The following is a 57,671-nucleotide window of genomic DNA, read 5'->3' as shown; positions in this document are numbered from 1 at the left end:
GATATCATTGGCTCAGATTATTCGCTATTTTATACGGTCGATGAACTTAAAAAGCTTAATAATTGGTCAATTAAAAGTAGGTTCATGCTAGCTGAATAGTTTATTCATAAGAAAAAATTAAAAACTATTCGCAGAAAATAATTATTTTTTAGTGCATTTCCTAAGGTGATGAAATAAAGTTTTTTTATTCAAAATAGCTATAAATAAGCAAATCCAGAAAATTTTTTATATTTATTCAAGGAAGAATGATGATCAAAAAAGCACGAAGAAAAATTCGTACACCAAGATCCGCCAAGAAAAAAGAAAAGCGGGTTGAAACTCACCAACAGGCGAATCACACTATTCCTATTTTAACTACGGCTCAAGGCACTGCAGTTTCTGATGATCAAAACTCTTTACGCATAGGCGAAAAAGGCCCTACCTTACTGGAGGACTTTCATTTTCGTGAAAAAATTTTTCATTTTGACCATGAAAGAATTCCTGAGCGTGTTGTCCATGCCAGAGGTTATGGTGCGCATGGATATTTTGAAAATTATCGATCTCTAGCGGAATATACTTGTGCAGATTTATTTCAGCGAGAAAAAGAAAGAACGCCCGCTTTTGTGCGCTTTTCTACGGTCGTGGGAAATAAAGGATCCGCCGATCTCGCGCGCGATGTTCGAGGTTTTGCCGTTAAATTATATACTAAAGCAGGAAACTGGGACATTGTCGGTAATAATATCCCCGTTTTTTTTATTCAAGATGCGATAAAATTCCCCGATTTAATTCATGCGGCAAAAGACGAGCCGGATAGTGGTTTTCCGCAAGCCCAAACGGCGCATGATAATTTTTGGGATTTTATATCACTGAATCCTGAGAGCATGCATATGGTAATGTGGGTGATGTCAGACCGAGCTATCCCACGTTCCTTCCGTTTCATGCAAGGTTTTGGAGTACACACTTTCCGACTGGTTAACGCTAAACAAAAATCGACCTTTGTTAAATTTCATTGGCGACCCAAACTAGGTTTGCAATCACTCACCTGGGCTGAAGCGGTAAAACTCAATGGAGCTGACCCAGATTTTCATCGCCGTGATCTATGGGATGCGATTCAATCGGGCCAATATCCGGAATGGGAGTTAGGAATACAACTTTTTGATGAAAAAACTGCTAAAAAATTTGATTTTGATATCTTAGATGCCACTAAATTAATCCCAGAAGAATTAATTCCGATTAAAAAAGTGGGCCGCCTCGTCTTAAATCGTTGCGTGGATAATTTTTTTGCCGAAACAGAGCAAGTGGCTTTTTGCACACAAAATATTGTCCCTGGAATAGACTTCAGCAATGATCCATTACTTCAAGGTCGTAATTTTTCTTATTTAGATACGCAAGTAAAACGTTTAGGAAGTCCTAACTTTGCTCAACTTCCTATCAATGCGCCGAAGTGCCCGTTTCATAACTTTCAACAAGATGGACATATGGCATTTCGTAATCTATCTGGAAGAGCCAATTATGAACCTAATTCGTGGGGGAAAACAGGAGGGCCACGTGAATTGTTAAAAAAAGGGTTTAAATCCTTTCCGGCCATGGAATCGGGCGAGAAAGTGCGATTGCGTGCGGAAAGTTTTTCAGATTATTATAATCAAGCTAACCTATTTTATATTAGCCAAACTCCCGTTGAGCAACAACACATTCAATCAGCCTTAGCATTCGAACTGAGTAAAGTCAATACCCATACTATTCAAGCCCGTGTTATTTCGCATTTACTCAATATTGATATAGCACTCGCTAAAAATGTGGCTAATCTCTTGGGCTTATCTCCTATACCAAAACCTGCTCCGGTATTTGGCATTAAGAAAAAAAAGCAATCGCGCGCACCTTCATTAAGTATCGTATTAAACCCTCCCAATACTTTTAAGGGAAGAAAATTAGCGGTAATACTCACTGAAAAGAGTAACCTTTCCTTAGCCGCTAATCTAGAAAAATTTATTAAAAAAGAAGGCGGTTTTTTAGAAATAATTGCACCTAAAATTTTAGATTTTAAAAATAAGAAGAAATTTAAACCACAACAAAGCTTCGAAACAGCTGTTTCTGCTTGTTATGATGCCATTGCAATTATTGCTAAACCTAAAGATTTGCTTAAATGTGACAAACTAAAACTATTTACTTTTCTGCAAGAGAGCTTTCATCAATGTAAACTAATCGCCTATACACCCGAATTAACTGCTCTTCTATTTAAAGAATTGAAATTTAAACCGGATCAAGGCACTGTGGCCTTAAAAAATGCAAATTCTTGCCAAGCATTCATAAAACTTTGCAGAAAACTGCGTTATTGGGAACGTAATAAAGCGTAATTTTTTATTCAGCTTTAATTAACACAACAGATTTCCGTATCATTGATTATTTTTATGTGTAAAATAGTTTTTATAATGTGCCGTCTATTTATTTACTTGCTAGTTTTTATTGTTATGGATGTTTTTGCAGAAGAAAAACCTGATAATTTTGTTTATGTCACTGAGATTATTCCTAACATTAAGCAAGATATCCGTTATTTCGGCAATAATAATTTTGTGGGTCGTCCAATTAGCGGCTATAAAAAGCCTGTCTGCATTTTAACAAGTGCCGCTACGTATGCCTTATTGAAGGTACAAACCGCACTGAATAAACAGAATTTAGGCCTACTCGTCTATGATGGCTATCGCCCGCAAATGGCAGTTAATGATTTTATACAATGGAGTCAAAATACTGGAGATCAAAAGATGAAAAATGTCTTTTATCCGCATATTGATAAAAGCTACCTTTTTAAATTCAATTACATTGCACGACGCTCAGGCCATACGCGCGGCAGCACAGTCGATCTAACAATAATTAATCTTGAAAACAACCAAGTACTCGATATGGGCACGCCTTTTGATTACCTCGATCCATTATCCCACCCTGATAATCGTGACATTACGGAAGAACAATTTCAAAACCGGATGCTACTACGCTCATTAATGATAAAATCTGGTTTTAGACCAATAAAAACCGAATGGTGGCATTTTACGCTGCAAAATGAACCTTATAAAAATACGTATTTTAATTTTTTAGTTGAATAAGATAATGAGTCAATTATTTTAGTTTTCATTTTTAAATGGCAAAAGATATTCAGGTTTTTTATTCCAAAACTTCATTTGCCATTTATGCTCATAAGTGAATAAACAAATATTACCGGTGGCTACTTTAAATGCTTTATTCTGCACCTGCTGTTCAAATAAACCAGGAATAAGTTTTAAAAAATAACGTAGCCGACCATTACTGGTAATCACTAAAATAGTATCTGTCGGATCATATTGAGTCACTAAATCATTGCTAAACTCTTTAACTTCTTTGGCCATATGGGCTGGGGATCCTGACCAACCCGCAATTTTTGGCCAAACACTTAAATTTTCCCAAGCAGACAATTCTTGACCCTCACCTATTTCCTGAATTTGGGTATTACTCAGACCCGCCCAATTACCATAATCAATCTCGTTTAAACGAGTATCTATGGTGGGCTTCAACGTAGAATGTAATTCTTCTAACACAATCACTGCATAATCCTGTGTTCTTTTTAAAGGTCCGCAATACACGGCTTTAGGGTGTATATCAATTTTTTGTAATGCTTGTGCCAAACATTTAGCTTGTAAGCGACCTGAATCCACTAAAGGTAAATCTTGTGTTGCACCGACCCATACCACCGCATCGTTTGCAGAAAAAGTATTACCGTGACGAGAAAAAATAACGTTCATATTGGCCTATCTTTCATTGACTTTAAAACGACTAACTCTCCTTCTGCTTCTATCAAACGCTCAACCCGAATAACGTCTTCGGGACTATCAATCGAAGCATGCGTATGCCCTTTATAATCTACTAACACCACTCGAATCGATTGACCATTTTCCAATACGCGTAATTGTTCGAGTCCTTCTAATTTTTCTAATGGGGTGGGTGGTAAAGCGATATATTTTTCTAATGCCGAATAACGATAGGCATACAGGCCGATATGTCGATAAAGTGGAGGGGAACCCATCTGTGTATCTCTTAAATAAGGAATCATGCTCTTAGAAAAATACAAAGCGTTTAAATCTTTATCAAAAACAACCATCGTACCTCCCACTTCACCGTTTAATTTGGCCTTTTGCATAACAGCGTATTGATCTGCATTAATTAGTGTTGCCGGCGTTGTTATTTCGAGCTTAACGTTAGCGATCATGGCATCGATTAGTGCTTGTAGAACCCAGGGCGGCGTTAACACTGCATCTCCCTGCAAATTTAAAATAATATTCGGTTTATTTTCTAACAAAGAAAGTGCAAAAAAACTACGTTCCGTGCCATTATTCTGTTCGGCCGTCATCAATACTTTAGCGCCAAAATTGATAGCGTGTCTTTGGATATCCGCATGATCGGTTGCAATATAGACTTCATCAACACTCTTAATAGTTTTAGCAATAGACCAAACTCGATAAATTAAACTATGGCCCTTAATCAACGTTAATGGCTTTCCTGGGAATCGGCTGGAAGCATAACGTGCGGGAATAATGATAACATTTTTATTCTGCATAGTGATTATTCGACTCTCCGTTTTGTTGTTCTTGCATTTGTTGTTCTTGAATCTGTTTAAGTACTGAAAAATCTTCTAATGTCGATGTGTCTTGCTCAATTTCACGGTTCACCGCAATGTCCTGTAATAAGCGGCGCATAATTTTCCCCGAACGGGTTTTTGGTAATGCCACAGTAAAAATTAAACGCTTAGGTAACGCAATAGCACCTAAAGTCACTCTAACTTGGTTAATAATATCGGCCTTTAATGTAGCTGTTGGCTTTTTTACATCATTATTTAGCACAACAAAAGCCACTATCGATTGACCGGTGATTTTATCTGGAATAGGCACCACGGCAGATTCTGCAACTGCAGGATAGCTATCTAAAGCCGCTTCTATTTCTGCAGTTCCTAAACGATGTCCAGAAACTTTGATCACATCATCCGTACGTCCTATAATCCAAATATAATTTTCTGTGTCAAAACGTGCCCCATCACCTGAGAAATAAGCATGGGGAACTTTACCCCAATATTGTGCTTCATATCTTTTGGGATCATTCCAAATACCGCGCAGCATACTTGGCCAAGGACGGCGAATAATCAAAGCCCCCCCTTTTCCCTGCTCAACGCTGAGTCCCGTCGCCGTGTCCACAATATCAACTTCTACGCCAGGTAAAGGTTTAGCCACTGAACCGGGTTTAGTCGGTATCGCTCCAGGAATGGATGCGATCATAATGGCACCTGTTTCTGTTTGCCACCATGTATCAACAATAGGACATTGCTTATTACCAATTTTTTCAAAATACCATAGCCACGCCTCTGGATTTAAAGGCTCGCCCACACTGCCTAGCAGTCTTAAACTCGATAAATCTTTTTTATCAACCCATTCATTACCCCATTTCATAAAAGAACGAATGGCCGTGGGTGCAGTATAAAAGATATTGACTTTGTATTCTTCAATGAGTTGCCAAAAACGATCGGGTTTAGGCCAATCAGGAGCTCCTTCATAGATAAATACGGTTGCTGCATTTAACAAAGGACCATAAACAACATAAGTATGACCTGTGATCCAACCCACATCGGCAGTACACCAGTAAACATCTTCTGGTTTTAAATCGAAGACTATTTTGGAAGTATAATAAGCCCCTACCATATACCCGCCAGTGGAATGAAAAATCCCCTTCGGTTCTCCGGTAGAACCGGATGTATAAAGAATAAAAAGTGTATCCTCACTATCCATAGGCTCAGCAGGACAAAAATCGCTAACCTCTGCTATCACATCATGCCACCCAATATCGCGATGAGCTTTTAACGGAATTTCAGTCTGAGTTCTTTGATAAACAATAACTTTTTCTACTAACGGGCAACTTAATAACGCTTCATCCATCACTTGTTTAATTGGGATAATCTTACCGCGTCGGTAAGCAGCATCCGCAGTAATAACCAATTTAGAGTTTGAATCTTGAATGCGGCTTTCTAGCGCTTGTACCGAATAACCGCCAAATACAACATTATGAATGCTTCCTAAACGCGCACAAGCTAAGACCGCAATAATAAGCTCCGGGATTAAAGGCATATACAGTGTAATGCAATCACCTTTTTTTATACCTAATTTTTTTAATCCATTAGAAAATTGGCAAACCGCCTCAAGTAATTCCCTATAGCTCAATTGACGTTTCTCATCTGGCTCTCCCTGCCAAATCAATGCGGTTTTTTCTGCATAATGCGGCAGATGGCGATCGAGACAATTATATGACACGTTGGTTTTACCTTCTAAAAACCATTTTGCATATGGTTCCTTCCAAGTTAATACACTTTTCCAAGTCTGCATCCAGTGTAATTCACCCGCAATATGTGCCCAAAATTGGTCAGGCTGTTCCATAGAGTGGCGATAAATCTCTTCATATTGGTCCATAGAGTTAATCCGCGCATGATCGGAAAAGTTTTTCGATGGGGGATAAATTTTGATTTCATTTAAGAGAGTATCGCGTGTTTGCGATTCATTTATAGACATATTTTATACTCCTGTTGTCAAAACGACCAAAATATGACGACACTTTTCTAAGAATACCTATCGTCACTTGCGACTACTGGATTCATCAACTAACCTTAAGGCTTAAACCAATTTAAGTAGAGGAGAAGTATTATGTTAGCGTGGGCATTTATCTTTCTAGCTATTGCTATCATTGCTGCCATTATTGGATTTACTGGTGTTTTTGCCGTAGCGGCTGGCGTTGCAAAAATTATCTTTTTTATATTCATCATATTAGCGATCATTGCATTTGTAACGATGTTATTTCGCCGACAACAATAAAAAATTATCGCTGGCATTCCATTAAAATAAAACGATACTCTGCACAATTGAATTTTTGTCTGTATTGCCGATCAGCTTGCAATTCCCTTCGCGGCACTTGTCAAAATCCAATTGCTGTGAGTCTATTGTCACTTATTCATCAAAGATTAAGCGTCGAATTTGTTCGCAAACATGGTGCATGATGTATAGGTTATGTATGCATGCCAGCTGGTTATAAAGAGACGATCCTTGTTTAAATAAAAAATGTAAATAGGCACGAGTAAAATGTCGACAAGTATAGCATAAGCACCCTGCTAAAATAGGGTTTTCATCTTTTGCGTAAATAGATTTTTTAATCAATATTCTGGATTGGTTTTCTTCACTGACAAATTCTAAGCCGTTATCTTTTTTGATAACATTCCCGTGATAAAGTGCGCCATGTCGTGCATTGCGTGTTGGTGCAACACAGTCGAATAAATCAATTCCTTTGGTGGCTACATCAATCAAATCTTGTGGATTAAGCCCTACTCCCATCGTATAACGAACCTTATTATCGGGTAATAAAGGCCGAATCCAATCGATCACTTCAACCGTTTTTTGCATATCAAAACCAATGACTTCTCCACCGATTGCAATACCATCCAGTTCTGCTGCTAAAATAAATTGTGTGCTTAATTCACGAAGATCCCTAAAACTACCCCCTTGAATAATTCCAAATATAGCTTGTTGATGACCATAAACTGAATCTGAAGCCAAGTAAGTTTCTTTTGAAGTTAATAACCAACGATGTGTACGATCCATCGCTGCTAACGCGGCGTCTCTACCGCCGTTTTCAGGAGTGCATTCATCAAAAGCCATGATGATATCCGCACCAATAATTCTTTGTGCCTCAATAGAGCTTTTGGGTGTCAAATGAATCACTTTTCCTGTATTGGGATGTTTAAAATGTGCTCCATTCGCATCAATATGACAAATTTTAGATTTTTTCGACAAGCTAAATACTTGAAAACCCCCACTATCCGTTAACATAGGCTTATCCCAAGCCATTAAACGATGCATTCCTCCGCTCGCTAAGATAACTTCCATACCAGGATTAAGTAACATATGATAGGTATTGCCACCTAAGATAATTTGCGAGCCCGCATCTCTCAGATCCTGGGGCATCATATGGTTAACAACCGCGCGTGTTCCCACTGGCATAAAAGCAGGTGTTAGCAGACTGCCATGCGCTGTCGTTATTTTAGTGACTCTAGCCTGTGAGTTTTTGCTGGATTTGAGCAGTTCGCAATTAAATTGATTATTCATAAATAGACGCATCTTATGGCTGAGAAGCTAATTTTTTTTCAATAGTGCTCAGTATTCCTCGTAAAATTTTCACTTCATTGACATCTAATTCAGCTCGGCTAAATAAGCGGCGTAATCTATCCATAATTTGTTGGCTACGCATCGGTTTTAAAAATCCAATTTTATTGAGTAGATCATGTAAATGTTGGTAAAAATATTCTTGCTGTTTGACATCTGCCAGAGGAATAGCTTTTTCCTCAAACTTAATTTCATGTAAAAAAGCCATGCGTAACTCATAACAGACAATTTGAACTGCGGCCGCTAAGTTTAAGGAGCTATAATTTGGGTTTGCAGGAATATTAATTTGAAAATGACATAATTGTAATTCTTTGTTAGTAAGACCACATCGTTCTTGCCCAAATACTAGCGCTACTTTTTGCTTCGGTTTAATCACTATTTTTTCAGCGGCAGCTCGGGCTGTTAAAGAAACCCAATTGAGTTCGCGGATACGCGTACTGGTCCCAAAGACTAAATGGCAATCCTGAATGGCTTTCCCTAAATGATCGACAACTGTCGCTTCCCCCAACACGTCAATCGCATGACTCGCACGCACTGATGCACTCACATGTGGAAAAGACTTTGGTCCAACCAGATAAAGCTGTTTTAAGCCCATGGTTTTCATCGCACGGGCTGTCGCTCCAATATTGCCGGGATCGGTTGTATTGACGAGTACGATCCGAATCTGTGAAAGAGACATGAGTTTTTACCTATAAACCTTTCGACTAACCCCTTACCTATTCGGCCGAAAAGTTTAAAATTATTTATTATTTAACAATCTAGCTTCACACAAAGGGTTGGTGGCGTCAAATCAGGCCCCAATTACTTTCAGGAGAATTTGTAGTCAAAGCATGAAGTGAGCTTCTAAAGATATTTTAGAGGCATAAGCTATGGTATCATTCTGGAACTTTTAAAAATATAATATTAGTTTTCACTTTATCGTCAATATCCATGCACCCTTTCTTAAATATCGCTGATCGCGCAGCTCGTCTGGCAGGTAAAACTATTTTAGACGGTTTACACCGTTTAGACAGACTTCGTATGCAACAAAAACAAGACAACCGCGGTGTTGTCACTGAGATCGATTTAAAAGCGGAAAAAATTATTATCTCGACTATCCAAGAAGCCTATCCAAATCATGGGATATTTGCTGAAGAAAGCGAGCCAATTAACGGTGATAAATACACTTGGATTATTGATCCGCTCGACGGAACCTGTAACTATGTCCATGATTTTCCACATTTTGCGATCTCAATTGCTATTAAAAACAACGAAAAAGACCGCATTGAACATGCCCTTATCTATGACCCCTTACGTCAAGAAACCTTTATTGCCACACGAGGGGAAGGTGCTTATTTAGATAATACACAACGCTTTACGCGTCGTTTACGTGTTAGCACACGTTCAAGTATTCCAGAATCCTTAATAGGAATTTCAATTCCTAGCCGCGGTTTCAACACACTGACTGCTTCTATTAATAAAGAAGCTTTGCGCGCCATGATGTCACAAGCGAGTGGCATACGTAGAACGGGATCGGCTGCACTGGACTTAGCCTATGTTGCTGCAGGACGCTTAGATGCTGCTTTGGAACTTGAACTCGCTCCGTGGGATATGGCAGCAGGTATTTTACTGGTTCAAGAAGCTGGTGGAATAGCGTGTGATATAAAAGGAGGTGAAAATTATTTCACCACGGGTCATATTATGGTAGCCAATCCTAAACTCTGTCCTTTATTACTACAAGCCATTAGCCGAAAACTTTAATCCTACTCATTGAACTGAACTTATGGTGTTAAGGTCTCTCATCGACACTTTTTACTGGAGGTAAAAAATTCCGTCGATCGAGACCTAATGCAACCGCGATAGTTCCTGCCACATAAATTGATGAATAAGTTCCTACCACAATTCCTATTACCAGCGCTAATGCAAAACTATGAATCATTGTTCCGCCAAAAACACAGAGCGAAAGTACCACGAGCAATGTCGTCGCGGATGTCATGATAGTACGCGACAAAGTTTGATTAATGGAGAGATTGACCACTTCGACTGCCGACCCTTTGCGTAGCTTACGAAAGTTTTCACGAATTCGATCAAAGATAACGATCGTATCATTAAGTGAGTAACCAATAACCGCTAAAATAGCGGCTAAAGCCGTTAAATTGAATTCAATACCAAATAAAGAAAAGATACCTAAAATAACGATAGGATCATGAATCAAAGCAATCGCTGCTCCTACTGCAAAACGATATTCAAAACGTAGCGCGATATAAATCATGATTCCTAATAGTGCAATAAAAACAGCCAGTGCGCCTTGAGTTGCTAACTCTCGCCCTACTTGAGGACCGATATATTCAATTTGTTTTAATTGTGCACCTGGTAACGCTTTTAAAATTTGCGCACTTAAATCATGTTGCGTAGTGTGTTGATGGGGGGCCAAGCTTATCAGTACATCACGTGAAGTTCCGTAGCTTTGCACTAAGATATCTTTAAATCCAGCGCCTACTAATTGTTTCCTTAATAAAGGGATATCTGCAGTGTGATTAAAAGAAACTTGTAATTGACTACCACCAGTAAAATCTAATCCCCAACGTAACCCTTTAGTGATTAAGGATCCCGCAGAAATAACAATTAATAGTAAAGACAAAGCCACCGCCCAGCGACGCAAGCCTAAAAAATTTATATGGGTTTGTTTTTTAAAAAATTCCACAGTTTTTACTCTTTAAAACTAAATACCAATTGGCAAACGTTTTAGAGGACGTCCCCCATAACAGACATTGATCAAGGCTCTTGTTATCATGATCCCGGTTAACATTGAGGTGAGTAACCCTAGGGTTAAAGTTACCGCAAATCCTTTGATAGAACCTGTACCTACGCCAAATAATATTAATGCGACAATTAAGGTGGTCACGTTGGCATCAATAATAGTAATTAATGCCCGATCATAACCCGCATGAATACTCGATTGAGGTGACACGCCATTGCGTAATTCTTCACGAATACGCTCAAATATTAAGACATTAGCGTCAACCGCCATCCCAACGGTTAGAACGATCCCTGCCATACCTGGTAGGGTTAACGTCATACCCAATAAAGATAATAAGGCAACCAATAATACTAAATTAAGTGCTAAGGCTATATCCGCAATGACACCAAACACTCCATAATAAACAGCCATAAACACAACAGCCAAAATAAAGCCTACCACAATAGAAATAATCCCTTTATGGATGTTTTCTGCGCCTAATTGTGGACCTATCGTACGTTGTTCAACCACATAAATGGGTGCTGGCAAAGCACCTGCACGTAATAATAAGGATAAGTTTAAGGCTTCTTGTGGATTGGTTAAACCGGTTACTTGAAAATTAGGTGGGAGTGCGGTCTGAATTCTAGCGATACTGATAATTCGTTCCACTTTACGCGGAATATGAGTAATTTTTCCCTTCACGACTTTTACACTGCTTTTAGTTTCTACATACACAATAGCCAGCGGCTTACCCACATTTTCACCCGTCACTTGATGAAAATAGCTTTCTCCTCCTCCTCCCAAACTAATACTTACCGCGGATCGTCCCGACTCATCAAAGCTCGTTGAAGCATCAGTAATCGAATTACCTGTCAAAATAACCTGTTTACTCAACAATACCGGCTGGCTTTCATATTGATAAAGTTGTGAGCCTGCAGGTATTGTATTATTGATTTCAGCAAGATGTGGATTATGAACGGTATCCACTAAACGAAACTCAATTGTCGCTGTCCCACCTAAAATTTGCTGTGCTCGCGCAATATCCTGAACACCAGGTAAATCAACTAAAATTCGATTATTCCCTTGTTGTTGAACAATCGGCTCAGCAACTCCCAACTCATTAATTCGATTTCGTAGCGTATTAATGGTTTGGTCTATAGCCAGCTGCCGTAAATTATTGAGTTCTTGATTCGACCAAACAATCCTAAGTTGTTTAGGATTATCCGTTGCTCGAGTAAATTCAAATGCTGGAAACTGTTGTTCCAATAAATTTTTTGCTTGTAATAAATTGCCTTTATTTCTGAACAAAATAGATAATTGTTTTTCTTTCGGTGTTAATTCCTTATAGCGAATACGCGCTTGTTGAAGGTTTTCGTTAATATTTTTTGCTAATCCTTGCATGCGTTGCGCAATAAGATTATTAATATCAACTTCTAAAGCAAAATGTACCCCTCCGCGTAGATCAAGTCCCAGCTTCATTGGGGATGCCCCAATAGCCTGCATCCATCGCGGTGTCGATGACAACAAATTAACCGCGACGGTATAATCATCACCCAATGCAGTGGATAAAATATCTTTGGCTTTAAGCTGGGTATCGGTGTTATTAAATCGCAATAAAAGCGTTTGCTGATTAAGCGCTTCACTAACAGGGGCAATCTGCGCTGTTTTTATCAATGCATTGACTTTAGCTTGTAAAGCTTTCAGATTTACATGCATGATCGCTGTAGAAGGAGAAATTTGTACAGCGGGCTGCTCTGGAAAAAGATTAGGTGCTGCATAAATAAAACCCAATATCAACAACACCAGTAATAAACTATTTTTCCAGAGAGGATATTTATTGAGCATAAGTGGTTTAAAACTTTATAGTCCCTTTAGGTAATACGCTAGAAACAGCTGCTTTTTGTAAATTAATTTCAACATTTTCTGCGATTTTTAAACTAATTAAATCATTATTGAGGCGGGTAATCTTACCGACTATTCCACCGGTAGTCGTCACTTCATCGCCTATCGCTAAGTTAGCCATTAATTGGCGATGTTCTTTCGCGCGTTTCGCTTGTGGCCGCCATAATAACAAGTAAAAGATGACGACAAAACCTAATAAAATTAAAATTTGAGAATATCCACTCGATGAAGGGGTGACAGAAGTTGCGGCTGATTGAGCCAACACATTAGTGATTAAAAAACTCATACTTTTCTCCTGAGGATATCAATGATATTAAGCCAAGCAATTTACCTGGTTCGTTGTCCATTCGCAAATTTTGTATGTTAAACCCATTTAAGAAAACTAAAAACTAAGTAATCCACATGGCGTCGCCATAGCTAAAAAATCGATAATTCTGTTTAATCGCCTCTTGGTAGGCCGGCATAACAGATTCATAACCTGCAAAAGCACACACTAACATCAATAAAGTCGATTGCGGTAAATGAAAATTAGTGATTAAGGCATCAATACAACGAAATTCAAAGCCTGGATAAATAAAAAGACGTGTATCTCCGAGAAATGATTTTATTTGACCATTTAAAGCCGCAGTTTCTATACTCCTCACTACCGTTGTTCCCACCGCTATAACGCGCTTATTATTTTGCTTAGTAAGAGTTATTTTTTCACACACTGCTTCTGACACTGTCACAGGCTCATTATGCATCTGATGGTCTTCAAAGCGAATACTGCGAATAGGCTGAAAAGTTCCTGAACCGACATGTAACGTAATATAAACAATGTTAACTCCCTTAGCATTTAGTTGTGCTAACAAGTCTTCGTCAAAATGTAGACCTGCTGTCGGTGCGGCAATTGCACCCGGTGCGGATGCAAATACAGTTTGATAGCGCTCCCAATCAAATAATTCATCCGGTCTTTGCATATAAGGAGGTAATGGAATATGGCCTATTTTATTTAATAGCTCTAAAATAGAAGGCACTTCTACTAAAAAAATTAATTCAAATATATTTTCCGCCCTAGCGGATATTTCTAGGCTCACACCATTTTCTAATATTAGTTTTGTCCCTAACTTCAATGGCTTACTGGATTTTAATTGCGCTAGAAATCGTCTTTTATCTAAAATACGTTCAATCAATATTTCTACCTTGCCACCTGTCGTTTTGTTGGCAAATAAGCGGGCGGGAATAACTTGCGTATTATTTAAAATTAACAAATCACCTGAATTTATAAGCTTTAAACTATCTTTGAATTTTTTATGTTGAATGGCACCTGTTTTTTTATTTAAACAAAGTAAACGACTATCGGTACGCTGTGTTGATGGATACCGCGCTATAAGTTTTTCAGGAAGTTCATAAAAGAAGTCTTCCAGTTTATATTGAGTTTTCAACATAAAGCACAATAAAAAGAAAAAAAATAAAAAGCCGCGGCTTATAAAGAAAAAACCCGCAGTTAGCGGGTTTTTAGTCGTACAGTAGCCTGGCGATGCCCTACTTTCCCATGGGGGAACCCCAAAGTATCATTGGCGCAGAGTAGTTTCACGTCTGAGTTCGGAATGGGATCAGGTGGGACCTACTCGCTAAGGTCGCCAGGCATTCATTTTGCGCCAAGTCGCTTGTCTTTTATCCGATCTCTTCGTTGGATTAACTTTTCCGTTGCTCATGTACTCGCATGTACACTCCGCTACTCAAAGTTAACCCGCCTTGATGTCAAATAAAATTCACCGCTCCTTTATCAACGGCGCCAATTCATTACTTTTAATTCGCTAAATTAATGCTTAGCGAAAATCTTTATCAAAACTAAAAAATCTGTAAAAAGTATGTGTGGATATGCTTTATTCAGCTCCAAAATGGATTCCTAAGAATAACCAGTTGGATTCTCAAATCAAGCCACACGGTCAATTAGTATGGGTTAGCTCAATACATTGCTGCACTTACACACCCCACCTATCTACGTCGTCGTCTTCAACGGACCTTTAGGAGGAATAAATCCTCGGGAGATCTTATCTTGAGGGAGGCTTCCCGCTTAGATGCTTTCAGCGGTTATCCTGTCGGTACGTAGCTACCCGGCTATGCTTCTGGCGAAACAACCGGACCACCAGCGGTACCTCCACGCCGGTCCTCTCGTACTAGGCGTAGCTCCTCTCAAATCTCCAGCGCCCACGGCAGATAGGGACCGAACTGTCTCACGACGTTCTGAACCCAGCTCGCGTACCACTTTAAATGGCGAACAGCCATACCCTTGGGACCTGCTTCAGCCCCAGGATGTGATGAGCCGACATCGAGGTGCCAAACACCGCCGTCGATATGAACTCTTGGGCGGTATCAGCCTGTTATCCCCGGCGTACCTTTTATTCGTTAAGCGATGGCCCTTCCATTCGGAACCACCGGATCACTATGACCTGCTTTCGCACCTGCTCGACGTGTTTGTCTCGCAGTCAAGCACCCTTGTGCCATTACACGCAATGCGCGATGTCCGACCGCGCTGAGGGTACCTTCGTGCTCCTCCGTTACTCTTTAGGAGGAGACCGCCCCAGTCAAACTACCCACCATACACTGTCCCCAAACCCGTTCAGGGTCCTAGGTTAGAACTTCAACTTTAACAGGGTGGTATTTCACCGGTCGGCTCCACGAATTCTAACGAACTCGCTTCAACGCCTCCCACCTATTCTACACAGTTAAATTCAAAGTCCAGTGTAAAGCTGTAGTAAAGGTGCACGGGGTCTTTCCGTCTTGCCGCGGGTACGCTGCATCTTCACAGCGATTTCAATTTCACTGAGCCTTGGGTGGAGACAGTGTGGCTGTCGTTACGCCATTCGTGCAGGTCGGAACTTACCCGACAAGGAATTTCGCTACCTTAGGACCGTTATAGTTACGGCCGCCGTTTACCGGGGCTTCGATCCGCAGCTTCACCTGCGCTGACATGACTTTTGACTTTTCTCTTCGAATTATTCTTCTCTCTAATTCATTGTCAAAAGCCATCTCAGCGCAAGTTAACCACTTCAATTAACCTTCCGGCACCGGGCAGGCGTCACACCCTATACTTCCTCTTTCGAGTTCGCAGAGTGCTGTGTTTTTGGTAAACAGTCGCAACCACCTGATTATTTCAACCTCCCTCAGCTTTTGGGGTAAACCCAATCACCAAAAAAGGTGCACCTTCTCCCGAAGTTACGGTGCCAATTTGCCTAGTTCCTTCACCCAAGTTATCTCATCGCCTTAGTATTCTCTACCTGTCCACCTGTGTCGGTTTGCGGTACGGTTCCTATAGACCTGAAGTTTAGAGAGTTTTCCTGGAAGCAGGGCATCAATTACTTCGTCATTAACCGAGGTTAACAACTCGTCATCACGTCTCGAGATTAACAAAACTCCGGATTTTCCTAGAGCTTCTCTCTACTCGCTTAAACCGGAACTACCAGTCTCCGGCTAACCTAGCCTTCTTCGTCCTCCCATCACAGTCTATAAAAGTACAGGAATTTTAACCTGTTTCCCATCGACTACGCGTTTCCGCCTTGCCTTAGGGGCCGACTCACCCTGCGTCGATTACCGTTGCGCAGGAATCCTGGGACTTTCGGCGTGCGGGGTTTTCACCCGCATTATCGTTACTCATGTCAGCATTCGCACTTCGGATACCTCCAGCAACCCTTACAGGTCACCTTCAACGGCTTACCGAACGCTCCTCTACCACATCATCGGTCAAAAACCAATGACATTCACTGCTTCAGTATTAGGTTTGAGCCCCGTTCATTCTTCCGCGCAGACCGATTCGACCAGTGAGCTATTACGCTTTCTTTAAAGGATGGCTGCTTCTAAGCCAACCTCCTGGCTGTTTAAACCTTTCCACTACGTTTCACACTTAACCTAACTTTTGGGACTTTAGCAGGTGATCTGGGTTGTTTCCCTTTTCACGACGGACGTTAGCACCCGCCGTGTGTCTCCCGTGCATCACGAACTAGGTATTCGAAGTTTGCATCGGCTCAGTAAGTCGGGATGACCCCCTTACCGAAACAGTGCTCTACCCCCTAGTCGTTAACACGAGGCGCTACCTCAATAGCTTTCGAGGAGAACCAGCTATCTCCGAGCTTGTTTAGCCTTTCACTCCTAGCCACACCTCATCCCCATCTTTTGCAACAGATGTGGGTTCGGGCCTCCACTTAGTGTTACCCAAGCTTCACCCTGGACATGGCTAGCTCGCTCGGTTTCGGGTCGACTCCTAGCGACTCAACGCCCTATTCAGACTCGGTTTCCCTTCGCCTACCCTATTCGGTTAAGCTTGCCACTAAAAGTCACTCGCTGACCCATTATACAAAAGGTACGCAGTCACTCCGCACTTTAATTACTCTGTGTACTATCTAAAATATACTTTTCGCACTTGAATTTTTTTCTGCGTTACCGCTCAATTCGCAATCTTAATGTATGGTTAATACACTCCGGTTACTCATTTTCACGGCGCCTTGTCAAAAATCCCATTGCTGCGAGTACTACTTCTAATAGTCTTCTTTATTTTTCAGTTTCATATTTCTATTCACTGGTCTACAAAGTAATTTAAGTGCGGAGCTCCTACTGCTTGTACGCAGACGGTTTCAGGTTCTATTTCACTCCCCTCACCGGGGTTCTTTTCGCCTTTCCCTCACGGTACTGGTTCACTATCGGTCAGTCGAGAGTATTTAGCCTTGGAGGATGGTCCCCCCATCTTCAAACAGGATTTCTCGTGTCCCGCCCTACTTGGTTTCACGCTTAGTCTCATTAACAGATTTTCGCCGACGGGGCTTTCACCCTCTATGGCAGGCCTTTCCAGACCTTTTGGCTAACCTATTAACTAGCTCGTGAAGGCTCTTCCACGTTCGCTCGCCGCTACTTGCAGAATCTCATTTGATTTCTTTTCCTCGAGGTACTTAGATGTTTCAGTTCCCTCGGTTCGCTTTGTCAACCTATGAATTCAGTTAACAATGACCTATCTAAAATAGATCGGGTTTCCCCATTCAGATATCTCCGGATCAAAGCTTGTTTGCCAGCTCCCCGAAGCTTTTCGCAGGCTTCCACGTCTTTCTTCGCCTTCGACTGCCAAGGCATCCACCTTCTGCGCTTATTTACTTGATTTGAGAACCCAACTCGTTACTCTTATCGGTGAACAATCTTCGTCTTTTAATTTATTTCTTCGTTGGACTTACTTTTCGAATGATCATGTACCTTACAGTACACTCCCTTCTCTAAGCACGCCCGCCTCGAACTAAATTAAAATACTTGATTTTCTAGATCAGCTTTTATTTCACTTTTTTAAGAGCAACATAAAAGCTTCTCGCCAACTTAAGTGTAAAGCTTGCAAGCTTTGACTCGTTGGATTCCTCTCTTTCTGGTTCTTTCGCTGAATGCAACATACCCTGAAATTGTTTTACAACAATTTCATTATTTCATTCTTGGAAGATCATAAAAAAATTTTACTTCTTTTATATCTTCGCGCCTTCTTACAGATTTCTGTTTTGTTAATGAACTTCTCTATAGCCGCCAAAGACGACTATGATCTCCTTTTACCTTCCTGGCTTCTTATTTTTTTCCTTCTCTTCCTTATATTCTTTCAATTCTTTTCGGGCCTGTATTGGTGGAGCCAGTCGGGATCGAACCGACGACCCTCGGCTTGCAAAGCCGATGCTCTCCCAGCTGAGCTATGGCCCCTTAATACGTAGGACCTTCGTCTTTTGTTTAATTTCTTCGTTGCGCTTGCTTATCGAATGCTCATGTACTTTCCAGTACACTCCGCTTCTCAAAGCTCGCCCGCCTTGAACTCAAACAAAATACTCGGCCTTTTAGTTCTGTACCCAAGACTACCTTTGCCCTTTTTTAATTTAGTCTTAAGCTGGTGGGTCTGGGTGGACTTGAACCACCGACCCCACGCTTATCAAGCGTGTGCTCTAACCAACTGAGCTACAGACCCTCAATCTTTTTAAGGCCTTCGTCTTTTGTTTTATTTCTTCGTTGGACTTGCTTTTCGAATGCTCATGTACTTTCCAGTACACTCTGCTTCTCAAAGCACGTCCGCCTTGAACCAAATCAAAATACTCGGCCCACTAATTCGGTTTTATGTCTATTCTGTTTATTTGAGAATCCGAAGATTCATCTAGTAAGAGTAAGCAATGTGTGTGGGCGCTTAGGCGTTTAGGGTTTATTATCTTATTTTCATAAGGAGGTGATCCAGCCGCAGGTTCCCCTACGGCTACCTTGTTACGACTTCACCCCAGTCATGAATCTTACCGTGGTCGGCGATCCCCTCTTGCGAGGTTAATCTACCGCCTTCTGGTAGAACCCACTCCCATGGTGTGACGGGCGGTGTGTACAAGGCCCGAGAACGTATTCACCGCGACTTGCTGATTCGCGATTACTAGCGATTCCAACTTCATGGAGTCGAGTTGCAGACTCCAATCCGGACTACGAGACGTTTTAAAGGATTGGCTCCCCCTCGCGGGTTGGCTTCCCTCTGTACGACCCATTGTAGCACGTGTGTAGCCCTACCCATAAAGGCCATGATGACTTGACGTCGTCCCCACCTTCCTCCGGTTTATCACCGGCAGTCTCCCTTAAGTTCCCAGCATAACCTGTTGGCAATAAAGGATAAGGGTTGCGCTCGTTACGGGACTTAACCCAACATCTCACGACACGAGCTGACGACAGCCATGCAGCACCTGTCTCTTGGTTCCTTTCGGCACAAAGGCATCTCTGCCTTCTCCCAAGGATGTCAAGGGTAGGTAAGGTTCTTCGGGTTGCATCGAATTAAACCACATGCTCCACCGCTTGTGCGGGCCCCCGTCAATTCCTTTGAGTTTTAACCTTGCGGCCGTACTCCCCAGGCGGAGAACTTAACGCGTTAGCTTCGCTACGTCATGCAGAGATTGCTCCCTACACATCACAGCCAGTTCTCATCGTTTACTGCGTGGACTACCAGGGTATCTAATCCTGTTTGCTCCCCACGCCTTCGCGCCTCAGTGTCAGTTAAGATCCAGGTTGTCGCCTTCGCCACTGATGTTCTTTCCGATATCTACGCATTTCACCGCTACACCGGAAATTCCACAACCCTCTATCTCACTCGAGTTAATCCGTTTTCGACGCAATTCCCAGGTTAAGCCCGGGGATTTCACATCAAACCTAATTAACCACCTACACGCCCTTTACGCCCAGTCATTCTGATTAACGCTTGCACCCTCTGTATTACCGCGGCTGCTGGCACAGAGTTAGCCGGTGCTTATTCTGCGGGTACCGTCATAACAGTTGCGTATTCAACAACTGCCTTTCTTCCCCACCTAAAGTGCTTTACAACCCGAAGGCCTTCTTCACACACGCGGCATCGCTGGATCAGGGTTGCCCCCATTGTCCAAGATTCCCCACTGCTGCCTCCCGTAGGAGTCTGGGCCGTGTCTCAGTCCCAGTGTGGCTGGTCATCCTCTCAGACCAGCTACGGATCGTCGCCTTGGTAGGCTTTTACCCCACCAACTAGCTAATCCGACGTAGGCTCACCCCAGAGCGCAAGGCCTTTCGGTCCCCTGCTTTTGATCTCTCGATATCATGCGGTATTAGCCCGAGTTTCCTCGGGTTATCCCACGCTCCAGGACAGATTCCTACGCGTTACTCACCCGTCCGCCACTCGCCACCCATAAAGACCGAAATCTTTACTGTGCTGCCGTTCGACTTGCATGTGTTAGGCATGCCGCCAGCGTTCAATCTGAGCCAGGATCAAACTCTTCACTTTTTTGTTTAATCCCGTCTCACTCAAATTATGATCTCTCACAATCTCAGCGCTCGGTTTGCTAATACTTATAACTACCAAAATTGCTTCTAATAGCCCTCATATCAGCTCTTGCCAAGCGCCCACACACTTTGCTTACTGCTTTAATTTGTTAATGAACTTCTTTAAGATTTTCTTTGGCGCTTCTTAGCTTTTTATTCTAAGTACTTCCTAAGTTTCTCTTCTCTCCCTCAAGCCAAAAACTCAAGAGCCCGCGAATTCTACCTCATACATCTTTTCTGTCAAGCGGAATGTTAATTAAAAAAATAATCCGGTCAGGCGTTGCCCTTTTCAATTTTTACTTAGCTTATCTTACAAAGACAATTACAATCTATTAAATTCAGCATTTCATTCATTTTTAATAGCAATCGAGTCGTTCATTAATTACCAATTAATCGATGTTATAATTAGTGATTACTATTAAGAACTAATGTTTTTTTAACTATTTGTACAATTTACATTAAGAGAACTTTATGGGACCTATTATACTGGATCTAACAGGTTTAGAACTCACTTCTGAAGAGCGTGAAATAATAAAGCATCCTCAAGTGGGTGGAATTATTTTCTTTCAACGTAACTTTGAATCAATTTCTCAACTGCAGCACTTAATTTCGCAAATTCATTTACACAGTAAACAACGACTTTTATTAACGGTTGATCAAGAAGGAGGAAGAGTTCAACGTTTTCAAGAAGAATTTACGCGGCTGCCCGCTTTAGGATTAATTGGTGCTCGTTACGACCAAAGTCCTGAGGAAGCTATTCAGCTCGCAGAAACCCATGCCTGGTTATTAGCTAGTGAATTACTAGCGGTAGGTATTGATCTTAGTTTTGCACCCGTTTTAGATTTAAATAATAATTTAAATCAAGTCATAGGTTTACGTGCATTACATAGTGATCCTACTATTGTGACTAAATTAGGGCGTGCCGTCATCACAGGGATGCATCGTGCGGGCATGTGTTCTGTGGGTAAACACTTTCCTGGACATGGTTCTGTCAGTGCGGATACTCACACGCACTTCACCGTAGATGATAGAGACTATCAAACTATTGAAGCACAGGACTTAATTCCTTTTGCTCAATTAAGTCCCTATCTAGATGGCATAATGGCTTCACATATCGTCTACAATCAGGTTGATCCGTTACCCTGTGGTTTTTCTCCTTATTGGTTGCAATCTATTTTGCGTAAACAATTAAATTTTATGGGTGCAATCTTTACGGATGATTTATCCATGAAAGCAGTACAACATATGGGAACTATCTCAGAACGTATACGACTGGCTTTACAAGCCGGATGCAATGCATTATTAGTTTGTAATTGTCGAAAAGATGCTATTTTAGCTTTGGAAATTTTAGAGCACTCTCCTGAACTCATTAAACTTTATAATTCCCAGCACTTGCAAAAATTATTTCCTCGTCGCACACTAACCCTCCCTGCTCTACAACAAACTGACGCCTGGCGTAGTGCGGTTAACCTATTAAAACCTCTATTCGAACATTAGGATGCATTCATGTTAATTCCAAGTCATATACAAGAAGTCGAAAGAAAAGCGACTCGTCTTTTTACTAAAGAAGAAATCGAAAAAGGTTTAGATAACATGGCTAAGGCAATTAGCGATAAATTAAGTGAAAGCAATCCCGTCGTCTTATGTGTTATGATTGGAGGTCTTATTCCAGCAGGAAACTTACTTCCACGTCTAGATTTTCCATTAGAACTCGACTATGTCCATGCTACACGCTATTCACAGGAAACCGTTGGGCAAGCTGAAATACTCTGGATAGCTAAACCGCGTGTATCTCTCAAAGGTCGTAATATATTGATTATTGAAGATATTCTAGATGGTGGCTTGACATTAGCTGCCATCGTTGATTATTGTCGTCAACAGGGGGCACAGACAGTATACACTGCCGTCTTACTCGATAAACAAAAAGCAGACCGTTTACCGGGAGGAACAACGTCTGCAGATTTTACCGCTATTACTATGGATCATGGTTTTGTTTTTGGGTATGGAATGGACTATAACGGTTACTTACGGAATGCTCCTGGTATTTACGTTGTCGCTCCTGAGCATGAATAATATACGCTTCGCACTTGAATTTTTGACTACGTTGCCGATCAATTCGCAATCTTGTATATTGTATACACTCCGGTTGCTTCACTATGCGGTCCCGTCCAAAAAAACTCACTTGCTATGAGTATAATTTGTCAACTATTTTTTTGAGGTCAAATAGGTTCACCATGAATAACTCATCCACTATTACTCTTAACGATGCTTCCTTTGAAAAAGAAGTATTACAAGTTGATTCCCAACCTGTGCTCGTTGATTTTTGGGCAGAATGGTGTAGCCCCTGCAAAGTGATTACCCCTATTTTAGAGGAGGTTGCCCAAAAGTATCAGGGAAAAATAAAAATTGGTAAATTAAATGTTGACGAGAACCCTAATACCCCGGCAAAATACGGTGTGCGTGGTATTCCTACATTAATCCTCTTTAAAGATGGAAAGGCACTAGAAACTAAAGTCGGCGCCTTATCGAAATCACAGTTAGAAGCATTTTTAGATAAACATCTTGCTTAACCAATGTACTCTTTAATGCAACTATTTTTCTAAGTAGGATGGCCTTAAGATAAGTACTATTGGTACTAACACTGTTTTTGGGATTTCAGGTAATTTTTTTCGCATCATTTATTTAACTATTCGTAGGGCACTATTTGTATCTCTACTCGGATATAAAATTATAAAATGAATTTTTAACACTCTCTAAATTCTTGATACTCATTCTTAATATTAATATTCCAATTAAATACTTAATACTCACTCAATTTTTACATTTCCTTTTATGAAAGAAACAATACTATGAATTTAACTGAACTCAAGAAAAACTCCCCAGCCGAATTGGTTGCCATTGCTGAAGAATTAAAAATAGATGGTCTGGGCCGCCTGCATAAAAAAGATATGATCTTTTCTATCCTTAAAGCACTAGCAAAAAGAGGAGAAGATATCTATGGAGACGGCGTATTAGAAATATTACCGGATGGATTTGGCTTTTTACGTTCTGCAGAAGGTTCGTACCTTGCAGGGCCTGATGATATTTATGTTTCTCCTAGTCAAATTCGACGCTTTAATCTTCATACTGGCGACACGGTTTCAGGAAAAATTCGTCCCCCTAAAGAATCTGAACGTTATTTTGCTTTACTTAAAGTAAGCGAAATTAATTTTGATGCGCCTGAAAATGCTAAAAATCGAGTTTTATTTGAAAACTTAACCCCTTTATTCCCTGACGAACGAGTTACGCTCGAACGCGGAAACGGTAGCACAGAAGACATTACTGCTAGAATTATTGATTTAGTCGCTCCGACTGGGAAAGGTCAACGTGGTTTAATTGTGTCCCCTCCAAAGGCCGGTAAAACGATGATGATGCAGAATATCGCACAATCGATTTCGCATAATTGTCCAGAATGCTACTTGATCGTTTTATTAATTGACGAGCGTCCTGAAGAAGTAACCGATATGCGACGTTCTGTTCGTGGTGAAGTCATTGCAAGTACCTTTGATGAACCTGCAACTCGCCATGTACAAGTCGCAGAAATTGTGATTGAAAAAGCGAAACGCTTGGTCGAACACAAAAAGGATGTCGTTATTTTATTAGACTCTATCACCCGCTTAGCGCGTGCTTATAATACTGTTATTCCTTCCTCTGGAAAAGTATTAACAGGGGGTGTCGATGCGAATGCACTACAACGACCGAAACGTTTTTTTGGCGCTGCGCGTAATATTGAAGAAGGGGGTAGTTTAACCATCATCGCAACCGCGCTGGTTGATACCGGCTCAAAAATGGATGATGTTATCTATGAAGAATTTAAAGGAACCGGAAATATGGAAATTCATCTTGATAGAAGAATAGCTGAAAAACGTATTTATCCTGCTATCCACTTAAATCGATCGGGTACTCGACGTGAAGAGTTACTGGCTAAACCTGATGTATTACAAAAAATGTGGATATTACGTAAAATTTTACAATCCATGGATGAAGTAACCGCCATGGAGTTCTTAATTGAACGCTTAAAAAACACCAAAACCAATGATGAATTTTTTGACTCTATGAAAAAGTAATTTTTTCTTCAAATACAAAGGTTAAAGTTATACTCACAGTGTGAATTTTGGCAATTAGCCGCGAAGAGGATTCAAATTGAACGGCAACACAGACAAAAATTCAAGTGTTGTGAGTGTATTTAGCTGAATCCAGTTTTTTTTCTAAATCAGCTAAAACATCAGGAATCGTAGTTTCAATGAGTGTGGCTATCTTTTTGCAACAAGGCTCCAAAGCGCTTTCTTTACGCCATAACATTCCAATTTTTCGCTCAGGTCTAGGAGCAGCAAAAGGCTTATTAATTATCAAAGAATGCTCTTCTAAAGCTAATAAAGGAAGTAAAGTAATTCCTGCCCCACTTCCCACCATATGTCGCAAAGTTTCTAAACTGGTTGCCCGATAATTCATCTTTTCTTTAAGGTTAGTTTTTTTACGACACACCTCTAATGCTTGATCTCTGAGACAATGACCTTCTTCTAATAAAAGAAGATTTTCATCCTTTAAGTCTTTTAAATGTAATTCTTTAGAATAATGTGAAGAATACGATGCTGGCATAGTCAAAAAGAAAGGTTCTTTGAATAAAGTTTTACACTGCATGCCTTTATGTGGAACCGGTAATGCTAATATTATGGCATCTAACACCCCTTGATTTAATTGCGTCAGAAGTAAATCCGTTTTATCTTCATATAAATATAGCGAAAGTTTAGTTAATTGTTGTTTGATAATAGGTAAAATATGCGGGAGTAAATAAGGCCCTAAACTAGGAATTAGTCCCAAGCGTAATTCTGCTGAAAATGGATCCTTAGCTAATTTGGCTAATCTCTCAAGCTCGCGCATAGCACTGAGTACCTGCTTTGCTTGCTCCACAATACGCATCCCTACTGCGGTAATTAATACCCTTTTTTGTCCGCGCTCAAATAACTGTACGGCTAAAGTGTGCTCTAACTTTTTCAATTGTATACTTAGGGTTGGTTGACTAACCGAACACGCTTTAGCAGCTCTTCCAAAATGACGGTATTCTGCTAAAGCTAATAAATATTTAAGATCTTTGAGATTCATACTTCCTCGAGAATAAACAAAGCTAATTTTTATCGTTTTTTAGCCATGTTAAAACAAAAATTAAGTATGGTGAGAATGAGATGCAACTAATTGAATCTCATATTTGACAGGATTGTCTGGACAAGCTTTTAACCCACATTCAAAATAGGTAGAAATTCCATTTAAAATGGCCAAAAGAAAAACAAGCGCAAACGCCATATGGGTTAAAAACTGCATTCCCTTTGTTTTGGAGGGTTCATCATATTCATATTGAGGTGAAATACTAAAAATAATGGAGATATAAATAATCACGCCTACGCACAGCAGAAATACCCAGGTATAGAGGTGTAAACCAAATAAAGGAAGCCCATAACCCGTATCACCTGGAATTACATGAAGAAAAATTTGGCGTACGCTAATAGACGCTGTCAATATGGCCGATAATAAAGAAAGCGCATAATGGGCTGGTCGTATTTTAAATTGTACATTCAGCAAAAAACCAAATGCTATTGCCAACACACCAAGCCGTTGCAGGAGACATAAAGGGCAAGGTAATTCGTGAAAGCCTATTTGTAAAATAAACGCGATCAATAGCAAAAAAACTAAACCTAGAGCATCTATCGCATTGAGGATCTTAATAATTTTGGCTATTTTAGAAGAGCGCATACTAATTATCCCTAAAATTGCAGAGATAAATGATCAGTCATATGATGAATAAACATAAACGTTGTTAGTAATAAAAAGACTATAAATAAACCTATAGCGAGCCTTCGCTCCTTGCACCAGGCAAAAAGCACACAAAGACTATAGAAAAAGAATAGCGCTAACATACGTATCTACCTATAAATGTTTTTAATTTAGTCTAATTTTATAAAAAAATCCATGTTGTGACCTTGCTTTAGTTTACGATGAGCGACTCATTTCTTTTAAGAATATTTATCTAATATCAATTGGATCCCGGCCCAGGCCTTGAGCTTGGGTACAGATTCCACCAAAATTTTATCACTCTGTTGTTCCGCTTCATGCAAATATTGATATAACCTCTGCCCATATTGACTAGCCACATTCGGCATACGAATCCAAGTTAAGTCTTTATGTTTTTTCTTTGCTGGGCCTAATCCAAACACGGTTAATAGCTTATGCTGATTTAAATAACTATCGATGATACGATCTAATTCTTGTTTAGAAACTTGCTCTATCAAAGGCTTTTTAGAAAAACGATGAGATAATATGGATTCCCCAATCTCGTAGGGAGTGATAGATTCTATTTGTTCTAACGGGAGAGCGCCTAATCTAAGTATTCGCGGAACGTCAAAAGTCACATCAATAATCGTTGATTCAATCCCAATAGAACAAGGTCCACCATTAATAATAAGTTCGAGTTTATCATCAAATTCTTGCTGTACATGTGCAATTAAGGTAGGACTAAGATGAGTGGAGCGATTCGCAGAAGGCGCTGCGACTCCGCTGGCAAAAGAATTTAATATCGCTTGCGCAATAGGATGATCCGGCACGCGTAAACCTATTTTATCTTGCCCACCGGTTAATTCAGGCAAAACTGATTTTTCTTTATTTAAAATAAGCGTCAAAGGACCCGGCCAAAAATGATCAGCTAACTTTTCTGCAACCTTAGGAATGTCTCTGGCCCATCTATCCAGGGGATGTTCTTTCGCCAATAAAACGCTTAAAGGTTGATTTAAAGGACGTTGCTTTAGCGCGAAAATTTTCTGAACCGCGGTTAAATTTCTCGCATCACCTGCTAAGGCATAGACTGTTTCAGTAGGAAAAACAATTAGTTTTCCCGCCTTTAAAAGCTTAATAGCCTTAGTGAGTTCATCTATAGTCATCATTAAAGACATCTTCTAACATGCGTTCAATAGGAAGAAAGTTATCCGTCACTCCACTAAATAGTTTATATTATCTATAAATAAATAGATTGCTTTAAAATTAAGATAGTGTATCTAACAAAGAATGGAATAAATACAATAATACTTAAAAATAAACGATGACTATGGCATTATAACGAATGATAAGTCATTAGATAGTTGCTGAGACCTTTGCCCTGGTTTTTTGATCACGTAAATTGATCGAAAATAGCTAATAAAATCGAGTGCATAAGGGTTGTAACATATCTAAAAAAGATTGGATTCGTAAAGGACTATGAATAAAATAATCTTAAGATATCTCTATAATTTTTTAAAATATTCTTTTTTTATATCCATCTTGCTATCATCTAGTTTGGCATTTGCCAACTCGAATGCTGATCCAACAAAGAAAAATCCTGAACTCAATATCCCCTATCCTCCCATTAATTATCCTAAAGATGCTGCATTACGCAAACTGATTAAACGGGGTGAATATTTAAGTAAAGCGGGTGATTGTATCGCTTGTCATACCGATACAAAACACCAAGGCCAACCTTTTGCTGGAGGATTAGGAATTTATACGCCTTTCGGGAGCATTTATTCGCCCAATATTACGCCAGATAAAACCACAGGAATAGGAACATGGAATGATAAAGATTTTATCCGTGCCATGCATGAAGGTATAGCCCCGAATGGAACTTATTATTTTCCGGTATTTCCTTTCGCTAGCTTCACCAAAATCAATACTCATGATTTGTTAGCGATCAAAGCCTATCTATTTAGTTTAGATCCAGTTAAAAAAGCTAACCAGGCCAATGAAATGATGTGGCCATTTAATTGGCGTTTTTTGCAACTAGGATGGCGGATTTTATTTTTTCGTCCTGGTGCTTATGAAATAGATAAGCAATATACGAACTCATGGAACCGTGGGGCTTATTTAGTCCAAGGCTTAGGTCACTGCGGAATGTGCCATACTCCTTTGAATTTGTTAGGTGCTGAAAAAAAGAAATATTCCCTAACGGGAGGATTTATCCAAGGTTATTACGCACCGAATATAAGCTCAAGTGGATTAAAAGGTATTTGTATCGATGATATTCGAGCCGTCTTTAAACAAAATAAACTGTTAAGAAATGCCGGTGTCGTAGCAGGACCCATGGCAGAAGTTAATAGTAATAGTCTTAAGTATTTATCTACTCACGATTTAAATGCCATCGCAGTTTATTTAAAAACAGTAAAAAGCCAAGTGCCTTATTCTGCATTCAGTGGAGTCATTACCGCTAAAACTGGCCGCAAAGTTTATGAATCTTATTGTGCGGTTTGCCATGCCAGTGGAGCAGCAGGCGCTCCAAAATTAGGCGATACCGTTGAATGGAAAAAACGTTTAAAGCAAGGAAAAAATATTGTCTATGAACGGGCTATTCATGGTTTTAATTCCATGCCACCTAAAGGAACTTGCACTGGATGCTCAGATGATGCAGTAAAAGCAGCCGTTGATTATCTCATCCTAAATGATCAAGCGGGGGCGACCAAAACCATTCCCGTACAAGAAAAACCGCTGAGCCTAAAAGTAGGTAAACAAATTTACCAACAACATTGTGCTATCTGCCATGATAATGGGAAATTAGGAGCGCCTATATTAGGGGATAAAGCACGCTGGCAACCCATTATTGCCAAAAATATCGATGTTTTATTTGAACATACTATTTTGGGGTATAAAAAAATGCCTGCAAAAGGAGACTGCAAAAATTGTAGTAATTCAGAATTAGAAGCTAGCGTAAAATATATGGTTGAACAAAGCAAAACTACTGGCAATTATTTTTTATGGTAATGATCTTTTATGCTAAGCATTTAAATTAATCAATTGTGCCTATTGATTGAAATAAAAACATCCTAAACTTAAAAAGTTATTGTGATCACTATAAAAAGGACAGATAGGATATGAAGCATGTTAAAAAATTTTTTTTAATTTTTTTTATTAATTTTAATTTTCTACTTAGTCCAGGATTGGCTTTAGCGGCATGGCAAACCAATATGCCGCGAGGCGTTACGCCTATCAGTCATGCCATTTATCATTTACATATGCTGGTATTTTGGGTTTGCGTAGGAATTGCCATCGTAGTATTTAGCATCATGATTTATTCGCTTATTCGGCATAGAAAATCACGAGGAGTCAATGCTGCTCAATTTCATGAAAATTTTTTTTTGGAAATTGCATGGGCCATTGTGCCGTTTATTATATTAATTGTTATTGCAATACCTGCCACTAAAACTTTAATCAAAATGAATGATAATAGCGATTCTGAATTAACGATTAAAGTGACTGGATATCAATGGCGTTGGCACTACGCTTATTTAGATCAAGGAATCGATTTTTTTAGCAATCTCTCTACACCTGTAGAAGAATTACAGAATGAAGCAAAGAAAAATCAATGGTATTTATTAGAAGTGGATCATCCATTAGTTGTGCCTATTCATAAAAAAATTAGATTTTTATTTACTTCGAATGACGTCATACACTCATGGTGGGTACCCACTTTAGGCATTAAACGCGATACTATTCCAGGATTTATTAATGAAGCCTGGGCAAAAATAGATACTGCAGGCACGTATCGTGGCCAATGCGCTGAACTGTGTGGGACAAACCATGCATTTATGCCTATCGTTGTAAAAGCGGTGAGTAAAAAAGAATTTAATTTATGGGCCAAACAACAAGTAGGAGAACTTCTTCATGGAAAAAATACTTGATTTAGAACATTCGGCCACTCAAGGTTGTCTAGCATTTATCAAACGTTGGCTATTCACAACTAATCATAAAGAAATTGGGACATTGTATCTCCTTTTTAGCCTACTGATGTTCTTTATCGGTGGAGTCTTTGCTTTATTAATTCGTGCAGAATTATTTCAACCGGGTGCGCGTTTACTTAATCCAGAATTTTTTAATCAAATGACGACCATGCATGGCTTAGTCATGTTATTCCTCGCTATCATGCCGGCCTTTTCTGGTTTTGCCAACTGGATGATTCCTTTAATGATAGGTGCACCTGATATGGCCATGCCACGTATGAATAATTGGGCATTTTGGATCTTACCCGTTGCCGCTATTTTACTTTTTAGTACCTTATTTATGGATGGTTCTGCACCTAACTTTGGTTGGACAATGTATGCGCCCTTATCAACGACCTATGGACCAGCTAGCACAGATTATTTAATTCTTGCGATTCATTTAATGGGGCTTTCTTCATTAATGGGCGCTATTAACATTATTGTCACGCTTCTCAATCTTAGAACTCCTGGGATGACCATGATGAAAATGCCGATATTTTGTTGGAGTTGGTTTGTTACGGCCTTTTTACTCATAGGTGTCATGCCCGTTTTAGCGGCTGCAGTGACAATGATGCTTATGGACAGACATTTTGCAACAAGTTTTTTTAATGCGGCAGGCGGAGGCGATCCATTACTCTATCAACATCTCTTTTGGTTTTTTGGACATCCTGAAGTTTATATTATTATTCTTCCAGCTTTTGGAATTATCTCGCAGGTTATTCCGACGTTTAGTCGCAAAAAACTTTTTGGTTATCGGTTCATGGTGTATGCATTGTTAGCCATTGCATTTTTATCTTTTATTGTTTGGGTACATCATATGTTTGTAACCGGTGTTCCTTTGGCTGCTGAATTATTTTTTATGTATACCACTATGCTAATTGCCGTGCCTACAGGAGTTAAAGTATTTAATTGGGTAACCACCATGTTTCGCGGTGCTATCAGTTTTGAAACCCCCATGTTATTTGCTTTAGCATTTGTTATTTTATTTACCATCGGTGGTTTTTCGGGTGTCATGTTATCCATGGTACCTGCAGATTTTCAATATCAAGATACCTATTTTGTGGTAGCACACTTCCATTATGTCTTAGTACCTGGTGCTTTATTTGGGGCTATTGCCGGAGCTTATTATTGGTTGCCTAAAATGACTGGCGTTATGTACAACGAACGCTTAGGTCAATGTCATTTCTGGCTATCTGTTATTGGTGTCAATCTAACTTTTTTCCCAATGCACTTTTTAGGTCTAGCTGGCATGCCAAGACGAGTGGCCGATTATTCCTTACAATTTGCCAATTTTAATGCAATTGCAAGTTTAGGTGCTTTTTTATTCGGCTTTGCTCAAGTATTTTTTCTCTACATTATTATTCAATCGATACGTAGAAAAGGAAAAAAAGCGAGCTCTCAGGTTTGGGAAGGCGCTGAAGGATTAGAATGGACCTTAAGTTCCCCTCCTCCATTACATAGTTTTACTACACCCCCAAAATTTGAGTAATATACTCTTCGCACTTGAATTTTTGGCTGTCGCTCAACTCGCAATCCTCATGTATATTATATACACTTCGGTTGCTTCTTTTTCGCAACGCCTTGCCAAAAATCCAATTGCTGTGAGTATACAAACGCATGACAGTTAGAATAGCGAAATTATCAAATAAAAAAATTTTATTTTTGCTCTGTTTTACCACCTTAAGCATGTTTGGCTTTGGCTTTGCCATGATTCCACTTTATAACGTACTGTGTAAAAATTTAGGTATTAATGGGAAAACCGATAAAAATGCCTATGTAACTTCGAATGAAATTGATTTATCACGCAATATTCGTGTGGAATTTATGACAAATAACAACAACTATCTTCCCTGGGATTTTTACCCTAGGCTTCAGCATATACAATTACATCCAGGGGAAAATATTTTAATTTATTTTGCAGCTAAAAATAATTCGAATCGCCCAATGACTGTACAAGCCATCCCCAGCGTATCTCCAGGCTTAGCTGCACGTTATTTAAAAAAAACCGAATGTTTTTGCTTTACTCAGCAAACTTTTAATCCCGGTCAACAACGAGACATGCCGGTTTTATTTCATATTGATCAGCATTTACCAAAAAATATTAATACGATTACTTTAGCTTATACCTTATTCGACACAAGCGGTTTAAAACATGCAAAAATAGCACCACAAACTTTAGGCCATATTCCAATTTAAAACCCTTTCATGAAATAAAAATTCAAGCCAAGATCACGTTAAAGGACAAACGCGAATGAAAAACAAAGACTCTTCATACTATGTACCCGAACAAAGCGCTTGGCCCATTTTGGGTGCACTCGCTTTACTCTTTTTAGCCTTTGGCTCACTTAATTTAGAAAAAAAATGGGGGCTAATCGCATTTATAATAGGTATAGCTGGGTTAGTGTTTATGCTGAGCGGTTGGTTTTGGAATGTAACACAAGAAAGTAATGCTGGATTATACAATCAACAAATGGATAAAACCTTCCGTTGGGGCATGTTATGGTTTTTAATCTCTGAACTATTTTTATTCGGTTTACTCATGGGCTCTATTATTCACGTAAGATTTTCAATTACCTCATGGCTAGCTGGACAAAGTGGTGATGCTTCACAGCTAACCCATTATTTACTCTGGCCAGATTTTGCTAAACATTGGCCATTATTACCCCCCTCTAGCTTTTCAGCAACTGTTGCTAGCACACCGAGTTTAGGTTCTCTGCGCCAAATTCCATTCATTAATTTAATCATTCTACTTTTTAGCGCCTTACTTTTAACTGGTGCACTCTACTATTTAAAAAAAGCCCGCTATAAATTATGTCGCCTAAACTTAAATTTAGCTATTTTTTTAGCCTGTATTTTTTTTATTTCACAAACTTATTATTTTATTCATCTCATTCATACTCATATTATTACTAAAAGTGGAATCTATGGTAGCTTTTTAATCGCCTTCCTAGGATTACATTTATTAAATATTGCTGCCGCGCTATTATTTTTATCCATTTTATGTTTTCGAATCTATCACAACCAACTACTAGAAAAAAATGCTTTTTCTTTCGATGCGGCCGTATGGTGGTGGGATTTTCTTGCGGTAATTTTGGCCTTGGCATTTTTTTTGATTTTTTAAAACATGAAAAAAAATATTATATCCATTCAATTTAGTAATTATTGCTTTACACCTACTTTATTTCCCAGTCTGATGGTAATCTTTTTACTTCCCTTACTTGTTTATTTAGGATTTTGGCAAATTCATCGTGGTGATAGTAAAAATCAAATCCAAAAAATATTTTATCAACGCTCGGTAGCCATACCGATTAATTTAAATCAAATTGAAAATATTAATTTAGAAAAAAATTATTTTCCTGGAATTATGCAAGGTCATTTTGATAATCAACACAGTTTTTTATTAGAAAACAAGATTTATTTACATAAAGTCGGGTATGAAATCCTCACTCCTTTTATTTTAAATAATAGACAGGAACTCATTTTAGTCAATAGAGGATGGATACCGCAAAGTATCGATAGAAAAAAAATTCCAAAAATTCCGCCTTTGAACAATAAACTAATAATACGTGGCTTAATTGTATTTCCTAACAAAACCTTTAGCTTCAAGCAGATAAATGAAAAGAAATGGCCGAAAAGAATTCAATCTATCAATCCAGATTTCTTAAAAAGAAATAATTTTCAACCTTTTATGCTCGTCATTAACACCAAACAAACTTATAGTTTTACACCACTTTGGCAACCTGTTACGTTACAAGCGAACCGTCATTATGCTTATGCTTTTCAATGGTTTGTTTTAAGTTTCACCTTATTTATTGCTTTTTTTAGTATTCATATTCATCGTTTATGAAAAAAAAACATACCCCCCATTATTTGTTTATTTTTCTGTTGTTATTAATTATATTTCTAACGCCGTTAATAGTAGCTGTGGCCCTTTATAATAAAAATCCTCTCTGGTTACATCACAAAACAGTCAATAAAGGGACTCTTATTCCTTTCAACTTGAGTTTACAGCAACTAAAATTAATTCCAAATAGAACAAAACTTCGTTCGTTTAATGGTAGTTGGTTTTTATTTTATTTAAACGAATCGCCCTGTCGTGAATTATGTCAAAAAAATTTGCATACCATGCGGCAAATCACATTAGCATTAGGCAAGAATCGTTACCGTGTAAAGTATGGCTTAATACAAGCTAAAACAAATTTACTTCGTCTTTCTCCATTAATAAATAAAGATTCAAATTTACTAAACTATACGATCTCTAAACTACAAGTAAAAAAAATTTTTTCGGTATTGAAAATTAAACATCAAAAAAGTGGGTATTTTTTAGCGAATCCATTTGGAAAAATTATTTTATATTATTCGAGCGATGCCTCTGGTGAGGATATATACCAAGATTTAACGCATTTATTGACAATTTCAACAACAGGATAAAATATGCTTCCGGAAAACAAATCGGCTTTATATTTTTTATATATTGCTTTTTTATTGGCTTTCATTGTTGTGCAATTGGGTGCATTCACTCGCTTGAAAGATGCAGGCTTAGGGTGCCCTGATTGGCCAGGTTGCTACGGAAAGTTCACCTTGCCTAAGGATGCCAAACAAATAAAGCAAGCCTCTTTTATAGGAAAAACCTTAGATCTAGGAAAAGCATGGCCAGAAATGATTCATCGTTATATGGCGGCTACCTTAGTATTATTAAGCTTTGCCGCAATAGTTTTAATTATTAATAAATATAAACTATCCCAACAACCCGTATGGGTAGCCACTAGTTTGCTTTTTTTATTGTTTTTACAAGGCTTGTTAGGAAAATGGACTGTTACTTTGCGATTGCATCCTTTGGTTGTCCTATCTCATTTATTAGGTGGATTAGCGTTATTGAGTTTGCTTTGGCTATTAATACTACGACTGAGCCAATTATCCATAAAGCAATCTTCTGTATCGGAACAAAAATTAAGATCATGGATGGCATTCGGTTTATTATTGATCATAATACAAATTTGTCTCGGCGGATGGACCAGCGCTAATTATGCCGCTTTTGTCTGTCCCGATTTCCCGCGGTGTCAAGGACAATGGTGGCCTGCCATGAATTTCTTCGAAGGTTTTCACCTTTGGCTAAATACAAATATTAATTACGAAGGGGGTATCTTATCTCATACTGCTCGCACTGCCATACAAATGACTCATCGGATAATGGCGGTAATTACTACTATTTACTTAGGTTTGGTAGTTTATAAACTATTTAATGTAACGAAAAGAATTTTTTTACGCAGTCTCGCTGTATTACTAGCATTCTTATTAGGTCTACAAATTAGTTTAGGTGCTTTAAATGTATTATGGGTGTTACCTTTGCCTATTGCCATGGCACACAATGCTGTTGCTGCGTTACTATTATTAATTATCATTACATTAAATATTGGTTTGTATGGATACCAATTAGAAAATTTGATCCTTAAGCGATCAAAAATTTTTAAGTCTTAAAAAATCAAATTCATCATTACAATTTTTCACTCCATTTATAAATATTTCTTTTTTTAAAGAAAATAGTTTAGTTATCTTGTTTAAAAAATTCCTGGGTTTTGCTATTTTTAGATCTTTATCCTTTAATTTATCAGTATCCTCAGCTACATTAGAATCTTTTTTTTGAATTTGATTATGTTCTTGCAAATAAGATCGCTGATAATGATGGTTAATAGGAAATATTTGCGAAGGAAGAATGAACGCTGTAGAAAAAGAATTATTTGTTATTTCAAAAGATTGATAATTCCATTCTGTTGGATACGCTTCTCCTATTTCACTTGAAATTTTCTTGAAATTACTAAAAGCCTGCTGATCGCCTTTTTTTTTATAAGATCCTTTGTATTCATAAAGTACATTAGCATTAATTGCTTTAAATAAATTATATTTCATAGTTTATCCTTATTATTTTTATTTTTTTTATTTAATTTAAATAGATATAGAATTTATTACTATAGTATTCTCATTTAAGCTAGAAAATATATTTTCTAGCAATAATGTGCCCTCCGTTTTGCTATGGCCTTTGAAAAATTTACCTATTTTCTGGATAATAGGTAAATCTCTGTGGGTTTCAAGAATTTTTTTAGTATTAATACTCTCTAAACAATTCGAAAAGCTTTCATAAGTATCTTGCTTTATTTTTGCTAATAAATCTTCTGTAATGAATAATTTCTCAATCTTTGCAGTATTATTACGAAAAAAAAACCTTTGAGATAAATGTTTTTGATACCCTACAAGCAAATGCGTTATCTCTTTTTTGGCTCTTGAATTCCAATCATAGGATTTACTTTTAGTAGCAATTGGGTTACTTATTGATGATATAGAAGCGACTATTTCTTCTTGCCGACTAGTGACTAAATCTACACTTGTATCATGCCTGTCTACTCCTGAATCTAACTGAGCAGCATCAACTACCTCTTTAGCAATTCCATCTTCTGCAGTAACCGATAAGTTTTTTGATTTTTCTTCCACAGATTCAGTAAAAACCCGATCTAATGATTCAAAAATATCATTTTTTTTGTAAGTATTGCTCAAAAAAATAGATGCACTCAAGTTATTACTATCCGTTTCAGGTTTTATTAATTCCTGATCTCCTTCTAAAAAACTTTGTTCTTTCAGAAGGGGAATATTCTGCCTTGGAAACGTATCAATAGGTCGAGTATCTTCTAAAAACAACCTGTCATCTACTTTTCGTATAAAATAAGGGTCGACAAATAAACCGATAATATTTACTTCTGTATGAGATCCTTCTATTTTCTTAAAAATAATTTCAGCTGCTTTTGTAATCTTATTTTGATAGGCATAATTAATTTCAATAATATCTTGTTTGCTTATCCCTATTTTTTTTAACTCTAAATTTTTTTCTTTGTATAAGTTAATGATGTTAAAAAAGAATGGACTTAAAATATCAGTTAGCGCTTTAGTAACTTTAGCTTTTTTCTTCTTGTAAAACAAAAAAAGTGGTAATGGAGTATTTTTGTTAGGTGATAAAAACTCTCTTTTGATCTCGTATTTATCTGTTTTTTTTATCCGAAACTTTACAGCGCCTAACTCAGGTTTATCTCTGTTCTTAAATTCATCAGCCAAAACACCTAAGCATAGAACCTTCATATTCTTTAAATGATTTTTAAGTGTTTCAGTATCGGTCTCATCGATACCATTCTTACTATATTGATCAACCGTTAAACAGTAGCTTTGGCTATTACGATTACGTTTCTTATTTCCATCAGGATAGAGAGCAAAACTAAATATCTTATCAAGATTAAAAATGCGCATCTTGTTATTAATCTCTTTAAATCAAAAAGGGACAGTTTAAAAGTCCCTTTCTAACTTAGCAAGTCTTTATACTCGGCGATAGTCTAGTCTTATTGCTCGGAAAATCTGTTAACTGTTCTTCTAATGTATTAACTAATCCCTGACTTGTGACTTTCCCTCCACCCCACAGAGTAGCAACACAACGTAAAAAAGATATCCCTCGATATTCAGATAAGATTCCCTTAGCGTCCTTAATTGTTTGCTTCAATTCTGAAATTTTATCAATCACTGCTTGACTCGAAGCATTATCTTCGAAATTTATTTCAGTATTTAACAATAAATCAATTTTATCCTTAATAAGTTTAATCGCTATACTTTTATTCATAGCAATCTGGGTACTCGAATAAGATAATTTTTTATTATGAGCAGTTAAGGCTTCATTAGAGTTCTTGACAAGATTCATTAAATTATTGTGTTTAAGTTTTAATTCTTCACTGCTTAGTTTGATTAATTGCTTGGTTTCTTGATTAAGCGATTGTAAATCTGTATTTAAGTCTTCAAGCAACTGCGATCTGGGGTCAAACTTGGAAAAATTATTATTTAACAGTTTTATTTGAATTTCTAATCCACGTTTACAAAGAGTAATAACAGCAGAATTAAATAAAATATCGGTTAATTTTTGATAGTATTCTTTAGATGAATTAAAAGAATGTATTAAATGTATAAATAATTTATGACTGGATTCAAATTCGTTAATCGATTCAATTACAAATTTTATCGTAGCAAAACAAGCTGGCATTTCAGTTACTTTTTCGTTAATTTCCTTTTCGGATAAGCTAATTATCTCCAATTGATTATTCAAATAGGCTTTATATCTATCATCACAAGATTTTTCTAATTCTAATAGTCTTTGCTTTATTTTTCCTATTATTTTCTTTAAATTTTTATGACAAATCGCATCAATTTTAAAAAACTGATTTTTAATTTCTTGTGAATCTATAATTTTTTTTGTTATTTCGATTTTTAATTTTTTTTCTTGAATAGCTAAAGTACTATTTAAACTTTGCACTTCAGTTTGATCACAATAAGCTTCAATTAAATTTTTTAAAAAAATTAATTGATTCATTTTTTCTTGTATAGGTTGAGTTAGTAATTTCATTATACTATCTATTTTTTTACTACTTTGTGCTATCACTTCAACATTTTTTTCACTCGCAATGACATTTTTACTTTCTTCTAAAAGATCATCAACTTCTGCAAAATTACGATACCTTTCCAATTCAGCTGTTTTAGTTTGTAATTCATCTAACTCCTGCTGCAAGTTTTCATCTTTAATTTGTTTTAAATTTGATAATGGATACATATTATCCCCTTATTATTTTTATTAAGGGCAGAAAAAGCTGCCCTTTAATTTTATAAATTTTAAACAGTAGGTCTTAATGGAGTGATCTCTTTGAGTAAGCTAGCTACTTGTTCTTGTAATTGTTCAACATACTCAATACTCTTCACTCTTCCACCACCCCAAAGTGTAGCAAAACATTTAAATGCAGAAAAACCGCGATATCGAGATAAAATTTCAAGATTTTGTTTGTCATTAATTTTTTCATTTAGCATTGAAACCTTTTGCTTTAATGCTTGTATTTGTTCATTTGATGATTCATTTCCTATCTCATTACTGTTGCTCTTTATCTGTTCCGCTAGTTGCGTAATATCTAATAATATTTTTGATTTTACTCCACCATTAAAATAACCTTTTTGAATATTAAGCCCGTGAGATTTTATATGAGATAAGGGAGTATTTTTTGCTTTTTCAGTAAAAAAGGAATAAATTTTTGGCGCTCTCTCAATTAGCTGATCTTGTTCTGCATCCAATGAATCTTGGTTATGAATTGAATTGCGTGATGAAGATAAGTCTGAAGGGATATCTGGCTGCTGTATGTCGAGTGAATTTTCCCTTACCGGATCATGTAATGATAATGTTTTTCTTAAGTAAGAACCAGATACGTTTTCATACCTTAGAGAGTTTGGACGAGGCCTAGAAGTAGGCAGGTGTGATTGTGACGCTTCTATCAATTGTTCATCTTCAAGCGTTAACTTAGATGTTGTAACTTGTACATTATTTTCTTGATTTAGTTCTTGTTGTTCCTTTATATCAAATTCACTTCCTAATAAATCTATAAACTTACTTGGAGTTTCTACTTTATAGATACTTAATTTTTCATTTATACATTTTTTAAGCACCACTGCATTCGAAGCTCCTATTTTGAAAGTCAAACTATAAGCATCATTCTTAGAATTATATTTTTTATTATTTAATATAACTGCTTTATCTTTTATAATTGCGACATATTTTGTTTTTTCACCAAGCATAAATGGTGAATCTTTAGGGGCTGCTAAATAAACAGGGTGCATATTAAACCTCTTTTTTTATTATTTTTATATTTATTAAAGATAAAAAATTTTTATTTCATTTAATTTTTAATCGGAAACAATTTATCACTAATAAAATAATTTTGTCTAGTTATTTTTTATTTAAAAAATAAAAAGGTATTTATTTGAAAATAAATACCTAATCTTTAAAATAGCATTATCCTTTTTCAAAAATAAAAATAATTAATAATTTAATTTTTTCTTAAAACCCTACCTTTAATAGAATTATTCTCGTATAATTTTTTCGCCTTAATGCTTAATGAAGGACAGGTTGTAACCCATAAGGAAAAACATGCTAAAGAATTTTGCTACTTGCTTGGCTAGTAAAGCTTTAATCTATTTGGAATTAGGAAAATGGCGTGTCACTAGCTTAATGTTAATTACCGTTTGGGTAGGCATGGTATTGGCTTCTTCAACACCACTTTCTTTGCAATTAAGTTTATTTACATTACTAGGTGTCGGTTTAGTCGCCATCTCCGGAGGAGCGCTGAATCACTTATTAGAACAGCGTTTGGACAAGTTAATGGCGCGTACCGATCGACGGCCTCTCCCATTAAAAAAAATTTCAACTACGCATGTTTTGCTTTTTTCATTAACCGCTAGTTTTTTAGGATTAGTCGTATTAAGTCTATCAAGTAATTTATTAACCTGCTTTTTAAGCTTTATTAGCCTAATAGCTTATGCATTCATTTATACGTTGTACTTAAAACGACACACCACACAAAATATTGTTATTGGTGGCTTAGCAGGCGCAACCCCTCCTTTGTTAGGTTGGACCGCCGTAACAGGAAATATTGATCCAGGCGGTTTAATTCTGGTTTTAATTATTTTTATTTGGACACCCCCGCATTTCTGGTCATTAGCAATTGCCAGACATGCCGACTATGTCAAAAGTAACTTGCCTATGTTGCCCGTGACACATGGTATCGCTTTTACAAAGCAGCAAATTTTACTTTATACGCTGCTTTTAAGTGGAATTAGTTTGTTACCTTTTTGCATCGGCATGAGTGGGATTTTTTATTTAATTGCGGCTTTACTATTAAATACTGGATTTATAGTTGCAGCGACTGATTTATTAAAGCAAACTAAAGCTGCAACAGCGATAAAAACTTTTCATTATTCGAATTTTTATTTACTCATGCTGTTTGCTTGTTTATTCATGGACCATACTTTAATGAGGACTATTTAATGACTTGCCCTATCTCTAATAAAAGATTTTTAGCCTTTATTATTTTCACTATACTCGCTTTAGGCTTAGGTTTAGGCTTTAACCTATGGCACTCTTCAAAGACTCGTATCGTTATTCCACCCATTGCAGGCACTAATATCGATCAACCTCAATTAATTCCAGAGTTTCATTTAGTTAATGGATTAGGTAAACCATTTACTAATCATAATTTAAAAGGCCATTTCAGTTTACTATTCTTTGGTTTTACTCATTGCCAAAGTATTTGTCCATTGACGATGGTTATGTTGACACAACTTTATAAGGAATTAAAAATCGAAAAACTTCCTCTTCCGCAGGTTATCTTTATTACACTTGACCCCAGAAGAGATACACCCAAAGTAGTGGGTAATTATGTTAAAGCATTCAACCCCCATTTTATCGGCGTCTCGGGACCCCTAGCAGGAATTCAACAATTGAGCAAACAAATGGGTGTTGTTTATATACAAGCCCAACAAAGTAAAATTTCAGAAAATAATTATCAGATTGACCATAGTGGCACTTTATATTTGATTAATCCCGAAGGTAAATTGGTCGCTATTTTTTCTCCTCCTCATGATGAAGCAAGCATCAAACAAGACTATAAGAATTTAGTGAGTCAATAATCCGGCGCGGTGGGTCTGTGTACATGAGAGGGCTGGTGACTGGATACTCATCATCCGATCCTATATAGAAAATAAAGTCGCTTACAGTGGAGCTAGGCTCGGAACCCATCGAATTACTAGAAAATTAGCCTAAATGCAGGTAAATTAACCCGTAACATTCTCATATCGTATCGTACAACGTCCTTTAAAAAATCATATGAAAAAACAACGTGTTATGGTCGGCCTATCGGGAGGAGTAGATTCCTCAGTGACTGCTTTATTGTTAAAAGAGCAAGGTTATCAAGTCGAAGGGCTGTTTATGAAAAACTGGGAAGAAGACGATACGGAAGATTATTGCTCAGCCAGTGCCGACATTGCCGATGCACAAGCTATCTGTGATAGATTAGCAATTCCGCTGCACACAATTAATTTTTCGGCTGAATATTGGAATCGCGTATTTACGCATTTTTTAGCAGAATATAAACTAGGCCGTACGCCAAACCCAGATATTCTCTGCAATCGGGAAATTAAATTTAAAACTTTTCTAGCGTACGCCCTAAAATGTGGTGCTGATTTTATTGCTACCGGTCATTATGCGGGAAAATCCTATAAAAATAACACGTATCAATTGCTTAAATGTGCTGATAAAAATAAAGACCAAACCTATTTTTTATATACTTTAGGCCAAGAGCCTTTAGCTAAAACCTTATTTCCACTCGCGGATCTTACCAAACCGAAAGTCCGCCTAATCGCCAAATCAGCAGGATTTCTTAATGCGACTAAAAAAGATAGTACCGGTATCTGCTTTATCGGAGAACGTAAGTTCAAACATTTTTTACAAACTTTCTTGCCCGCCCAACCTGGGAATATAGAAACATTAGCAGGTGAAATATTGGGACAACATGATGGCCTGATGTTTTACACGATAGGCCAGCGACAGGGATTGCGAATCGGTGGTCAGAAAGAAAAATCTGGAGATCCATGGTATGTCGCCGATAAACAACTCGCTCGTAATACATTAATCGTCGTACAAGGAGAAAATCATCCTGCACTCTTCGCTCAGGCTCTGGTTTGCACTCAGCTACATTGGATCAGCGGTTGCCCCCCCACAAAACCATTCCATTGCACAGCAAAAACGCGTTATCGACAACTTGAAACTCCTTGCCTAATCACACCCTGTGGCAATGATAATTATCAAATTGCATTTGAAACCCCACAGCGAGCGATTACTCCCGGTCAATCTGTTGTTTTTTATCAAGAACAAACCTGCTTGGGAGGCGGAATTATTGATGCCACACGCTAATTCTTCTTATACCCGTTTGATTCTAGGCTTAGGTGAAACAGGACTATCCTGTGCACGCTATTTTAAACGATTAAATTTACCTTTTACACTCTTGGATAGCCGTTTAAGTCCACCCAAATTATCCGTATTTAAAAAAGAATTTCCCCAAGTGGCTTACCATTTAGGGCCTTTTGACCCAATATACTTTAAAGATTGTAAGGAATTAATTGTCAGTCCTGGCATTGATCTCAACGAGAAGAATATCCACAGAGTAATCAGCCTCCATAAGCTTAAGCCCATTGGCGATATCGAATTATTTGCCCAACAAGCACGAGCACCTATCATTGCGATTACCGGCAGCAATGCTAAAGGTACGGTAACAAGTTTAGTAGGCGATATGATACATCAGTCAAAACTAAAGGTTGCCGTGGGAGGTAACATAGGCAAACCTGCATTAGATTTGCTTGATGAGCCGATACCGGATTTTTATGTATTAGAGATTTCAAGTTTTCAATTAGAAACGACTTATAGTTTGCAGCCTAAATTGGCTAGCATACTCAACATCAGTCCAGATCATTTAGATCGCCATAAAACCTTAGCCACTTATATCCAAGTTAAGCAACGCATCTACCATGGATCTGAAATAGCCGTATGGAATCGAGAAGATTTAAATACTTTTCCAGACTATACCGCCAAAAAAATAACCAGTTTTGGTTTAGAGTCACTACAACCGGGTTCTCAAGAATTTGGCTTACAAGTGGTCAATCAAAAACCCTATCTTGCAAAAGGGAATCAAATTTTACTTTCTGTTGATAAAATACCTATTAAAGGTCGACACAATTGGGCAAATACATTAGCTGCTTTAACCATAGGGCATGCTATTGGATTACCCCCCGCTGCTATGTTAACCGCACTTTGTCAATTTAAGGGTTTACCTCATCGCTGCCAGTGGATTAAAGAGCATAAAGGCGTGACTTGGTATAACGATTCTAAAGCAACCAACGTCGGCGCAACACTCGCTGCGTTAAATGGATTAGGTCCAGCCATTTCAGGTAAAATCATTTTAATTGCTGGAGGCTTAGCCAAGGGCGCTGATTTTTCTTTATTAAATGATTCCGTAAAGCGCTATGTTAAAAAAATGATTTTAATGGGTCGAGATGCCGCTTTATTAAAAAATGCTTTAGAAAAAAGTACCTCTATCGAACTGTCTTCTGATTTGGCGCAGGCAGTAAAATTAGCTCATCAAACAGCAACGCAAGGTGATATTGTGCTTTTATCTCCAGCTTGTGCGAGCATGGATATGTTTAAAAATTATGAAGCACGTGGTGATACTTTTATCAGTTTAGTGCGAGGAATCCATTGATATGTCTAAAACCAGCAATCCGGATGTTGCATCCATCGTTTTGTATGATCGTTGGCTGCTAATCGTTATTGCTACTTTGCTTGCTTTCGGTCTGTTAATGGTCGCTTCAACCTCTATCGTGATTTCTGAACATCAGTATGGCCAGCCTTTCCACTTTTTTTTTCATCAGCTTTTTTACTTAACCTTAGGAATCGCTGCCGGAATCATTGTCGTACAAATAAAAACCTCTTACTGGCAACAGATCAGTCTTGCGTTATTAGTGCTCAGTATTGGTTTACTTTTTTTAGTTTTATTGCCGGGTATTGGCCGACAAGTTAATGGCAGTATGCGTTGGCTAGGTTTTGGTCCTTTTGGATTACAAGTTTCTGAATTCGTCAAATTAACCATGATCGTCTATCTTGCGGGTTATCTCGTACGTCAAGAAAAACAGGTGCAAAATCAAATCCGTGGCTTTCTTAAGCCCTTAGTAGTTCTCGGTATCATTACTTTTTTACTATTACGCGAGCCTGATTTTGGAGCTGCCACAGTGATATTAGTCACTAGTTTAGGAATGTTATTTTTAGCAGGTGTACGAATTTGGCAATTTATTATCCTTTTAACGGGTGTAGCGATTATTTTAGGAACCTTAGCAATTAGCTCACCCTATCGCTTAGCACGTTTAACGACATTTCTTAACCCATGGGCTAACCAATTTGATTCAGGCTATCAATTAACACAATCATTAATAGCTTTTGGTCGTGGAGGTTGGACCGGTGTCGGGCTAGGTGAAAGTATACAAAAATTATTTTATCTTCCTGAAGCGCATACGGACTTTTTGTTTGCAGTGCTTACCGAAGAATTAGGTTTAATAGGCGGATTGTTTATGATCATATTATTTTCACTATTAGTCTGGCGTGCTTTATATATAGGTTATCGTTGTTTTAATATTGGTCAACGTTTCACTGCCTATCTTGCCTATGGCATTGGTTTAAACATTGCCTTACAAGTCATGATTAACATTGGTGTTAATACGGGTGTGTTACCTACCAAAGGTTTAACATTACCACTTATGAGCTATGGAGGAAGTAGTTTACTAATAACCTGCATCATGCTCGCTTTATTACTGCGTATCGATTACGAATATCGCTTAATACAATTTGGTTTTAAAGTAGACAAATAGTAACTTTTCAACTAAGCACTTTATACAAAAAACTGCTCTATAATAGGAACATCCGCTCATCGAGAAATGCAAAATTTCGCATCTTCAAGTACCAGCGGTAGATAGCAAAAGTTGAAGGCACTGGCCAACTAATGCCACAATACGCCTCCTCAATTCACACTATAGGTTTTTAGTCATGAAAATCCCTTTTGTTGATAATCAAATGGGACGTATTCGACACCTCCATTTTGTTGGTATTGGTGGTGCGGGCATGGGAGGTATTGCTGAAATTTTACTCAATGAAGGCTATATGATCTCGGGCTCTGATCTTCAAGAAAACACTATGACTCAACATCTGAAAAAATTAGGGGCAGAAATCCAATGGGGTCACCACGAAAAACATATATGCGATGCTGATGTCATTGTTTATTCCAGTGCAGTATCCCCTGACAATGTAGAAATTCAAGCTGCGCGGAACGCGCTCATACCTGTCGTTCCAAGAGCCTTGATGCTCGCAGAATTAATGCGCTTTCGTTATAGTGTAGCCGTTGCAGGAACGCACGGAAAAACAACCACGACCAGCTTAGTCGCCAGTTTATTAGGAGAAGGTGGATTGGATCCCACTTTTATCATTGGCGGTAAACTGAATAGCACGAGTACGCATGCTCGTTTGGGTGCAGGGCGCTATTTAGTCGCTGAGGCTGATGAAAGTGATGCTTCTTTCCTATACTTAAAACCCATGATTGCTATTGTAACTAATATTGATATGGATCATATGGGAACTTATGAGGGTAATTTTCAGCAATTAAAAAAAAGCTTTTTAGAATTTTTATGGCATTTACCTTTTTATGGTTTAGCTATCATGTGCTGCGATGATCCGATTATTCGATCCATTTTACCTGATATTATGCGCCCTATTATTACTTACGGATTTAGTGAAGATGCTGATATTCGCATTACATCTTTCCAACAAAAAGGTATTAAAAATTACTTTACTGTTACTAGGCCCAAGAAAAAGCCATTAGCTATTACTTTGAATCTTCCTGGTGAACATAATGCTTTAAATTCACTCGCCGCTATTGCCGTTGCGTCAGAACTTGGAATTAAAGATAATACGATACTTGGCGCCTTAGCAAACTTTAGCGGTGTCGATCGACGCTTTCAAATATTAGGAAAATTGAAATGTAAACAAGGTCATGCTTTATTAATAGATGATTATGGGCATCATCCACGTGAAATAGCCGCTACTTTAAAAGCTATACGGAGTGCATGGCCAGACCGACGTTTAGTCATGACTTACCAACCTCACCGTTACACACGAACTCGCGATCTATTTGCAGATTTTGTAGAAATTCTATCTGCAGTGGATCATTTGCTCCTTTTAAATGTTTATTCAGCGGGAGAAACACCCATTCCCGGCGCAGATAGTGCCGCTTTATTAAAATCAATACGTTTAAATAATCAATTAAGCCCTATCCATATCAAAGATAAAGAAAATCTTACTCAAACTTTAGATGAAGTAATACAAGACGGTGATATCCTGCTATTACAAGGGGCAGGAGATATTGGCAGTATTGCACAAAAACTAGCTCTCTCAATTGAAAATGAATAATTATGCAACATTTACGCGGCGAACTCCTAGAAAATGCTAAATTGGCTGAATATTGTTCGTGGCAAGTGGGTGGCAAAGCCGATCACCTGTATAAACCTGCAGATATCAATGATTTAATTACCTTTATTAAACAACTATCTGAACAAGAACCCTTATTTTTTTTAGGTTTAGGCAGCAACACACTCATACGGGATGGTGGCATCAAAGGCACAGTGGTTATCACACAGGGTGCGCTTAATAAACTAAAAACTACAGATGCTCTGACGCTTTATGCAGAAGCAGGTGTTGCTTCGCCGGCATTCGCTCGATTTGCTGCCAGAAAAAATTTAATGGGGGCCGAATTTTTAGCCGGTATTCCTGGCACTATTGGTGGTGCTTTAGTCATGAATGCAGGATGTGATGGTTGTGAAACCTGGAATATAGTTAAGTCAGTCCTTACTGTAAATCGGCAAGGCGAGAAAAAAATCCGTTATCCTAGTGAATATAAAATTGCTTACCGTAGTGTCAGTGTATTTCCAAACGAATATTATTTGGCCGCAGAATTTCAATTAAAATCAGGTAACAAAGAAACCGCTTTAACCAAAATTCGTACTCTGCTTAAATATCGTGCAGACACTCAACCAACTAATGAACCCAATTGTGGTTCTGTGTTTCGTAATCCTTCCGGGGATCATGCTGCACGCTTGATCGAAGCGTGCGGGCTTAAAGGTTTAACCATTGGTAATGCCGCGGTATCCAACAAGCATGCTAATTTTATTATTAATAATGGCAAGGCTAGCGCCGCTGACATTGAAGCTTTAATTCAAAAAATTGCTGAGTGTGTATTCCACAAATTTCATATTCGCTTAATACCCGAAGTGCGTATTATCGGTGAAGCTTTAAGTTTATAAATCTTGTAATTGTTTATTCATCAATGCAAACGATTCTTCTTCGGCTTGATCTCTAACTAAGCAATATTGCGATAAATAAAGCATTAACACACTAAAAGGCAATATCACTAATATACCCAATGGGAATTTTAGCTGTGCTATACCACCAAAGGGACCCAAATAAGAAAATAATAATAAAATGGATAGATAAGAAAAAAACCAATATAAACTAAAATTATTGATCCAAAAACGACGTTTTTGATAACAAAGATAGATAACAAAACCCACTAAAATAGCGATATAAAGCTTCCATATCACTGAAAAACCACACCAATAAAGCATTAAATTAGCCACATAGAATGCCATATGACAGATAATTAAACTCGCTGATAATTTGAAAGGGCGTTGTTGTTCAGGCCGCATTTTTCGTAATGCTAATAAACAAATAGGTCCTATTCCATACGAAAGTATGCTCGCCGAAGATAAAAACGCCACCATCTTTTGCCAACCTGGAAACGGCAAAAAAGCACAAATTCCTACTAAAAAATTAGCATAGAGTGTGACATACGGAATTTGATAACGATTAAGTTTTAAAAAAAATGGCGGTAAATGTTTATTCAAAGCCATGCCATAGAGAATTCGCGATGTGGCAGCGGTATAAACTAATGTCGTTCCCAATGGTGAAAAAGCCGCATCAAATAATAATAACATGGCAACGATGCTAAGGCCGAGTAACAAAGTTAAACCGACTAAAGGTCCACTATCACCTGGAAAACTAAGATGCTGCCAGCCTTGTTGCAAATAACTTTGAGGGACTGCCATTAGAAAACTAAGTTGCAACATAAAATATAAAATGAATCCCACTAATACGGCACCCAAAATGGCAATAGGAATATTTTTTTGCGGATTCTTAACTTCACCCGCTAACATCAAACCATTTTGAAAACCAGTAAACGCAAACGCGATACCCCCTGCAGATAAAGCCGAAAATATTTCTATCCAGCTAGTTTTGTTAGTCAAATCAAGCGTGATATTTTGCAATGTAGGTGAGACATGTATTAACGCCACAATAGCAATCGACGGTAAAAGGAATTTCACAATGCTGGCGTACTTATTACATTCCGCTAAGAATTTAATTCCATAACTATTCAGCAGCACAATAAAAAACATAATGATAACTGCTACCAGATAACCTGTGTGTGATAACTTAAAATAAGTGGCTTCTTTAATTAACAAAAAAGGAAAAAAATGACTGCTATATTGCAAAATGGCCTGGATTTCTATTGGTGTCATCACTACATAGGCAAGCCATGTGATCCAAGAAAATAAAAACCCCACTTCTCTGCCATGCGTATAGGTCGGATAATTCGATAAACCACCGGAAATCGGTAGCATAGCCCCCAATTCGCATAATGGGAGCGCTATGAATAACATAAAAAGTGCCGCAATCATCCAGCTAATGAGCGCATTCGGCCCAGCCATCTGCGCACCTATAAAAGGGGTAAATAGCCAAGCGGAACCTATCATGCCACCTGCTGCGGCAATTAAGATATTAGTCGTGGAAATATCACGCTTTAGCAATTTTTAAATCCTTTTCAAAGATTTAGGTTTTAGAAATATCGACCTAAATTGATATTACTAGTTTAGCAATTTTTAAAAAATTAGTAATTTGCTCGATACCTTAAAAGAATATCGATTATGTTAGTAATATCGTTATAAAAATATGAATATTATTTGCGCATTTATTCATTTTTTTAATGACGCAGTAGAATTCCCCGGCACAGTAGCCTGTATTTCTTGTTGTCCTGCCACTGAAATGTCAGACCTGCTATAACCCATTTTTTTCAATCTGTCTATACATACAGGATTTATAGATTTTTTTTGTACTCCTGCTTGGAAAAGCTTTTCCTCATCATAGACACTCAATTTAGCAATATTTTTATCATCAGAATTTATCACTTTTCCATACAGAGGAAAATTTGCTTTTAATTTTTCAATTCCTATTTCCCTTTGCTTTTGTTCTTCTACTTCTTTCCTTTTTTTTGCATCTGATAGCGGTTTTATAAATTTATGCATAAATTACACTCTATTTACTACAAAAATAAGAAGTATAAGTGTAATAACAAATTATTAAGATTAACTTAAAGGTTAATTTAATCGTTAAAAAAATTATTTTCAGAGATTTAAGTGAATTTTAACTTTTATTTAAAGCTAAACTTTCTTGTTGTTTTTTTAATAATTGCTTTATTCCTGTCTCTGCTACGGCTAACAGTTGTTCGAATTGCTGTTTGGAAAAAGCATTTTTTTCTGCAGTGGCTTGCACCTCCAAGGTACCACCCTGCTCTGTCATTACTACATTCATATCCGTTTCAGCGTGAGAATCCTCTGCATAATCCAAATCCAAGATCACTTGTCCTTTATAGATTCCGACAGACACTGCAGCAACAAGAAAACGCCATGGATCTTGTGTTAATTCACCTTTTTCCTTCATTACGCTTAAGGCATCCTTCAATGCAACACTTGCACCCGTAATAGCGGCAGTTCGGGTTCCACCATCGGCTTGAATCACATCGCAATCTAAAAAGATGGTATTTTCACCTAACTGTTTCAAATCAACACTCACGCGTAAAACACGGCCAATTAAGCGTTGTATTTCTAAACTTCGACCGGTTTGCTTACCTCTACTCGCCTCTCGTTCAGATCGCGTATGTGTTGCACGAGGTAACATACCATATTCTGCAGTAATCCATCCTTGGCCTGATCCTTTCAAAAATTTTGGCACGCCCGGTACCACACTGGCTGTACAAAGTACTTTGGTATTGCCAAATGCTACTAATACTGACCCTTCGGCATAATTCGTATAAGAACGTGTCAAGTTGATTACACGAAGCTCATCAATAGCACGTTGTGTTGCACGCATGGATACTTTCCTTTTATAAAACTAGATTTTACTGGCAGAGTAATTAAAATAGAGACTCTGAAAATAGGCATTATACTTTTTAACCTGAAAATTACCATGACCAATAGCATGACGGCTTTTGCCAGAAAAGAAAAACAAGCCGAATGGGGCCAAGCCACTTGGGAAGTTCGTAGTGTCAACCATCGTTATTTAGAAATCGTTCTTTCTCTACCTGATACCTTTGGCTATCTAGAACCTTTGATCCGTAAACAAATGCAAGCCTGCTTGCAACGTGGCAGAATAGAAGTCAAACTGCGTTATAAATCATTTTCTAATAAAGCGATACCGATTGAGATCGATGAAGAATTAACCCAGTCGCTTATCGGCGCTTACAAAAAAATTGCTCAGCTAGCCCATACTCAAACACACTTAAATCCCGGAGAATTATTACGATGGCCGCAACTACTTAAGTTTCCCGAATTAAACGTTGAAGTCATACAACCTGAATTAATGACGTTATTTTCTGAAACCTTAAATGAGTTTTGTACAGTTCGCAGTATTGAAGGTAATGCTATTTTTGAGCTATTAAATCAACGTTTAAGAAAACTTACGGATCTCCGTCAGCATATTCAGACTCAATTACCTTATATTTTAAATCTGCAACGAGAAAAAGTTCTAACTCGATTAAATGAAATTAAAATCAGCTTAGACCCTAACCGTTTAGAGCAGGAAATGTTATTATTTGCTCAGAAGACGGATGTAGCAGAAGAATTGGATCGTTTACAGATTCACCTTCGTGAATTTAAGAATTTATTGGCAAAAAATCAAGCCCAAGGCAAACAGCTCGATTTTTTATTACAAGAATTAAATCGTGAAGCCAACACCTTAGCTTCTAAATCACTGAATGCAGAATTGACCTTATCCGCCGTTAACATCAAAGTTTTGATAGAGGAAATGCGCGAACAAGTGCAAAATATTGAGTAAATTATGAATATACCTGGAACACTTTATATTATATCTGCACCTTCAGGCGGTGGAAAAACCAGTCTTGTCAATGCACTATTAGAGTCCGTATCTAACTTAGAAGTTTCTATTTCCTATACTACCCGACCACCACGACCGGGTGAAAAAGAAGGCGTAGATTATCACTTTATTGATCAAATAGAATTTAAACAGCTCATCCAAAAAAAGTCATTGTTGGAACATGCTATCGTTTTTGGTCATTTTTACGGCACTTCAATGGATTGGGTGACCCAAAAAATTGAAGCCGGTATCGATATCATCCTTGAAATTGATTGGCAAGGTGCACAGCAAATAAGAGAAAAAATGCCCGAATCAATAGGCATATTTATCATTCCTCCTTCTTGGGAAGTATTAGAAAAAAGACTACATCTTAGAGGACAAGATAAAAAAGATGTTATAAAAAAACGTATGGCAGATGCAAAAACTGAATTAGCTCATTACGATGAATATGATTATTTAATTCTGAACGAAAATTTTTCTAATGCGCTTGCCGATTTAAACGCTATCTTAAGGGTAAGACGTTTACGTTGCAGTATTCAAAAAAAAGAACTCGCACCTCTTTTAAAAATTTTGTTAAATTAAGCTAATTAATTTACTGACCTAGCAAGCTAGACTACAACAACAATATTAAACTTATTAAAGAGTATTTATGTTAAAAAAACTATTATGTGGTTTTTTCTTGTTCAGTGTTTCTCCTATCACCACCAGCTTAGCCATTAGCAAATCCAATAATTACGCCACCATACAAGTTTGTTTTACACCCGGTCAAAATTGCACTGAAGAAATTACTGATGTCATCGATGCCGCTAAAAAATCTATTTTTGTGCAAGCTTATAGCTTTACGTCTTCACCCATCGCTGCTCATTTAGTTGCTGCAAAAAAACGCGGCGTAATGGTCAATGTCATACTGGATAAAAGTCAAACAACGCAAAAATATAGTGCTTCACGTTTTTTAGTCAATCAACATATTCCCTGTTGGATAGATTACAAACCGGCTATTGCCCACAATAAAATTATGATTGTTGATGAAAAAGAAGTGCTTACTGGTTCATTTAATTTTACTAAGGCCGCTCAAAATAAAAATGCAGAAAATTTATTAATCATTAACGATCCCACATTAGCCCATCTCTATTTGAAAAATTGGGAACGGCGCCGATCGGTCTCGAGATATCTAAATCCACAAAACTCATGGGTTTCTGAGTATAGTTAACTGCTAAAATATTACGCGAATTTTATACTTGCGCGTATTTGACCTACGGTGGATTTATTACCTGAGCCTCCACGAAAAATTGCAATTCCATTAGCGCTGAGCACTTGGTCTTCTGCTAGGTTGTAATCTTTATTTTGAAATATAGCCACACCTATGTCAAACCATTGACTGATGTTCATAAGATAATCAACGTAAATTCGTCTATTAGGTAAAATTCCTGCTAAATGTTTGGTGGTTTGATAACCTACTGAAAGTCGGGTTTGTTTAGTGATGGCTGGAAAAGTCAAACCCAACTCGAAACCCCAAAGCTTGGGTTTATTAAAAGTAAGTGCTGATAAAATATCAAGCGTAAGAGGAAAAGGGAAAGCTAAAAAAAATGGTTTTCTAAAATTTCGTATCGTAGCAATATAATGACCATTAATATCTAAAGGACCCCATTGGAATTCAGCACTCACGTTATAAGCAGGCGCTTTCTGATTGGGTAAGCCAGGAATGTTTGTTTGATTTGGATTAGATAAACCAGGAAGAATACCTGCAACTTCTATATCGCTATTTGTATAATAAGAAGATAAAAAATTAGTATCGGTAATACTGGCAACATATCCTGCATCGATATTAAATTTACTGATGCAATCAGTGTAAGTATATCCTAAATTAACTCCGCCATTTTGGATACGACGTGTTGAACCTCCATCCGCCAATCGAGGTTGGCCTGCAAACGTATAAACAGAACCATAGAGCCCACTCGGCATGGCAAAACCAAACTGAGCGGTTGTAGCATTTATTTCACTTAGCAATTGTGTAGGATTTTCACTACTTACAAAACTGTAAGGATCATAATTTCCAAAGGGCACATATTCTTTACCGATACGTAAATAGACTGGCGAAACATTAAAGTGTTGCAATGTAGCGTAAGCCGTATCCAGTTTAGTTCTACTGATCGGTTGATAGATTAAGAATGAGTTCGGTATTTGAGAGACTCCTTGCGCACCCGAAACGCCGGTTAAAGAGGTATACACCAATGACATATTGGCTTTCATCCAATTATTAACCCGCGTATCGATAAACAAATTGGCATTATTTAATATGAGATCACTGGCCCTATTGGCTGTAAGACTAAAAGGTGTTCCTTGAGCAAAAAATAAATCTGTAAATGGCGCCACTACTGAAAAAACAGGCGGCGTATTCGTTATATAGGCATCGGTGTTCATCCAACCGCTAAAATTTATGCGGCAAACCCAACCACACGCCTGATCAAAACCACCGGGTTGATTTCTACCCAACAACCAATCCATTTCATTCATTTGAGCACGGATAATTTCTTGCTCATAGGCGCTATCCCTTTCATAGATTCCAGCTGCTAAAGCAGAACAGCTCATCCCTAAAGCTAACCAGGAAAAAATAACTACCTTGCACCTCATACCCATATCCCTATAAAAATTCATCCGTTTCTAAGCTTAACAACTCTTGGCCTATATATCTAAAATAAATAAATTTACCTCTCTAGAATCGAATCTTGCGGCATATCACTGACAGTCTGAGCGTGATGATCCTGAGCCAGCAATAAATACATGGCCGGCACAACAAATAAAGTAAATAAAGTCCCAATAGAAATTCCAGATGCAATCACTAAACCAATATTAAAACGACTAATAGCACCTGCTCCTGTCGCCAAAATTAATGGAATCACACCTAAGACCATCGAAGCGGTCGTCATTAAGATGGGTCGCAGCCGAATACCGGCAGCCATTTGTATGGCTTCGCGTTTTTTATGGCCTTCTTGCTGTAAATCGTTAGCAAATTGCACAATCAAAATCCCATGTTTGCTAATTAAACCTATTAAAGTTACTAAACCCACTTCCGTATAAATATTTAAACTCGCTCCGCCTATACCTAAACTTATAAAAATAAGTGCACCACAAATTGACATAGGAACACTGACTAAAATAATCAATGGATCGCGAAAACTTTCGAATTGTGCTGCCAAACAAAGAAAAATAATAATTAAAGCTAAGAAAAAAGTTAAAATTAATGCACTACTTTCTTGCTGATATTGCCGAGATTGAGCCGCATAATCCATAGTATAGTTTTCTGGAAATATTTTTTTCGCTATATTTTGCAAGCCTTGCAATGCACCTCCCATAGTCACACCAGGAAAAGGAACAGCTGAAATAGTGGCTGAATTTAATTGCTGAAAATGATTAATCGATTCTGGTACTACAATAGTTTTTAATCGGGCTATCGTGGATAAAGGAATCGCCGAACCATTGGGAATCTTTAAATAATAACTAAGCAATTGATCGGCATTCAAACGATAACCTCGCATCACCTGAGGGATAACTTGGTAAGATCGACCGTCAAAATTAAAATAATTAATATAATTCTCACTCATCGCAGAAGCTAATAAATCACCCACATCAGCCATCGTTAACCCAAGTTGAGATGCTTTATCACGATCGAGTTGTATCGTTGTTTGAGGTTTATCTACTTTAAGATCACTATCCAAATAAACAAACAAACCCGTTTTACGCGCTTCGTCTAATAACGTTTGAGAAACATCATTTAATTTAATATAATCATCGGTAGTGGTTATAACAAACTGCACCGGTAATCCACTCCCTCCACCCGGTAAAGAAGGTTTTTGAAATGCAGCCACTCGTGCTCCCGCGATACCATCAAATAAATGTTGTATCTGGGGTTGTAATAGATTGGTGGTGCGCTTACGTTCATTCCATGGTTTAAAGACCATTCCACCAATACTGGTATTCAGTCCATTAACACCCTCTAATTGAAAAACATGATCCGTTTCAGGATAAGTTTCAAAAATTTTAAACACCTGATTCGAATATAATTGCGTTTGCTGCAAAGTCGCATTAGGTGCTGCAGTTAATAAGCTGATAATAATTCCTTGGTCTTCTTGAGGTGCTAATTCATTCTTAGAAGTAGCATATAAAAAATAAATACTACTTAAAATAATAAATGCAAATACGATGGTTACCGATACATTATTCAATGACCCATGTAAAAGGCGCTCATAAAATTTACGTAATTTAGCAAATTTAGCATCAATAAAACCAACAAAACCTTTATGCTGATCTTTAACGCTGGGCTTTAATGAGAGCGAGCACATCATGGGAGAAAGCGTTAAGGCAATAATGGCAGAAATCGCAACTGCCCCCGCTAAAGTAAAGGCAAATTCAGTAAACAGTGCGCCCGTTAATCCACCCATGAAACCTATCGGCACATAAACCGCAATTAAAACGACCGATATCGAAATGATGGGAATAGCCAACTCTCTTGCCCCTTTGATAGCCGCTTCAAAAGGTGCTTGACCCAATTCGATATGTCGATAAATATTTTCTACAATAATAATTGCATCATCAACGACCAAACCTATAGCTAATACTAAGGCTAACAAAGTTAGTAAATTTATCGTATAGCCCAACAATAACATAATAAAAAATGCCCCTATTAATGATAAAGGCATAGCAATAACCGGGATAATGACTGAACGGATGGAGCCTAAAAATAAAAAGATAACCAACGTAACGATCACTAAAGCTTCTATCAAACTGGTCATTACTTCATGGATAGAACTATTGATATAGCGACTTTCATCATAAACAATTTTTCCGTTTAACCCTTTCGGCAATTGTGCGGTAATATCGGGCATAGTTTTTCTTATATTTTTAATAACAGAAAGCACATTAGCAGTCGGCGCTACTTTAATGCCGATATAAACAGCCGGTTTGTTGTCAAATTTAACCACTGTGTTATAACTTTGTGAACCTAACGTCACTTTAGCGACATCTTTTAAACGTATGATGGCACCATTTTGTGCTTTGACAATTAAATTCTGAAATTGTTCTACATTGTTTAAACCGGTGTTTACGGTTAAATCAACGGTGACCATATCACCTTTGGTACGTCCGACCGCCGCAATAAAATCATTGTTAGCTAGTGCATTCGCCACATCATCAGCACCTAAACCATAAGAAGCTAATTTAGCGGGATCCAACCAAGCACGGAGTGAAAATAAATGTTGACCAACAATTTCAGCCTGTTGTACACCATGAACACTTTGTAATTTCGGTTGTACCACTCGAGTCAGATAATCCGTAATTTGATTGCTCGCTAACTTCGGACTATAAAAACCGATATACATCGAATCGATGGTTTGACCAATAGCAATACTTAACGTAGGTTGTTGAGATTGTTTAGGTAGCTGATTAATAACGGCATTGACCTTGGTATTAATTTCAGTTAATGCTTTATTCGGATCGTAATTCAATAGCAAATTAGCTTGTATCGAACTACTACCTTGTGTACTACTTGA

48 protein-coding genes, 2 tRNA genes, 3 rRNA genes and 1 pseudogene (2 of these 54 only partly in view) are annotated in these 57,671 nt (G+C 37.9%); 27 read left to right on the top strand and 27 right to left on the bottom strand.

The genetic code is table 11. The features are described 5' to 3' along the window. The 3 genes from ACICP9_RS01245 to ACICP9_RS01235 all read left to right on the top strand — a co-directional run. Nucleotides 1-99 carry the 3' portion of a hypothetical protein gene (locus ACICP9_RS01245; RefSeq protein WP_395498198.1) on the top strand. 75 nt of this gene lie to the left of the window's left edge, so 99 of the gene's 174 nt are visible here — the last part of the coding sequence; the start codon falls outside the window, past its left edge; the stop codon is at nucleotides 97-99. A 146-nt stretch (nucleotides 100-245) separates the two neighbouring features. Beyond that, nucleotides 246-2,333 carry a catalase gene (locus ACICP9_RS01240; protein WP_395498196.1) on the top strand — a complete coding sequence of 696 codons (2,088 nt, stop codon included), beginning with the start codon at nucleotides 246-248 and terminating at the stop codon, nucleotides 2,331-2,333. Between the two features lie 114 nt (nucleotides 2,334-2,447). Then, nucleotides 2,448-3,077, top strand: coding sequence for a M15 family metallopeptidase (locus tag ACICP9_RS01235; RefSeq protein WP_395498194.1), 630 nt, complete (start codon nucleotides 2,448-2,450; stop codon nucleotides 3,075-3,077). An 18-nt stretch (nucleotides 3,078-3,095) separates the two neighbouring features. Here ACICP9_RS01235 and ACICP9_RS01230 read toward each other — a convergent pair whose 3' ends face one another. From ACICP9_RS01230 to acs, 3 genes are read right to left on the bottom strand one after another with little or no spacing between them, the layout of a single operon-like run. Continuing rightward, complete coding sequence (locus ACICP9_RS01230; RefSeq protein ID WP_395498192.1) at nucleotides 3,096-3,749, bottom strand: histidine phosphatase family protein; 654 nt, start codon at nucleotides 3,747-3,749, stop codon at nucleotides 3,096-3,098. Beyond that, nucleotides 3,746-4,561 (bottom strand): 3-deoxy-manno-octulosonate cytidylyltransferase, encoded by an 816-nt coding sequence (gene kdsB, locus ACICP9_RS01225; RefSeq protein WP_395498190.1) that lies wholly within the window; start codon nucleotides 4,559-4,561, stop codon nucleotides 3,746-3,748. Before kdsB ends, ACICP9_RS01230 begins: the two co-directional genes overlap by 4 nt. Then, a complete protein-coding gene (gene acs / locus ACICP9_RS01220) occupies nucleotides 4,551-6,554 on the bottom strand; it encodes an acetate--CoA ligase (protein WP_395498188.1) in 2,004 nt (667 codons plus the stop codon). Before acs ends, kdsB begins: the two co-directional genes overlap by 11 nt. A 132-nt stretch (nucleotides 6,555-6,686) precedes the next feature. Between acs and ACICP9_RS01215 the strand changes: the two genes are divergently transcribed. Continuing rightward, nucleotides 6,687-6,854, top strand: a complete 168-nt coding sequence (locus tag ACICP9_RS01215; protein WP_071662040.1) for a DUF1328 family protein — start codon at nucleotides 6,687-6,689, stop codon at nucleotides 6,852-6,854. A 132-nt stretch (nucleotides 6,855-6,986) separates the two neighbouring features. Here ACICP9_RS01215 and tgt read toward each other — a convergent pair whose 3' ends face one another. Further along, on the bottom strand, nucleotides 6,987-8,138 hold the full coding sequence (tgt, locus tag ACICP9_RS01210) for a tRNA guanosine(34) transglycosylase Tgt (protein WP_395498186.1): 1,152 nt from the start codon (nucleotides 8,136-8,138) through the stop codon (nucleotides 6,987-6,989). Nucleotides 8,139-8,151: 13 nt separating this feature from the next. Then, nucleotides 8,152-8,874: an RNA methyltransferase gene (locus ACICP9_RS01205; protein ID WP_395498184.1), complete on the bottom strand. Its 723-nt coding sequence runs from the start codon at nucleotides 8,872-8,874 to the stop codon at nucleotides 8,152-8,154. Nucleotides 8,875-9,125: 251 nt separating this feature from the next. On the opposite strand from ACICP9_RS01205, the gene ACICP9_RS01200 reads away from it, so the two are divergent. Continuing rightward, nucleotides 9,126-9,935 carry an inositol monophosphatase family protein gene (locus ACICP9_RS01200; protein ID WP_395498182.1) on the top strand — a complete coding sequence of 270 codons (810 nt, stop codon included), beginning with the start codon at nucleotides 9,126-9,128 and terminating at the stop codon, nucleotides 9,933-9,935. A 28-nt stretch (nucleotides 9,936-9,963) separates the two neighbouring features. Here ACICP9_RS01200 and secF read toward each other — a convergent pair whose 3' ends face one another. The 9 genes from secF to ACICP9_RS01155 form a co-directional block, all read right to left on the bottom strand. Then, complete coding sequence (gene secF / locus ACICP9_RS01195) at nucleotides 9,964-10,878, bottom strand: protein translocase subunit SecF (RefSeq protein WP_395498180.1); 915 nt, start codon at nucleotides 10,876-10,878, stop codon at nucleotides 9,964-9,966. A gap of 18 nt (nucleotides 10,879-10,896) precedes the next feature. After that, the gene (secD, locus tag ACICP9_RS01190) at nucleotides 10,897-12,759 is read right to left on the bottom strand and encodes a protein translocase subunit SecD (RefSeq protein WP_395498178.1); all 1,863 of its coding nucleotides are present in this window, start codon (nucleotides 12,757-12,759) and stop codon (nucleotides 10,897-10,899) included. A 7-nt stretch (nucleotides 12,760-12,766) separates the two neighbouring features. Next, nucleotides 12,767-13,102 (bottom strand): preprotein translocase subunit YajC, encoded by a 336-nt coding sequence (gene yajC / locus ACICP9_RS01185; RefSeq protein WP_071662034.1) that lies wholly within the window; start codon nucleotides 13,100-13,102, stop codon nucleotides 12,767-12,769. A gap of 103 nt (nucleotides 13,103-13,205) precedes the next feature. Continuing rightward, complete coding sequence (queA, locus tag ACICP9_RS01180) at nucleotides 13,206-14,240, bottom strand: tRNA preQ1(34) S-adenosylmethionine ribosyltransferase-isomerase QueA (protein ID WP_395498890.1); 1,035 nt, start codon at nucleotides 14,238-14,240, stop codon at nucleotides 13,206-13,208. Between the two features lie 87 nt (nucleotides 14,241-14,327). Then, nucleotides 14,328-14,443: ribosomal RNA gene (gene rrf, locus ACICP9_RS01175) — 5S ribosomal RNA — on the bottom strand. A 287-nt stretch (nucleotides 14,444-14,730) separates the two neighbouring features. Continuing rightward, nucleotides 14,731-17,946, bottom strand: a 23S ribosomal RNA gene (locus tag ACICP9_RS01170). 497 nt (nucleotides 17,947-18,443) lie between these two features. After that, a tRNA-Ala gene (locus tag ACICP9_RS01165) sits at nucleotides 18,444-18,519 on the bottom strand. Nucleotides 18,520-18,701: 182 nt separating this feature from the next. Continuing rightward, nucleotides 18,702-18,778: transfer RNA gene (locus tag ACICP9_RS01160), tRNA-Ile, on the bottom strand. Nucleotides 18,779-19,023: 245 nt separating this feature from the next. After that, nucleotides 19,024-20,584 (bottom strand): 16S ribosomal RNA (locus tag ACICP9_RS01155). Together the 16S, 23S and 5S rRNA genes with 2 tRNA genes alongside form the textbook arrangement of a ribosomal RNA operon. 509 nt (nucleotides 20,585-21,093) lie before the next feature. Here ACICP9_RS01155 and nagZ point away from each other — a divergent pair. The 4 genes from nagZ (at nucleotide 21,094) to rho (ending at nucleotide 24,728) form a co-directional block, all read left to right on the top strand. Then, the gene (gene nagZ, locus ACICP9_RS01150; RefSeq protein WP_395498176.1) at nucleotides 21,094-22,119 is read left to right on the top strand and encodes a beta-N-acetylhexosaminidase; all 1,026 of its coding nucleotides are present in this window, start codon (nucleotides 21,094-21,096) and stop codon (nucleotides 22,117-22,119) included. A gap of 9 nt (nucleotides 22,120-22,128) precedes the next feature. After that, nucleotides 22,129-22,695 carry a hypoxanthine-guanine phosphoribosyltransferase gene (locus ACICP9_RS01145; protein ID WP_395498174.1) on the top strand — a complete coding sequence of 189 codons (567 nt, stop codon included), beginning with the start codon at nucleotides 22,129-22,131 and terminating at the stop codon, nucleotides 22,693-22,695. Nucleotides 22,696-22,856: 161 nt separating this feature from the next. Continuing rightward, nucleotides 22,857-23,192 (top strand): thioredoxin TrxA, encoded by a 336-nt coding sequence (trxA, locus tag ACICP9_RS01140; protein WP_395498172.1) that lies wholly within the window; start codon nucleotides 22,857-22,859, stop codon nucleotides 23,190-23,192. Between the two features lie 279 nt (nucleotides 23,193-23,471). Then, entirely contained in the window at nucleotides 23,472-24,728 is a 1,257-nt protein-coding gene (gene rho, locus ACICP9_RS01135) for a transcription termination factor Rho (protein ID WP_339050874.1), read from the top strand. A gap of 100 nt (nucleotides 24,729-24,828) precedes the next feature. Here the strand turns inward: rho and ACICP9_RS01130 are convergent, their stop codons facing one another. From ACICP9_RS01130 to ACICP9_RS01115, 4 genes are all read right to left on the bottom strand, one after another. Then, nucleotides 24,829-25,764, bottom strand: coding sequence for a LysR substrate-binding domain-containing protein (locus ACICP9_RS01130; protein WP_395498170.1), 936 nt, complete (start codon nucleotides 25,762-25,764; stop codon nucleotides 24,829-24,831). A 60-nt stretch (nucleotides 25,765-25,824) separates the two neighbouring features. Beyond that, on the bottom strand, nucleotides 25,825-26,409 hold the full coding sequence (locus tag ACICP9_RS01125) for a disulfide bond formation protein B (protein WP_395498168.1): 585 nt from the start codon (nucleotides 26,407-26,409) through the stop codon (nucleotides 25,825-25,827). 11 nt (nucleotides 26,410-26,420) lie between these two features. Beyond that, the gene (locus ACICP9_RS01120) at nucleotides 26,421-26,573 is read right to left on the bottom strand and encodes a DUF5993 family protein (RefSeq protein ID WP_395498167.1); all 153 of its coding nucleotides are present in this window, start codon (nucleotides 26,571-26,573) and stop codon (nucleotides 26,421-26,423) included. Nucleotides 26,574-26,669: 96 nt separating this feature from the next. Continuing rightward, nucleotides 26,670-27,593 (bottom strand): L-threonylcarbamoyladenylate synthase, encoded by a 924-nt coding sequence (locus ACICP9_RS01115; RefSeq protein WP_395498166.1) that lies wholly within the window; start codon nucleotides 27,591-27,593, stop codon nucleotides 26,670-26,672. 310 nt (nucleotides 27,594-27,903) lie between these two features. On the opposite strand from ACICP9_RS01115, the gene ACICP9_RS01110 reads away from it, so the two are divergent. The 8 genes and pseudogenes from ACICP9_RS01110 (at nucleotide 27,904) to ACICP9_RS01075 (ending at nucleotide 35,909) form a co-directional block, all read left to right on the top strand. Beyond that, entirely contained in the window at nucleotides 27,904-29,436 is a 1,533-nt protein-coding gene (locus ACICP9_RS01110; protein WP_395498164.1) for a c-type cytochrome, read from the top strand. A 203-nt stretch (nucleotides 29,437-29,639) separates the two neighbouring features. After that, a pseudogene (coxB, locus tag ACICP9_RS01105) lies at nucleotides 29,640-30,320 on the top strand (cytochrome c oxidase subunit II); the annotation flags it as partial. 16 nt (nucleotides 30,321-30,336) lie between these two features. Continuing rightward, nucleotides 30,337-31,920, top strand: a complete 1,584-nt coding sequence (gene ctaD / locus ACICP9_RS01100) for a cytochrome c oxidase subunit I (protein WP_395498162.1) — start codon at nucleotides 30,337-30,339, stop codon at nucleotides 31,918-31,920. Nucleotides 31,921-32,048: 128 nt separating this feature from the next. After that, nucleotides 32,049-32,627 carry a cytochrome c oxidase assembly protein gene (locus ACICP9_RS01095; protein ID WP_395498160.1) on the top strand — a complete coding sequence of 193 codons (579 nt, stop codon included), beginning with the start codon at nucleotides 32,049-32,051 and terminating at the stop codon, nucleotides 32,625-32,627. Nucleotides 32,628-32,682: 55 nt separating this feature from the next. Further along, the gene (locus tag ACICP9_RS01090; RefSeq protein WP_395498158.1) at nucleotides 32,683-33,552 is read left to right on the top strand and encodes a heme-copper oxidase subunit III; all 870 of its coding nucleotides are present in this window, start codon (nucleotides 32,683-32,685) and stop codon (nucleotides 33,550-33,552) included. Nucleotides 33,553-33,555: 3 nt separating this feature from the next. Next, nucleotides 33,556-34,278 (top strand): SURF1 family protein, encoded by a 723-nt coding sequence (locus ACICP9_RS01085; RefSeq protein WP_395498156.1) that lies wholly within the window; start codon nucleotides 33,556-33,558, stop codon nucleotides 34,276-34,278. Next, nucleotides 34,275-34,862, top strand: a complete 588-nt coding sequence (locus ACICP9_RS01080) for a hypothetical protein (RefSeq protein ID WP_395498154.1) — start codon at nucleotides 34,275-34,277, stop codon at nucleotides 34,860-34,862. Before ACICP9_RS01085 ends, ACICP9_RS01080 begins: the two co-directional genes overlap by 4 nt. A 3-nt stretch (nucleotides 34,863-34,865) precedes the next feature. Further along, nucleotides 34,866-35,909: a heme A synthase gene (locus tag ACICP9_RS01075; RefSeq protein WP_395498152.1), complete on the top strand. Its 1,044-nt coding sequence runs from the start codon at nucleotides 34,866-34,868 to the stop codon at nucleotides 35,907-35,909. On the opposite strand, the gene ACICP9_RS01070 is transcribed toward ACICP9_RS01075, so the two are convergent. From ACICP9_RS01070 to ACICP9_RS01055, 4 genes are read right to left on the bottom strand one after another with little or no spacing between them, the layout of a single operon-like run. Beyond that, a complete protein-coding gene (locus tag ACICP9_RS01070; protein ID WP_395498150.1) occupies nucleotides 35,889-36,338 on the bottom strand; it encodes a hypothetical protein in 450 nt (149 codons plus the stop codon). The two genes, ACICP9_RS01075 and ACICP9_RS01070, sit on opposite strands and share 21 nt — an antisense overlap. Nucleotides 36,339-36,374: 36 nt before the next feature. Next, on the bottom strand, nucleotides 36,375-37,721 hold the full coding sequence (locus ACICP9_RS01065) for a hypothetical protein (protein WP_395498148.1): 1,347 nt from the start codon (nucleotides 37,719-37,721) through the stop codon (nucleotides 36,375-36,377). Between the two features lie 55 nt (nucleotides 37,722-37,776). Next, nucleotides 37,777-39,063 (bottom strand): hypothetical protein, encoded by a 1,287-nt coding sequence (locus tag ACICP9_RS01060; protein WP_395498146.1) that lies wholly within the window; start codon nucleotides 39,061-39,063, stop codon nucleotides 37,777-37,779. Between the two features lie 59 nt (nucleotides 39,064-39,122). Beyond that, nucleotides 39,123-40,112, bottom strand: a complete 990-nt coding sequence (locus tag ACICP9_RS01055; protein WP_395498144.1) for a hypothetical protein — start codon at nucleotides 40,110-40,112, stop codon at nucleotides 39,123-39,125. A gap of 310 nt (nucleotides 40,113-40,422) precedes the next feature. Between ACICP9_RS01055 and cyoE the strand changes: the two genes are divergently transcribed. From cyoE to murB, 7 genes are all read left to right on the top strand, one after another. After that, nucleotides 40,423-41,319, top strand: coding sequence for a heme o synthase (gene cyoE, locus ACICP9_RS01050; protein ID WP_071661947.1), 897 nt, complete (start codon nucleotides 40,423-40,425; stop codon nucleotides 41,317-41,319). Next, nucleotides 41,319-41,960 (top strand): SCO family protein, encoded by a 642-nt coding sequence (locus ACICP9_RS01045; RefSeq protein WP_395498142.1) that lies wholly within the window; start codon nucleotides 41,319-41,321, stop codon nucleotides 41,958-41,960. The genes cyoE and ACICP9_RS01045 overlap by 1 nt, the downstream gene beginning before the upstream one ends. 196 nt (nucleotides 41,961-42,156) lie before the next feature. Beyond that, the gene (gene mnmA, locus ACICP9_RS01040; protein ID WP_395498140.1) at nucleotides 42,157-43,242 is read left to right on the top strand and encodes a tRNA 2-thiouridine(34) synthase MnmA; all 1,086 of its coding nucleotides are present in this window, start codon (nucleotides 42,157-42,159) and stop codon (nucleotides 43,240-43,242) included. Further along, nucleotides 43,229-44,584: a UDP-N-acetylmuramoyl-L-alanine--D-glutamate ligase gene (gene murD, locus ACICP9_RS01035; RefSeq protein WP_395498138.1), complete on the top strand. Its 1,356-nt coding sequence runs from the start codon at nucleotides 43,229-43,231 to the stop codon at nucleotides 44,582-44,584. Before mnmA ends, murD begins: the two co-directional genes overlap by 14 nt. Before the next feature lies 1 nt (nucleotide 44,585). Next, nucleotides 44,586-45,743, top strand: a complete 1,158-nt coding sequence (gene ftsW / locus ACICP9_RS01030) for a putative lipid II flippase FtsW (protein WP_395498136.1) — start codon at nucleotides 44,586-44,588, stop codon at nucleotides 45,741-45,743. 175 nt (nucleotides 45,744-45,918) lie between these two features. Further along, the gene (gene murC, locus ACICP9_RS01025; protein ID WP_395498134.1) at nucleotides 45,919-47,334 is read left to right on the top strand and encodes a UDP-N-acetylmuramate--L-alanine ligase; all 1,416 of its coding nucleotides are present in this window, start codon (nucleotides 45,919-45,921) and stop codon (nucleotides 47,332-47,334) included. A 2-nt stretch (nucleotides 47,335-47,336) separates the two neighbouring features. Further along, complete coding sequence (gene murB / locus ACICP9_RS01020) at nucleotides 47,337-48,224, top strand: UDP-N-acetylmuramate dehydrogenase (RefSeq protein WP_395498132.1); 888 nt, start codon at nucleotides 47,337-47,339, stop codon at nucleotides 48,222-48,224. Here murB and ACICP9_RS01015 read toward each other — a convergent pair. The 3 genes from ACICP9_RS01015 to rph all read right to left on the bottom strand — a co-directional run bounded on the left by ACICP9_RS01015 (nucleotide 48,219) and on the right by rph (nucleotide 51,123). Then, nucleotides 48,219-49,784, bottom strand: coding sequence for an APC family permease (locus tag ACICP9_RS01015; protein ID WP_395498130.1), 1,566 nt, complete (start codon nucleotides 49,782-49,784; stop codon nucleotides 48,219-48,221). The genes murB and ACICP9_RS01015 overlap by 6 nt on opposite strands. Before the next feature lie 165 nt (nucleotides 49,785-49,949). Next, nucleotides 49,950-50,279 carry a hypothetical protein gene (locus ACICP9_RS01010; protein ID WP_395498128.1) on the bottom strand — a complete coding sequence of 110 codons (330 nt, stop codon included), beginning with the start codon at nucleotides 50,277-50,279 and terminating at the stop codon, nucleotides 49,950-49,952. 118 nt (nucleotides 50,280-50,397) lie between these two features. Further along, entirely contained in the window at nucleotides 50,398-51,123 is a 726-nt protein-coding gene (gene rph, locus ACICP9_RS01005) for a ribonuclease PH (RefSeq protein ID WP_395498126.1), read from the bottom strand. Nucleotides 51,124-51,219: 96 nt separating this feature from the next. On the opposite strand from rph, the gene ACICP9_RS01000 reads away from it, so the two are divergent. The 3 genes from ACICP9_RS01000 to ACICP9_RS00990 all read left to right on the top strand — a co-directional run bounded on the left by ACICP9_RS01000 (nucleotide 51,220) and on the right by ACICP9_RS00990 (nucleotide 53,335). Further along, nucleotides 51,220-52,086, top strand: a complete 867-nt coding sequence (locus ACICP9_RS01000; protein ID WP_395498124.1) for a YicC/YloC family endoribonuclease — start codon at nucleotides 51,220-51,222, stop codon at nucleotides 52,084-52,086. A 3-nt stretch (nucleotides 52,087-52,089) separates the two neighbouring features. Then, complete coding sequence (gene gmk, locus ACICP9_RS00995; protein WP_395498122.1) at nucleotides 52,090-52,707, top strand: guanylate kinase; 618 nt, start codon at nucleotides 52,090-52,092, stop codon at nucleotides 52,705-52,707. Between the two features lie 67 nt (nucleotides 52,708-52,774). Continuing rightward, nucleotides 52,775-53,335, top strand: coding sequence for a phospholipase D family protein (locus ACICP9_RS00990; protein WP_395498120.1), 561 nt, complete (start codon nucleotides 52,775-52,777; stop codon nucleotides 53,333-53,335). Nucleotides 53,336-53,346: 11 nt separating this feature from the next. On the opposite strand, the gene ACICP9_RS00985 is transcribed toward ACICP9_RS00990, so the two are convergent. Together ACICP9_RS00985 and ACICP9_RS00980 are read right to left on the bottom strand one after the other, a co-directional pair. After that, nucleotides 53,347-54,780 (bottom strand): LbtU family siderophore porin, encoded by a 1,434-nt coding sequence (locus ACICP9_RS00985; protein WP_395498118.1) that lies wholly within the window; start codon nucleotides 54,778-54,780, stop codon nucleotides 53,347-53,349. 50 nt (nucleotides 54,781-54,830) lie between these two features. Continuing rightward, a protein-coding gene (locus tag ACICP9_RS00980) for an efflux RND transporter permease subunit (RefSeq protein WP_395498116.1) crosses the window boundary here: on the bottom strand, nucleotides 54,831-57,671 show its 3' portion. Its footprint extends 243 nt past the window's final position; the window shows 2,841 of its 3,084 coding nt (coding positions 244-3,084); its start codon lies beyond the right edge, outside the window — the gene reads right to left on this strand; the stop codon is at nucleotides 54,831-54,833.

The organism is Rickettsiella endosymbiont of Litargus connexus (genome assembly GCF_964277335.1).
GTDB classification, from domain to species: Bacteria; Pseudomonadota; Gammaproteobacteria; order Diplorickettsiales; family Diplorickettsiaceae; genus Aquirickettsiella; species Aquirickettsiella isopodorum.
The sequence above is the reverse complement of the archived record's forward strand: the minus strand, read 5'-3'. Positions and strand labels throughout refer to the sequence as shown.

Bases quoted from the DNA above. Each gene is read 5' to 3' on its own strand.
- ACICP9_RS01060 (WP_395498146.1), bottom strand. From the start codon at position 39,063: ATGTATCCATTATCAAATTTAAAACAAATTAAAGATGAAAACTTGCAG.
- ACICP9_RS01095 (WP_395498160.1), top strand. From the start codon at position 32,049: ATGACAGTTAGAATAGCGAAATTATCAAATAAAAAAATTTTATTTTTG.
- ACICP9_RS01235 (WP_395498194.1), top strand. From the start codon at position 2,448: ATGGATGTTTTTGCAGAAGAAAAACCTGATAATTTTGTTTATGTCACT.
- ACICP9_RS01120 (WP_395498167.1), bottom strand. From the start codon at position 26,573: ATGTTAGCGCTATTCTTTTTCTATAGTCTTTGTGTGCTTTTTGCCTGG.
- gmk (WP_395498122.1), top strand. From the start codon at position 52,090: ATGAATATACCTGGAACACTTTATATTATATCTGCACCTTCAGGCGGT.
- ACICP9_RS01070 (WP_395498150.1), bottom strand. From the start codon at position 36,338: ATGAAATATAATTTATTTAAAGCAATTAATGCTAATGTACTTTATGAA.
- ACICP9_RS01130 (WP_395498170.1), bottom strand. From the start codon at position 25,764: ATGAATCTCAAAGATCTTAAATATTTATTAGCTTTAGCAGAATACCGT.
- mnmA (WP_395498140.1), top strand. From the start codon at position 42,157: ATGAAAAAACAACGTGTTATGGTCGGCCTATCGGGAGGAGTAGATTCC.
- ACICP9_RS01010 (WP_395498128.1), bottom strand. From the start codon at position 50,279: ATGCATAAATTTATAAAACCGCTATCAGATGCAAAAAAAAGGAAAGAA.
- ACICP9_RS01145 (WP_395498174.1), top strand. From the start codon at position 22,129: ATGTTAATTCCAAGTCATATACAAGAAGTCGAAAGAAAAGCGACTCGT.
- acs (WP_395498188.1), bottom strand. From the start codon at position 6,554: ATGTCTATAAATGAATCGCAAACACGCGATACTCTCTTAAATGAAATC.
- ACICP9_RS01240 (WP_395498196.1), top strand. From the start codon at position 246: ATGATGATCAAAAAAGCACGAAGAAAAATTCGTACACCAAGATCCGCC.
- nagZ (WP_395498176.1), top strand. From the start codon at position 21,094: ATGGGACCTATTATACTGGATCTAACAGGTTTAGAACTCACTTCTGAA.
- ACICP9_RS01045 (WP_395498142.1), top strand. From the start codon at position 41,319: ATGACTTGCCCTATCTCTAATAAAAGATTTTTAGCCTTTATTATTTTC.
- ACICP9_RS01110 (WP_395498164.1), top strand. From the start codon at position 27,904: ATGAATAAAATAATCTTAAGATATCTCTATAATTTTTTAAAATATTCT.
- ACICP9_RS01125 (WP_395498168.1), bottom strand. From the start codon at position 26,409: ATGCGCTCTTCTAAAATAGCCAAAATTATTAAGATCCTCAATGCGATA.
- ACICP9_RS01230 (WP_395498192.1), bottom strand. From the start codon at position 3,749: ATGAACGTTATTTTTTCTCGTCACGGTAATACTTTTTCTGCAAACGAT.
- tgt (WP_395498186.1), bottom strand. From the start codon at position 8,138: ATGAATAATCAATTTAATTGCGAACTGCTCAAATCCAGCAAAAACTCA.
- trxA (WP_395498172.1), top strand. From the start codon at position 22,857: ATGAATAACTCATCCACTATTACTCTTAACGATGCTTCCTTTGAAAAA.
- ACICP9_RS01085 (WP_395498156.1), top strand. From the start codon at position 33,556: ATGAAAAAAAATATTATATCCATTCAATTTAGTAATTATTGCTTTACA.
- rph (WP_395498126.1), bottom strand. From the start codon at position 51,123: ATGCGTGCAACACAACGTGCTATTGATGAGCTTCGTGTAATCAACTTG.
- secD (WP_395498178.1), bottom strand. From the start codon at position 12,759: ATGCTCAATAAATATCCTCTCTGGAAAAATAGTTTATTACTGGTGTTG.
- murC (WP_395498134.1), top strand. From the start codon at position 45,919: ATGAAAATCCCTTTTGTTGATAATCAAATGGGACGTATTCGACACCTC.
- kdsB (WP_395498190.1), bottom strand. From the start codon at position 4,561: ATGCAGAATAAAAATGTTATCATTATTCCCGCACGTTATGCTTCCAGC.
- ACICP9_RS01215 (WP_071662040.1), top strand. From the start codon at position 6,687: ATGTTAGCGTGGGCATTTATCTTTCTAGCTATTGCTATCATTGCTGCC.
- ctaD (WP_395498162.1), top strand. From the start codon at position 30,337: ATGGAAAAAATACTTGATTTAGAACATTCGGCCACTCAAGGTTGTCTA.
- yajC (WP_071662034.1), bottom strand. From the start codon at position 13,102: ATGAGTTTTTTAATCACTAATGTGTTGGCTCAATCAGCCGCAACTTCT.
- ACICP9_RS01205 (WP_395498184.1), bottom strand. From the start codon at position 8,874: ATGTCTCTTTCACAGATTCGGATCGTACTCGTCAATACAACCGATCCC.
- ACICP9_RS01090 (WP_395498158.1), top strand. From the start codon at position 32,683: ATGAAAAACAAAGACTCTTCATACTATGTACCCGAACAAAGCGCTTGG.
- ACICP9_RS01055 (WP_395498144.1), bottom strand. From the start codon at position 40,112: ATGCACCCTGTTTATTTAGCAGCCCCTAAAGATTCACCATTTATGCTT.
- ACICP9_RS01115 (WP_395498166.1), bottom strand. From the start codon at position 27,593: ATGATGACTATAGATGAACTCACTAAGGCTATTAAGCTTTTAAAGGCG.
- ACICP9_RS00985 (WP_395498118.1), bottom strand. From the start codon at position 54,780: ATGAATTTTTATAGGGATATGGGTATGAGGTGCAAGGTAGTTATTTTT.
- ACICP9_RS01075 (WP_395498152.1), top strand. From the start codon at position 34,866: ATGCTTCCGGAAAACAAATCGGCTTTATATTTTTTATATATTGCTTTT.
- murB (WP_395498132.1), top strand. From the start codon at position 47,337: ATGCAACATTTACGCGGCGAACTCCTAGAAAATGCTAAATTGGCTGAA.
- ACICP9_RS01000 (WP_395498124.1), top strand. From the start codon at position 51,220: ATGACCAATAGCATGACGGCTTTTGCCAGAAAAGAAAAACAAGCCGAA.
- murD (WP_395498138.1), top strand. From the start codon at position 43,229: ATGCCACACGCTAATTCTTCTTATACCCGTTTGATTCTAGGCTTAGGT.
- cyoE (WP_071661947.1), top strand. From the start codon at position 40,423: ATGCTAAAGAATTTTGCTACTTGCTTGGCTAGTAAAGCTTTAATCTAT.
- ACICP9_RS01065 (WP_395498148.1), bottom strand. From the start codon at position 37,721: ATGCGCATTTTTAATCTTGATAAGATATTTAGTTTTGCTCTCTATCCT.
- ftsW (WP_395498136.1), top strand. From the start codon at position 44,586: ATGTCTAAAACCAGCAATCCGGATGTTGCATCCATCGTTTTGTATGAT.
- ACICP9_RS00990 (WP_395498120.1), top strand. From the start codon at position 52,775: ATGTTAAAAAAACTATTATGTGGTTTTTTCTTGTTCAGTGTTTCTCCT.
- rho (WP_339050874.1), top strand. From the start codon at position 23,472: ATGAATTTAACTGAACTCAAGAAAAACTCCCCAGCCGAATTGGTTGCC.
- ACICP9_RS01200 (WP_395498182.1), top strand. From the start codon at position 9,126: ATGCACCCTTTCTTAAATATCGCTGATCGCGCAGCTCGTCTGGCAGGT.
- ACICP9_RS01080 (WP_395498154.1), top strand. From the start codon at position 34,275: ATGAAAAAAAAACATACCCCCCATTATTTGTTTATTTTTCTGTTGTTA.